Raw genomic sequence first — 57671 nt, 5'->3', positions numbered from 1 at the left:
GTCATGAAAATAATCGCGATTCATCCGAGCAAAACTTCTCAGTTTACGAAGTATCAGGAAACAAACTTAAAGTGAAAATTTATCAACTATACGGAGATATTAGCAAAGGAGAACAACGTGAAGTAAAATTAGTCGACGAATTTGGTATTTTGAAAAATAAGCAAAATAAATAGTTATGAATGAATTGGGAGTGGGACAGAAATCTTATTTTGATAAAAAGATTTCGTAGTCCCACCCCCTTATACATAAAGGAGTTTATTTATGAAAGCAATATTCAAATACATTTTTCTTACAATTAGCATCGTCGTTTTTACCGTCGGTTGTAGTAGCCAAAGCCAATCTCAACAACACGTTAAATCAGCACATACAACTCAAGCCCAAAAAACAGATATTAATTCATCAGATAAGAAAAAAATTAAAAAATCTATCATGAAATCATTAGATAAATATGCTCAAGAACAATCTTTAGCAATCTCTAATCGTTATTTGAGCTTCGGTGATTATGCTACTGGTGATGCATATACACTTACAGATGATGGTGAAATTCAAGTTAGTGATAAAGGCAAACCAGGCAAAAAAGCATTTGATATACACAATGTTGTTGGGGCTGTCTCATATCATTCAAGTAATGGCACAACTGGGTTTGATAAAGCAGCAGAAAATTTATCTAATATTGAAGGCTATCAAAATGTAGCAAATATGAATAAGCCTATTACAAAATATTTGTTTGCTGATAATGGTAAAGTTTATGCACACACATTTAATTCAGAAGATGACATTACTCTTTCAACAGGGTTCGCAGCAAAAGATCATAATGACAAAGATCCAAACTTAAAACCTAACTTCATTTTCAAAGAAGTAAAAAATGAGACCTTAACAGAAGGTTGGAAAAAAATTCTAAATAATAAATGATATTAAAAGGAATTTTTACACTTTATCACTCATATAAAAAGCTTATCTTTTGGTCGTAACCAATAAGATAAGCTTTTTACTGTTTTATTCAATTGTTTTTGTTTCTGATAGCTTCTTATACCAATATGCGCTTTTCTTTGGATATCTTTCTTGTGTATCAAAGTCTACGTAGAATAATCCATATCTTTTTTCATAACCGTTTGACCAAGAGAACACATCCATTAATGACCAGATAAAATACCCTTTAACATTTGCACCATCTGCTATAGCGTCTGATATTACTTCTAAATGTTTCTTAACATAATCAATACGAGCATCATCATAAACTGTATTATCTTCAAATTTATCTTTATACCCTAGACCATTTTCAGTAATATAAATTTTCTTATAGTTTGGGTAATCTGCTTTCACTCTCATAATTTGATCATAAAGTCCTTTAGGGTATATCATCCAATCCCAATCCGTGCGTGGTACATCTACATCAAACTCACGTTGCCCTATACCTTTAAGTTGATATTTAGATCCACCTTTATTGCCTTTCGAATTATGTGTAATTTCAGATTCACCGTCAAATGCTTTCATCCAATCACTCATATAATAATTGATGCCTAAGAAGTCATTTAAGTCTTTTGAATCATTTAATATTTTTAAATCTTCATCGCGAATATCAAGTTCTCCTCCATTGACTTCAAGAATGTGCTGAACACCTTGCATTGTTTTGTCTGAGTACTCGCCCAAGTATGTTGCATCTAAAATAAATTTATTATGGATAATATCTTCAAGTTCCGCTGCTCTCACATCTTCAGGGTTACTTGGATCATATGGATATTTAGTAGGAAGAGCATGAACAATACCAATTTCTCCTTTATACCCTTTTTCTTTAAATATTTTAATTGCTCTTGCGTGCGCTATCATCATATTGTGATGAGATTGAAATACTTTTTCGAAATCATATTTAATACCTGGAGGGAATTTACCTACTAAGTATTGACCATCTCCTATAGGTCCAATTTCATTAAATGTAGTCCAATAATTCACTTCTTCAAATTCATTAAAGCAAAAATCTGCATATTCAACGAAATAATCAATATTTTGACGGTTTAAAAAGTCTCCGTCAGAATGTAACGTTTCAGGTGTATCAAAGTGATGAAGCGTTACAAACGGTTCTACATTTCTTTTTTGACATTCTTTAAATAAATTATGATAATATTCAACACCTTTAGAATTCACTTCACCGTATCCATCTGGAAAAATTCTTGACCATGCTATCGAAATTCTAATTCCATTAACTCCAAATTTTTCACTAAGCTCTAAATCTACTGGATAACGATTATAAAAATCACTTGCTGGCTCTGCCGTATACCAATAATTCTCTTCTAAATAAGTGTCCCAAGCTACTCTTCCTTTTCCATCTGTTTGAGTTGCTCCTTCAGCTTGATATGCTGCAGTTGCGCCACCAAAAATAAAATCCTCAGGTAATTTTTTCATATATATATCTATTCCCTTCTAATTATTGAATTGATTTTTTACAAACTCTAATGCGCCTTTACCATCACGCGTTAATTTAATGTATTCTGCACCTTCTGTTTTTGCTAATTTAAGACCTAATCTATCAACGTCCTGTTTAATATCTTCGTAGTTTGAAGCTACTTGTGGTGCAAGAACGATTAAATCATAGTCTTTCATAATGTCCATATGAGCACCATAACTTCCAGCTGCTGCCGTAACGTGTGCTCCAAATTCTTTAGCTGCTTTGTTTAAAGCGTTAGCAAGTAATCCACTCGTACCGCCACCTGCGCATAATACTAATACGTTTTTGGCTTCATCGTTGCTTAAGTCATTATTACTTTGTTCTTCATCATATTCTTGAGTTTCATTATTATTAGAACTACTTATAATACTATCAGCTTTACTTGTATCAAAATTTTCCTTAACTTTATCTTGTAGATGCTCAGATTGATTGAGTCCAGAAATTTCTTCTTCAACAATTTGTCTATCGTACACTCTAAGGAATGGGTAATAAATAATAATATCTACTATCACTAAAGTAATCGCTAAAATAAAGGACCATACTCCCAATCCTGTTCCCATCACAATTCCGAGAGGCGCTGGCGTTGTCCATGGAAGGTTAACACTAAAACTATGCATACCAACTAAATCAACAAATATTTTAAAAATCCATACGTTTGCAATTGGCGCTAATATGAATGGTATGAAGAACACAGGGTTCAACACTAATGGCGCACCAAAGAGAATAGGCTCATTCACTCCAAAGAATGTAGGTACTACAGATGCTCTTCCAATCGCTTTATTACGCTTAGATTTAGCTAGCCACATAAACATGAATGGCACGACTAAAGTAGCACCTGTTCCACCCATAGTTGCAATAAACATTTGTGTTCCAGAAGTTATGATTTTGTCTGCATGAGCACCGGAACTTAATAATTGATAGTTCGTTTCAATATTAGCATAAGTTATAGCAGCTATTGCCGGTTCCACTATTGAAGGACCATGAATTCCAACGAACCAAAATAATGCAAAAGCTCCAAATATAATAGTAATACCGACATAGCCGTCTGCTGCCGTAAATAATGGTGCGAAGAACTTGATGATAGCGTGAGCAACATTTGATCCTAATGCTGCTCTACTTAGTAAATCAAAACCATATAACACTAAAATAACTAAAGCGAATGGGATAATATCTTTAAATACTTGTGAAATATTTGGTGGAACTTCTTCGGGCATTTTTATCGTGACGTTTTTCTTAACACAAATGTTATATATTATAACTGTAACGAATGCAGATAAAAATGCTGTTAATAAACCTTTAGTACCTAGAAATTCACTCGCAAATCCGCCCTCTTTTATCGAATCAGAAGCTAAAAATAAAAAGCCACAAATCGATGCTAACATAGTAGATATAAAGTTAATTTGCTTTGTATTTTCTAATCTTCGGTTATACGAATCGGTTAAAGATTTAGCAGTAGTACCCGCAACTAACAATGCTACAATACCCATCGTGTATTGATAAGGCTTCATAAGTGCCGCTTCAATACTCTTGCTCCATGTAAAACCAAATACGTTTGGTACATAAGCTATTAATAAGAAAATACTTGAAAATAAAATTACAGGCATTGCTGAAATAAAACCATCACGGATAGCTCTTAAATAAATATTTCGAGAAATTTTTTCAAAAAGTGGCTTAGCTTTTTCAATTTGTGCGATAAGTGCTTCCATAATTATCAGCTCCCTCTTTTATATAGTTCAACGATATGCTTCATCATGTCTTTCAGAAGCAGAGTAGTCATAAGGTGGTCTTGACCATGCATCATCGTTACACTATATGCAATGTCTTCGCCAGATGCTTCTTTAGCTAGCAAATCAGTTTGTGCATTATGAGCACTTACAATACATTGATTAGCTCCTTCTATTAATTGTTCTGCTTCATTGAAATCCCCTTGTTGTGCAGCGTTTAATGCTTCTAGTAATTTTGATCTAGCGTCTCCTGCATAAGCGACTATTTCAAAACCTAACATTGTTGTTTCTTCACGATTCATGGTTAACACTCCTTTAATTCGTTCTTATAATTTCTCCTTAACTGAAACAGCTGTTTGTTTAATCACATTATTCAATGCATTAATATTATTAAAGCCTTCTGTTTGCAACCATTTTCTAGCCGCTTCTTCCCCTTTTTCTATGTAAATAGGTACGACTCCTGCCCAAGTTGCTCGTCCACAAAGTACACCATTGAATTTAGCACCTGATGCTTGTGCAAATTTCAATGTTTCTTGGAATAATTTTGCAGATACACCTGCACTTAAGTAAATGTATGGAAGGTGTGTGGCATCCTCTTGCTCTCTGAAATATTGCATAGCTTCTTCTTTCGTATATACAATTTCACTTTCTCCAAATCCTTCAACGTAATTCATGTTTACAGGAACTTCTACTTTTAATACATCCACATTAAATCTCTCTTCTGAGAATACTTTCATAGTGCCATTAACCTTTCTAGGTTTAACTTTAGCGAATTCAACACTTCCGTTATCAGGAATATTATCGTCATAAGTTAATACTTCTAAGAAAAATGGAATATTTTCAGCTACACACTCAGAACCAATCCTTTCTATATATGCCTTTTTCTTAATATTGATACTTTCAGAATCATCAATGTCATAATATAGAAGGAATTTAACAGCATCTGCACCTTGCTCTTTAATCCTTTTAACTGACCAATCTTCTAAACAATCTGGCAATCGCCCTTTAGTGTTCACATCATAGCCTGTTTTTTCATAAGCTAATAATAATCCTGATTCACTATTACGTACTTTAGAAGCTGGTAAACCATATTCTGGATCTAGCAATATTGAAGAAGCATATTCTGTTAAAGCTTCAGAAACTAATGTCTTTAAATTTTCTATTTGCTCTAAAGTTGGTTCTGTATCTTGATACTTAGCCATCATACGTTTTAAAGCGCCTCGTTGATCGAACGCTAAAGCTGATATGATACCTTTCTCATCGCTTAAACGCCTTAATTGTTCAAATTTATAATCTATTTTATTCATTTGTTCACACCTCAATAATTTTGATTTTGTTATAAAGGTCATCGTAGTTCTTTAATTTGATATAACCCGTAACTGTTTCTTGTGCGTTTAACATACCTAGAGTATTTGCCTTTTTAAGTATTTCTTCATTCGTTGCTTTATTAATTAAAGCAGACGCAAAACCAGCTATCATTGAATCGCCTGAACCAACAGGATTCACAACTTGTATTTTAGGTATGTCCACTTTGTAATATTTATCTTTATGTTTAGCGAATACACCATTTGAACCTAAAGACACAACAACCCATTCGATATTTTTAAATATTGGATTCGATACTGCTTGTTTCAATGAATCAATACCTTCATTTATTTGTTCTCCAAGTAATTCATCGATTTCATCGATATTCGGTTTAATCAACAATGGTTTATATTGACCTCTCAATACTTCTGTAAGCGCTTTATTAGAACAGTCTAAAATTGCTGGAACAGAGTGTTTATCACAGGTCTTTATTAAACTTGAATAAAAATTTGGTTCCACGCCTTTAGGTAAACTTCCGGATATCACAGCAACGTCAGATTTACTCACGAGTTCTTCAAAATGTTCATTAAAGCTTTCTATTTCTTCAGTACTAATAGTAGGTCCACCTTCAAGTATTTCTGTTTGGTTTCCTTCGTGTAATATAGCGATACAATTTCTTGTATTGCCTTGAATTTCAAAAAAGTGATTTGCTATATTATGATCATTCAAAGATTGTTCAAGAAATTCTCCGAGTTTACCACCTTTTAAACCAGAAGCCACAACTTGTTCATTTAACTGGTTTAAAACTCTCGTTACATTTAAACCTTTTCCACCAGCGGTTTTATTCAATTTATTTGTTCTATTAACATGATTGATTGATAAATTATCCAATTGATATGATATGTCTACTGAAGGATTCATCGTAATCGTTAAAATCATAATAATATTCCTTTAATCATGATATTCACCTTTATCCCACTTCTCTAAAAATTCATCAAAGAAATGAGCGTCTGTTTGGCTTTCACTTTGACCTTCTAAATATTTAATTTTAGAAATAAGCTTTTTATTCTCTTCTGTAGGTTTATATTCAGCTTCAATAAAAGCTTCAATAATATCGCACATTAATAATTCACCAATGATTTTGCCTCCAAATCCAATCACGTTCGCATTTAATTCTTCTTTAGCATAAATAGCAGAAGTCATATCTCTTACTAGAGCAGAACGTACACCTGGAACTTTATTAACAGCATTATTTATACCAACGCCAGTCCCACATATACATACACCCAAATCTGCTTCTCCAGTTATTACTGCTTCTCCGACCTTTTTTCCGTAAATAGGATAATGTGTTCTCGCAAAATCATAAGTACCACAATCAATCACTTCATGACCAAGCGTTTTTAAAAATTGTGAAACTGCCATTTTTGTATCTGTAACAATATGATCACAACCAATTGCAATCTTCATCTATATTTCCTCCTCATTTAGCACATTTTATTTAACATATCGACACGAATTTGATGTCTTCCACCATCATATTTAGCGTTAATAAACTCTTGAACAATGTTAATTGCGAGTTGTTCTCCAACAATTTCTGAACCTATCGTAATCATTCTCGAATTATTATGTTCCCTTGTCATATATGCTGATCTTTCTTCGGAAACTTCAGCAGCAATCATGCCTTTAATTTTTGTTGCTACCATGAAACTGCCTGCTCCGTATGCATCTATTGCAATACCTAAATTTTCTTCATTTGTTTGAACTTCTTTAACAACAGCTAAGGTCGCATCTACGAAGTCAACATCATTACCTTCTGTAGCATCTACAACTTTATAATTGTTTTTCAATAAATATTGTTTGATACGTGATTTTAGATTTTTCCCATGCTCATCTGAACCAATTACGACATTCATTCAAATCTTCCTTTCTATTTGTTTATTTCTTGTTGCTTTAAACAATATAAACGCTTACAAAATGATTATGTTTAGATTATAAACGTAAATAAACATATAATCAACATTTATTGTTCGATTTTGTTTGAATAATATAAAAAAAAGACAAAATCTGTTTAGATTTTGTCTTTTATCGTTTAGTTCTTGTTTATATAATGACTTCTGTATAATCTGCTATTATTTTATTTTTGTCTTCGTCTTTACCATCAGTTATGACACCGTTTAATGATTTCAAATCACAAAATGAAACGAAATCTTCTTTTCCTATTTTTGATGAGTCAACGAGCAAATATTTCTCTATAGAATTTCTAAGCGCTAATTTTTGAGTGTATGCTTCTTCATGTGAAGATGTCATAACATCCATTCCTTTTACGCCATTAGCGCTGAAGAACATTTTACTAAATCTCATTGTTTCTAATGCACTATTCGTCATATCTCCTGCAAATGATTCTGTAATTTCTCTCATTTCTCCACCAATTAAATAGACTTTGAAATATTCATTTTTCTTTTTAAACAAAATATTAAATACAGGCAAACAGTTTGTTATAACTGATAAATTTTTATTATGAATTTCTTCCGCTAATAATTCTACAGTTGTACCTGGCCCTAAAAACACTGTGTTTCCTTCTTCAATAAGAGTAGCTGCTTTTTTAGCTATTTGTTTTTTCTCTTCAATATATTGTGTATGTTTCTCTTTATGTGACATTTCTTTATATTGAAAGGCTGAGTTACTTCTTGCCCCACCATGTATTTTGGTTAATATGCCTTGTTCATCTAATTCAGCTAAATCCCGTCTTATTGTCATATCAGAAACATTGAGTTCTTCAACTATTTCAGCAATTCTTATTGATCCTTTTCGATTAACTAAGTCAGTTATTTCATCTAATCTATCATATTTATTCAATTCTTATGACCCCCTTTATATTATTGTTCGTTTTACAATAAAGTTGTTTGAAAAAGAAACATTTACTTATTAATATATCAGACTTTGTTTGATTATGTTTAATTTTTATTAATATTTAACAACAATGAAGTTACTTTTATAAAACTAACTTCATTGTTGTTACTAATTTTCATTTTTCAATACTTATTCATACATTTTTACTTGAATTTATAAATTAAATGCCAACAAACTTCTAAAAGTGTTGCATTATTCAACACAAGTTTAAAATTATTGGTGTCTTCTTATTGTATAGAGTGTTAGTGTAATCTTATCAAACCGAAATGAAGTATGAAGTGGTGCGCTATTCATAATTATGGATAGTTTTTTTAATTTACCATTCAATTTGTACTGACATTTAAAAATATTTTAGGAGGAAATCGTTTTGGCGAAATTTTTATACAAGCTAGGAACATTTATAGCTCAGAAAAAATGGTTAGCGGTATTTGCTTGGATTATACTAATAGCAGTTATCGTATTACCTTTAACGTTAAATGCACCAAAGTTTGATGATGATATTCAAATGAATGGTTTAAAATCACTAGATACTAATGAAAAAATTAATAAAGAATTTCATCAGGATAGTGAAAAAGCATCAATGCGTATTGTCTTTCATTCCCAATCTGAAAATGGGATAAATGATAAAGACACTAAAAAAGATATTGAAAAAACGTTAGACGATATTAAACAAGATGATGACGACATCTTAAATGTCTCTAATCCTTATGAAAGTAAACAAATCAACGACGACAAAGATACTGCAATTGCAGATATTAATTACGTTGTATCGCAAACTTCATTAAAGGATTCTTCTAAAAATAATATCATGCACGAATTAAATAAATTAGAAGATGATCATAATCTACAAATTGAAACGACAGAAGGCACATCATCTGATGTAGATATCGGTGGTATGTCTGAAGTTATCGGTGTCATTGTAGCATTTGTTATTTTACTTATAACATTCGGTTCATTAATCGCTGCTGGTATGCCAATTATCAGTGCTGTAATCGGACTAGGTTCTAGTATTGGTTTAATAGGGCTACTGACTTACGTGTTCGATATACCTAATGTCACACTGACACTGGCAGTAATGATTGGTCTTGCCGTCGGTATTGACTATTCACTATTTATTCTATTTAGATATAAAGAAGTATCCAAAACTGAAAAAGATCCAATTAAAGCAATAGGTATGGCAGTTGGGACAGCTGGTAGTGCCGTTATCTTTGCTGGTATCACAGTAATTATTGCTGTTTGTGGTTTATCTCTAGTAGGTATCGAATTCCTAGCAGTAATGGGTTATGCATCAGCTATCAGTGTTCTATTCGCTGTATTAGCAGCATTAACATTATTACCAGCGTTTATCAGTATATTCCATAAACATATTAAAATTAAAAATAAGAAAAATACAGATAATAAAGGGTACGATACACCATGGTCTAACTTTGTAGTTGGCAAACCTGTTATCGCTGTTATTTTAAGTTTAGTTGTTTTAGGTTTAGCGATTATACCTGTCGCACAAATGCGCCTAGGTATGCCTGATGACGGTATGAAACCTGCAGATTCATCTGCATATAAAGCAAATGAATTAGTCTCTAAAGAGTTTGGAGAAGGTTATAACGGTCAAATTGTTATGTTAATCAATACAAAAGACAATGGTAGTGAAAATACAATTAAACGTAATCTAGATAATGTTCGAGACGACTTAGAAGATCTAGATAGCGTCGACAAAGTATCTTCACCACAGTTAACAAACAACAATAACTATGCATTGTTAGCAATAACACCTGAAGAAGGTCCTAATGCTGTTTCAACAAACGATTTAGTTTATGACTTAAGAGATTATGATGACCAAGCACAAGACAAATATGACTTTAATACTGAAATTTCTGGACAAAGTGTTATTAACATAGATATGTCTAAAAAATTAAATGATGCTATACCAGTATTCGCTGGCGTTATCGTAGCTCTAGCATTCGTTCTATTACTATTCGTATTCCGTTCAATCCTAGTACCATTAAAAGCTGTTCTAGGCTTTGTTCTATCATTAATGGCAACATTAGGATTCACAACATTCGTTATGCAAGAAGGTTTCTTAAGCGGATTATTCGGAATTGATGCTACAGGTCCAATCTTGGCATTCTTACCTGTCATTACAATAGGTCTCTTGTTCGGTTTAGCAATTGACTATGAATTATTCTTAATGTCACGTGTTCACGAAGAGTTCAGCAAAACAGGAGATAACGCACATTCTATTAAAGTTGGTATTAAACAAAGTGGTCCTGTAATTGTTGCAGCAGCACTTATTATGTTCAGTGTATTCATCGCATTCGTTTTCCAAGATGATGTAACCATCAAGTCCATGGGTATTTCTCTAGCATTTGGTGTGTTATTCGATGCATTCATCGTTCGTATGACGCTGATACCAGCACTTACAAAACTATTCGGTAACGCTTCATGGTATATGCCTAAATGGTTAGACCGCCTCTTACCTAGAATAGATGTTGAAGGTCACGCTTTACAAGAAGGTTCAGAAGAAGATACTCATAATAGTACTTATAACTTTGGCGTAGACCCAAATAATCAAAATATTGAACAAAGAACAACTAATTTATTCAAAGATTTATCAAATGATTCTTCAGATCAAATGATACTATTCAATGCATTAATGCTTTACGCAAAAGAATATAATCCTTCCGTTTATGACAAATATATTAATCAGGAAGATTTAAAAGACGATAATCAAGAAGACTTGAATGACGATAATAATGAGTAAAGGAGGTTCTCAGATTGTTTAAAAATAGTAAATTCAAAATAATTGGCCTCGTCACAACACTAATGATTGCAATGATATTAAGTGCTTGTGGAAGTGGAAGTTCAGAAGAAAATTCATCTACTGATCTAGGCGGAAAAGAAATCGAAATTCCGTATAAAGGGGATAATTCAGCAGCACGTTCACTTGTTATCGCTGAAGTATTGAAAGATGTAGGCTATGATGTCGTAACTACGCCGGTACCTGCTAGCGGACCATTGTATTCAGCAACATCAGAAAACTCTAACTCGTTTAACGCAGCTGGTATTTTTCCGTCAACAGACAAAAGTTATTTAAATAAATATGATAACTTAGAAGTTTACGATGATAAAAATATAATTGATGAAGCAAATGTTTCATTGGCAGTGCCTAAATATATGAAAGATGTAGACTCAATTGATGATTTAAAAAATGATAATGATTTAGGAAAATCAGTAGATTGGACAATCACGGGTACAGATAATAGAAACGGTGTTATGAAAGAAACAAATGAAGCATTAAAAGATAATGATTTCAGTGATTGGAAACTTGATAAATCTTCAGATGAAGAAATGTTAAAAACAATTCAAGAAAAATATAAAAAACAACAACCTATCATCTTCACTGGAACTCAACCCCACTGGATATTCGAAGAAATGGATTTCAAAATGTTAGACGATCCGGATAAAATATATGGCAGTGGTAAAGAACACGTAAACTTAGTATTCAATAAAAACTTCAAAAACAATCATCCAGCAGCTTATAAAATAGCGACACGTATTGCTAATGATTGGAATGAAGATGACGAAAAAGAGTTATCTAAAAAAATCTATGTGGATAACGAAGACCCACAAAAAGTAGCTGAAGATTACGTTAATAATCATGAAAGTAAAAAAGATAAATGGACTGAAGGCATAAAAGAAAATTAATGTTATAGGTCTAGGGAGTAGGATTGAAAAAATTTGATACAATCATTTTTTCAATCCAGTCACCTACTGCCAATTTAATGATAGAGCCCGAGACAATTGTTTATGTCTCGGGCTCTTCTTTTTGTATTTTATTTAATTTCTTATTTTATATAATGGATTTTATTTGTTATAAGTCGATGAATACATTAATATAAGCTTATGAATTCCGTAACCAAAAAGGAGAATTTTACAGTGTATTCGTCTGCGCAAAAAAGAACAGTCCAACACATTACTCAAATTTCTTTTGACTTATTGCATGAAACAGATTTTGATCAACTAACTGTTCAAAAGATCTGTAAAGAAGCAGAAGTTAATCGAAGTACATTTTATCGTTACTTTGAAGATAAATTCGATTTACTCTATCATATTACACAATACATAGCAGAACTTTTATATAACGAAGTAAAAGCTTCACGTTATGATTCGTTATTCGAAGCTACAATCCATTATGTATATAACAATAGAGAGCTACTTAATCACGTAATTAATACATCACATCACGTAGATGTTTTTAATGAATTAACCATAATAAGTAGTAGACTTTTACAAGAGTTTGCTCCGGTTAATGATGACCCGATATGTAAAAAAGTACGAAACTCAAGCCATCCAGATTTAGTAAGTGATTTCTATGGTAGTGGGATTATACATGTAATCAAACAATGGCATAACAATAAATATGATTATACTATTGAAGAACTATTAGAAATAGTAGAAGAAGGCCCAGACAGTATTTTTGAGTAGAAAACACTACCTCAAAAATACTGTTTTTTTAGGGCTTGAAATTTTATTAATGATTCTGAATGTTGCACGTGGCACTCGTCTTGCAACATCCTGACCTTATATGTTGCACGTGATGCTCGTCTTGCAATATTCAGTGCCTTTCTACCTCCAGATTTCCCAACGCTTATACTTAAAACTATATTACAATAAATTCACCTAAGTCTTCTTTCTTTTTTTATAACATTCTTATTTCTCTCAAAACCTTATTGACTTGAATGTCTATAAAAATATAAGATAGTTCATATACAATGCAGTTTGTAATTAATTTATTCATAATTAATTTATTCATAATTAATTATATTATTACAACTTTTTTGTAATTTTATAGGTTGTAGTGAATAAAAATCACTTACTATTCCGCTAAAATAATAATGGAGGATACATACAAATATCATGAAAACAAAATTAACAATAAAAGAGAATATTTTTATTGGATCCATGCTATTTGGTTTATTTTTTGGGGCAGGCAATTTAATCTTTCCGCTTCATTTAGGCCAATTAGCTGGTTCTAACGTATTTACCGCGAATTTAGGGTTCTTAATTACTGCAATTGGTTTACCTTTCTTAGGTATTGTTGCTATTGGAATATCTAAAACAAGCGGTATTTTTGAGATATCTTCCAGAGTCAGCGTGATCTATGCTTATATATTCACGATTGCTCTATATCTCGTAATCGGACCATTCTTTGCTTTACCAAGGTTAGCTACGACTTCTTTTGAAATTGCTTTTTCACCTTTTATTTCAAGTTCGTCTAGTACATTATACTTATCTATTTTTAGTATTTTATTCTTTGCAATAGCTTGGTTTTTCGCAAGAAAACCTTCCAAAATTTTAGATTATATTGGAAAGTTTTTAAACCCAATATTTTTAGTTTTACTAGGTATTGTTATTCTTTTAGCTTTTATAAATCCTATGGGTGGTATTTCAGAAGCTCCGATCGATCCTAAATATGACAAGAGTTCATTATTATCTGGTTTCATAGATGGTTATAATACACTAGATGCTTTAGCTTCACTAGCTTTCGGTGTAATTATAGTCTCAACAATTAAAAAATTAGGCATAACAAGTCCGAATGGTATTGCTAAAGAAACAATTAAATCTGGGACAATTAGCATTGTTTTAATGGGTGTTATTTATAGCTTATTAGCTTTTATGGGAACAATGAGTCTTGGCCACTTCAAAATCAGTGAAAATGGCGGTATTGCTTTAGCTCAAATTGCTCAATATTACCTAGGAAATTACGGCATTATCATTTTAGGTTTAATTATTATTGTCGCATGTTTAAAAACAGCTATCGGTCTTATCACTGCTTTTTCAGAAACATTCGTAGACCTATTTCCAAAACAAAATTACTTAGTATTAGCTACAGTAGTAAGTATTATGTCATGTGTGTTTGCAAACGTTGGATTAACTAAAATTATCACTTATTCAACACCTGTACTGATGTTCTTATATCCACTTGCAATCACTTTAATATTACTAACACTATTCAGTCCTTTATTTAATCATTCAAGAACGGTCTATCGTTTCACTACATATTTCACAATGATTGCTTCTTTTGTAGACGGAGTTCAAGCGAGCCCTGAAGTATTCTTAAACACAAAATTTGCTCAAGTTGTTATTTCATTCGGTGAAAAATGGTTACCATTTTTTGATATTGGAATGGGCTGGCTACTTCCGTCTATTTTAGGTTTTGTAATTGGCTTAATCGTATATAAACTAACTAAAAATCAAAATAAAGAAATTCCTGCTTAAAAATAATAAAACGCGCTTTCAATTTGAAAGCGCGTTTTATTATCTTTTTATAAGTGCTGTTAATTCTGCTTGGTATACTTTTATGTTTTTATCATTAAATGTTGATAAAAGAACAGTGAGTAACCCTTGTTCATCATTTAATACTTTCTTGTTAATGACTTCGGCTCGTACACTTAATACATCTGTTGGATATACTGGCTTAATAAATTTAACAGCTTCCATCTTAGTCCCGGCAATCACATCATCACCATACTTACCCTCTTCCACCCATAATTTGAATGATAAAGCGAGCGTATGAATACCTGATGCTATAATACCTTGAAACATACCTTGACTAGCTTTTTCATGATCTAAATGCATGTATTGCGGGTCAAACTCACTAGCAAATTTTTTAACATTTTCTTCAGTTAAAGAATATGGTTTTGTTTCAAATATATCACCAATGGAAAATTCATCTAGTTTCATGATTCATTTCCTTGTTGTTTATAGTTTCTAATATGGCCCTCGATACTATCTAAATATACTTTTGTATATGGATCTTGCGTTAATTCTTGCTCAAGGTCAAATTCTCCATTATCAAAACGATTAAAGAAATGTTCGTATTCTTCTACAGTCAGTTCTTTTCGAGATTTAAGCATATCTAAATGTCTTTCTTTATCTAACATTTTCTCATAGCCCGGTACAAGTGAACCGCTGAATATTTCCCCTACTGCTCCTGATCCGTAACTAAACAAACAGATTTTTTGGTCATCTTGGAATTCGTGATTTTCAAGTAAAGATATTAAACTTAAGTATAATGAACCTGTATAAATATTCCCTACATCACGGTTATAGTTAACAGAATCTTGATACGCATCCATCAATCTATTTTTTGTTGAATCTTCTACGTTTTCGCTTAAAATAGTCTTAAAGGCTTTTTGTCCCATTTTAGTAAATGGCACATGGAAACAGAATGATTCAAAATCATTTAAACCATATTTAGTTCTTTTAGTGTATTCATTCCAAAGTGTATTGAAAGAATCAATATATGCGTCTTTAGATAAAGCTCCATCAACTACTGGATATTTTTCAGATGTTGGACGCCAGAAATCATATACGTTTGTGGTATGTGCAACACTGTCGTCGTTTAACGTCAAAATTCTAGGGTTGTGGCTAATTAGCATTGCTACTGCACCAGCACCTTGTGTAGGTTCTCCACCAGAGTTTAAACCATAACGTGCAATGTCTGAAGCAATGACAAGAACTTTCTTGTCTGGACGATTAGATAAGAAATCTTTAGCTAATTGAATAGCTGCTGTAGCTGAATAACATGCTTCTTTCATTTCTATACAACGTGCAAATGGTTGTATATTAAGCATGCTGTGTATTTCTATAGATGCTGCTTTAGAATGATCAACACCAGATTCTGTAGCAACGACTACCATTTCGATATCTTTTTTGTCTTCTTCAGTTAATATATTTTGAGCTGCGTTGACACCCATAGAGATGATATCTTGGCTCACGGGATTTACAGCCATTTTTGTTTGGCCAATTCCAATCGTAAATTTTTCTGGTTCTATTTGACGTGCTTTTGCTAAATCAGTCATACTGACATAGAAGTTTGGGATATAAAAATCTAATTTATCAATACCTATTATCATAATAAATTCCTTTCGAGGTTTATTTTATAATAAAATCATATCAAATGAGGGTATTTAATTACAAATATTAATTAATAAATTTATAAAAGGAGATACAATTCATGAAAAAAGTTGTTATCGTAAGTGCTCAAAGAACACCTGTAGGAAAATTTAGAGGGAAATTAAGCCGTTATTCAGCGGTGGAACTTGGCACTTTTGCCTTAAAATCTGCTATAGATAAAATTCAAATAGATCCAGCTCAAATACAAAATATTATTTTCGGGAATGTTATTCAATCTGGCAGTGGTCAAAATCCTGCTCGACAAATCGGTATTAATTCAGGTGTCCCATACAAGACGCCAGCAATGACAGTAAATGAAGTATGTGGATCTGGCCTAAAATCTATTATTTTAGGTAAACAACTCATACAGTTAGGAGAAGCTGAGGTTGTAGCTGTTGGTGGTATCGAAAGCATGACAAATGCTCCAGAACTTATTTTAAAAAAGGACACTGCTCCTGTAAAAAGTTTTATGCATGATGGTTTAACAGATGTATTTAATCAAATACCAATGGGTTTAACTGCTGAACGTATTGCTGAAAAGTATGAAGTAAGTCGTGTAGACCAAGATGAATTTGCGTTAAATTCTCATTTGAAAGCTCATGAAGCAATTCAAGCAGGTAAATTTGATAAGGAAATTGTTCCACTCGAAGATATAAACGGCGAAATGATGAATGCTGACGAATTAGTTAGACCTGAAAGTAACATGGAAGATTTAGGTTCTTTAAAAACAATCTTTAAAGAAGACGGTACGATTACAGCTGGAAATGCATCAGCATTAAGCGATGGCGCATCTGCTTTAATCCTCATGGATGAAGACTATGCTAAAGAACACAATTATACAATTTTAGCTACGTTAGGAGAACATTCAGAAATAGGTTGTGACCCTTTATATATGGGATACGCTCCTTTTTATGCAGTTGAAGCATTGCTCAATAAAGTTAACAAAACTATCGAAGATATAGATTTAGTAGAAATGACTGAGGCTTTCTCAGCTCAAAGTATACCAGTTAAGAAAAATTTAAATATTCCAGATGAGAATTTCAACATATATGGTGGCGCAATTGCTTTAGGACATCCGTTAGGCTCCACAGGGTCAAGATTGGTTACAACTTTATCTTATGCACTACATCAAGAGAATAAACAAACTGGTATCGCGACAGCTTGTATCGGTGGTGGCTTAGGTATTGCTTTAATGATAGAAAGAGGAGCAGATCAATAATGGAAAAATTAACAAAAGACTTTAGACATTTATCTCGATTAGAGAAAATTGAACAACTCAAAAAACATGGTTGGCTAAATGAAGAATCTGAACAAATCCTACACAATCATTCTGTAATAGATAAAGAACTATTAGATAATTTAATTGAAAATGTTATTGGACAAGGTACTCTGCCAATAGGTATATTGCCAGAAATAATAGTAAACGATAAAGCATATGTTGTTCCTATGATGGTCGAAGAACCTTCAGTCGTAGCAGCTGCAAGTTATGGTTCAAAACTATTTAACAATACGGGCGGTCTAAAAATCATTAAGACTGGAACAACTAAATTAGGACAAATTGTATTTGATCAAGTAAACAATACAACAGAATTAAGCAAAAAAATATATGCATTAGAAGAACAAATCCATAAAGTAGCTGACAAAGTGTATCCGTCCATCAAGAAAAGAGGCGGAGGATATCAAAAAATAGAAATAGATGAATTCCCTAAAGAACACATGCTTTCCTTAAAAGTCCATGTGGATACATGTGATGCAATGGGCGCTAATATTATCAATACTATACTTGAAGGTATTGCGAGCTATTTAGAAACAGAACTCGATAACAATGAAATATTGATGAGCATCCTTTCCAATTACAACACAACATCTGTTGTACGTATCGAGGGTAAAATAAACATCAAAGATTTAGAGAAAAATGGTATGAGTGGAGAAGAAGTTGCATATCGTATGGAAAGAGCATCTGTATTAGCTCACATAGATCCATATAGAGCTGTCACACACAACAAAGGAGTTATGAATGGTATTAGCTCAGTCGTGTTAGTTACAGGCAATGATACAAGAAGCGTAGAAGCAAGCGCACATGCATATGCTAGTAAAGATGGACAATATCGAGGATTAACAACATGGAAATTTGATAAAGAAAACAAACAACTTATCGGCAGTATTGAACTACCACTAGCAATCGGAACAATAGGTGGTGGTATCGGTCTGTTACCAGCATCAAAAGTTGCATTAGACATACTAAACGTACAAACATCACAAGAACTAGGACACGTAATGGCAGCAGTTGGGTTAGCACAGAACTTCTCAGCATGTAGAGCGCTCGTTTCAGAGGGCATACAACAAGGACATATGAACCTACACTATAAATCACTCGCGATTAAAATAGGTGCCAAAGGAGACGAAATACACGCTGTAACAACAGCCTTAAAACAATCATCTAACCCAAATCTGACTACAGCTGAAGAAATATTAAAAGAAATTAGAAGTAAATAGTAAGAAAAAGAGCTAGGGATATAAATCCTTAGCTCTTTTTTGGATGTGATGATCAAAAAAGTAAGAGTTGTTACTGTTGTTGGATTAAATATTATGTGAATACACGTAGAGGATCTCTTGTTGGATTTTCTATCTCATTAATCCAAGTACATGCCCTCTTATTGGATTTTCTAACTCATTAATCCAAGTAGACACTCTCTTTTTTTGAGGTATAGAGCGCAAGAAAGTTGCAAGAGAAGGTCCACGTGCAACATATTTTACGTAAATATTGTATCAAACTTCTTCAAATTTGATCTTATGTTATAATACGTTAATATTTACTGAATATTCAAATTTACAAAATTATAAATATAGTTTAATGGTTATATATATGACATAGAAGAGAGGCGTAGATTTTGCGTAAAATTTATTTTTTAAGTGGTTTAGGTAGTCATCGATTATATCTAAAAGATTTACAAAAGTATTTCTCAAGTATTCATTTAATTCAAATTGACCTACCTGGTCACGGTTTAAACTATGATTTAAACGTTCAATCTCTTGAAGATCTTGAAAAATGGTTTTTATCAAATATAAATGAAGAAAAAGTAACTGTCGTAGGACATTCGTTAGGAGCTGATTTATTAGTACATCTGTCTAAGTCCATTAAGAAAATTAAAAACATCATATTACTTGATGGTGGTATATTCTCATTGAATCAGTTGAGTTATGACTTTGATAAGGAAATAACAGATGTAATAACCCATTTAAAGAATCAAACATTCGACAATATAGAGTCTCTGCTAAAAGAAGAAAAAAAAGGCTACAGACAATGGACTAAAAATCTTGAAGAAGCCTCAATTGCAAGAATGTATTGCAACTGCAGTACGAAAAAGTACGAAATGGCTTTAAATCAAGACAGTATTAAAAATTTATTATCATTAAGACGAAATATAAAAATTCCAGATTTCTCAAATATTGAAGCAAACATTCTTATTTTACTACCTAGTATTCAAGACAAATTTATAGAACAAATAAAAATACAAAACATACCAAAAACAATTGAAACACATACTATTCCAGACAGTGGTCATGATATTTACCTTGATAATCCTGAAGCTGTTAATATAAAAATTAATGAGTGGCTTAAAGATAAAAGTTGATAAGTTTTAAATAAGCGAATATTATATATAAATTAAACACGGATAAGCATGCATAGATTTTTCTAGGTGTGATTTCATAGCTTTTTTAATAATATCTTTAGTTGTTAGCGCTTTGAGTATTTCATTATGTTCTTCAATTACTTCCAACATTCTACCCTGACTTTTCAATCCTTGTGTTCCTATCAAATGTCTTAAATATGTCTTATCACTAAAAAATAATCAGCACCAAATACCCCTCTTACTAGTGACAACACTAAGAGGGGTTTGGTGATACCTATGGAAGTTGTATTATAAAAACATTATACTAAATCTCCTATAAAATGTAAATATTTCATCGAATTTCTTCAATATGTGGTTCTAATAAATACCATAATTTATTACTTAATTCATCTATAGAACATGGTCTAGATTTTTCTATCCACCAAACAATTACGCCTACAATCGCCGATGCTAGGAATTGTATTGTTATTTCATTATTTTCTTGTTTAATATTCGACTTAAATTTATCTGTTAGTGTCTGTTTCAGTACGTTTAAATCTGATTTTTGTACCAATTTCTTAAGTATTTCGTATTGTTTATCTATAACTTTAAATATTTCACGGATGCTTTCCTGTGCATCATCTCTCTCGGACATGAAATTAGCACATTTTTCAATTCCCTCTGCCATTATAAAATCTATTGCGTGGTCAAGGATGTCATATTTATCGATAAAATTTAAATAAATAGTACCTCTATTAATATTAGATTCTTCTGCTATATCTTTCATAGATATTTTAGCAATATCCTTTTCTTGCATTAATTTTATAAAACTTTCAATAATAAGTTGTTGTGATTTTTCTTTCCTCTTATCCATAATAACTCCTTTTTTCTCAACAATTTTTAATATGTGTGCATTAAACATCATTATCTACTTTTTGTTTATTGAGTTTACTCTTTTACAATGATAACTTCAAGTTAATGAACAAATGTTTATTAACTGAGAGGAGAACAAGAATGAATATACTCATATATGGTGCTGGTGTTCAAGGACAATTTTTGGCACATGCACTAAACAAACGTGACAATAATATTACTATACTTGCAAGAGGTAAGACTTACGAAAGCCTACAAGAAAGAGGTGTCAGATTAAAGCACTTTCTACAAAAGAAAAATTCAATCGACCATTTTAACTATATAAGTGAATTATCTGAGACTGACCAATATGACATTATATTTGTGACAATGAAATACTCGGACTTCTATTCCGTTGTACCTGTATTAGCAAAAAACATTACCCAAAACATTATTTTTGTCGGGAATAACACTAATCCACAGAAACTTCGTAAAACAGTTCTTGAACAATCAAATACAGACAAAAATATTTCTTTTGGCTTTTTAATGACTGGCGGTAATAGAGATAAAACAAAAACAACTGTTCTTAGATTTAATGCCGGAGAGTTAAAAGTAAGTCATCTTGAAGGACAAATACCATTTCACAATATACTTGATGAGATATTTAAAGACTTATCTATAAAATTAACTTACGAAGCAAACTTTGAGGATTGGCTTATGTCACATGCAGCAATGATTATACCTCTGAATACTGGTATAATGTTGAAAAATCAATATAAAGGAAGACAAAAGCAACTTATTAAGAAAATCATAAATTCATACAACGAAATACACTTATTATTAGAACACAGTAACTATAAAATCATCCCAAGAGCACAAGCTACACTATTTAAGAAATTTAAATTTATCGCATACCCTTTACTGAAAATAATTTTAAACATTAAAATTATGAATCAAGTCCAAGGTTCAATGAGTGAAGTAGATTCACTATATGAAGATGTTAAATTACTAAATATGCAAAGTGTAATAACAACTAGACAATTAGATCGGATAGTTAAAGAAGTAAATATACTAACTTAACATTCTCGTTCATAGACATAATTTAAATAAACAAGTGAATTAAATATAAAAATTGTTGAGCGGTAATTTTTTATAATAAATTATATAAAATTGATGAATTTACCACTAAATAAAAATACTTTTGCATATGCAAAAGTATTTTTATTTTTTCGAATTTTTATTTTGGTTATATTTTATAGAAATAGCAGAATTTATCAAACTAAAATGGCATTAATTATTCAAAAGGACACAATATGTCTTTTTGAAATGTTAATTTATTTTTATTAGTTAATTAAATAAATTTTAAATTAAATTTCTTATAACTAAAATTATATGAAAGGAAGAACTAATAATGTCATTATTTGATAATACGTGGAATAATATCGAAGAATTTTGGAATAAGACAAATATTAATAATATATCTGAGCAGTATATTAACTTAAAAAATGAAAATATTAATAACCTAAATAACAAATTTTCTTGGATTCATGATGAAGATAAACCTTTTATCAATACCGATAATTGCAAAGCGGCTGATTGGGGCATACCTAATCAAGTGTTAGGTAATCTTGAAAATGCAAAAATCATCATTGGACTATTTAACCCTAAGAGTCATATGTCGAATAGCCAAGCTAATAAATGTTTATCTGTAAATGAATATATCAAGAATGAGTTAGCTGAAAGTCAAAATGATTATAATTTAGAAGCTCACGAATTCTTTATAAATATTGAAGATTATAAAAACCACATCTTTTCTAAAGATAATGTTATATCTCAAGAACTTAAAAGTTTATATAAACTACATAACGAATCAGTGCCTATTCTAGATCAAAAGCAAACAGAAATAAAAAAAGTAGCTTATTATTATAGTTTATATTTTAGTAAATCTTTTAATAAGCCTTTTAGAGAAGTAAATACTTATTATAAAAATATGTTCGATAAAATAAATAAATTAAAAAGTTATTCAAGCTCTAACTATGACATTGAAAATGAATTTTATTTTCATTTAAGCACTATGAGAATATGTAGTGTAGAACTTGTACCATACCGGAGTAAAAATAAAAATGACTTGAAAGTAAAAACTGATAAATTACCAAGTAGTATATTTATTGCGAAACAGATAATTAATTGTATTTTAAATGAAAAAGACATTAAGAATAAACCAAAAGTAATTCTTCGTTCTATTAAAGATTGGGTAAATGTTATGCAAAAAATATGCGAAAAGCTCGACATCAACTTTAATAAGGAGATTGCTCCATATTTGTATTCATTTAAGTCTCAAAATGCTGCTTTATCTCAAAATAATATATTACCTTATACCACTAAAAATCAAAATGTTTCAGAAGTTATTAACCTTATTTATCAAGAAATTTCATTAACTAATTTTTATCAGGTAATATCTCAACGCTTAGAAAATATAAATTAAGTGATTATTTTTAATATCATTTTTGTTACAATTTATTATTTATGATATCTTTTTATTAAAAAGACACATTTTGTCCATTTTAATTTTTATATTATATATTAGGAGTTGTTTACGTTGGATAAAGCGACACGTGTACTAACACTACTTACTCGTTTATTAAATGATGATGTAGTAAATACTTTTGAGTTTAGTAGAATTGCTGGGGTATCAAGCAAATCGATTCAAAGAGATATCAATGATTTAAATAATTTCTTTTATGAAAGTGATTATTGGAATAATAAACATACAAAAGTTGTATATAGTCGTAACTTAGATGGTTATCAACTTTCTAATGGCTCTTATTCGAAAAATAGTTTAGCTTTATTAAGTTTATTAATTACAATTAAAAGTTTAACACCTATTCTACATAATAATGTATACAATTTATTCTTGGATGAAATTTCTAAAAATCGTTTAGAAGATAAATTTGTGTTAAAAAGCGTATTAAATCATTTTAATATACGTCCCGATATTTTACCTGGTGAACACCTTATGACTTTGCAAAAAAGTATCGCCAAAAAATTAATGGTACGTATTACTTTAGATAAAAAAATTGTAATAAAGCCTTTATCACTAATATATATGCATTATGACTATTGGTTTACATATGAATATCAAAATAATATTTATACTATTAAAGTTCGAGATATTCTTGATATCCGATTATTAGAATCAAAATTTGACGAAGCCAAGAATAATAAACCTTTCAAATTTGAAATAGACAAATCTATTTGGAAACAATTTGAACAACAATATTCTATTCAAAAAATTTTAAAAAATGAAGGCAATAAAATTATTACTGAGGTATCATGCACTGATTTAGATGCCTATTATATCGCTTACCAACTTGCACCTTTAGCACGTATGTTAGCACCAAAGTCTTATATCAATAGCTTTATTGATCGTTTAGAAACAATAAAAGGTCTATATAGTTAAAGGAGATGAAAATGTTGAATAAGGAACAAACATTGCATGATTTAGGATTTTTAATTAATGCACATCAAAAAGTTATAGCTGAACAAGATACTATACGTGCTTGTAGAAATACAATAGCCAATGAAAAAGAAGCAATCAATTATAAACATCGTCGCAAGCAAATGATCATATTAAATTGGGTATGTCTTCCACTATTATTTTTTACTTTTATAGGTTGGAAATTTTTCGTCATTCTTTTAATTTATATTATTTTATTTAAAAAATTTAAATTAAAACCTTTTGCCACAAAAAAATACAAAAATGAAATGAATGAACTAGAAAATACTGTTGTAATACCTAGTTTAAATCAAATCAAAAATTCTGAACAACTTATCCCAAGGATTAATAATCTTATTTTACAATCTTCTGAATATCAGCGTATTCCAAATTCATACTCTCACTTAAATGCACTTGTAAATTTATTTATATATTTAAGAGATGGTAGAGCTGATAACTTAAAAGAAGCAATTAATTTATATGAAACTGAACAACATAGAGCACGTATGGAACAGAATCAGCAAGTTATGATTAGTAATACAGAACAAGCTGCAATTGATGCATATGCCGCTAGACAAAACTCTGAAATAGCAGCTGCTCAAAGTGCTGATGCTGTGAATAATAGTAGAAAGGCCAGTGCATATGCGAGTGACAATAATGATTTATTAAATAATAGAAAACAACCAGAATATAGGAGGTATTAATAATGAACAAGTTATTCATTCTTTGTTTATCAAGCTTATTTTTATTAACTGCATGTGGTAGTAAAGTTGATGGTACTTATTCAAATAACGATATGAGCATTACTGCAGACAGTGATTCAGGTAATGCTTCATTACACCTTAATGCAATGGAATCTGAAGGGTTTTTAGGTATAGGTGAAAGTGATGGAACAATTGATGGTAACATTAATCCTGATGAAAAAGTTATGACCTTTAGCTTAGAAGGAGAACAGATGAAATTAAATTATAAAGTTAAAGGTGATAAATTAGTCATAGAAAATCCAACACAATACGGTAATGAAGACGACACGTTAGAATTAACAAAAGAGGAATAAAACTCAACATTGAATAAATAAGATACAAGAGTAACATGCGCAAACATGTTACCCTGACAAGCACGTTCGAAAGACGGTGCCTTTGTGTGATTTTGTAATAACCATCCGCCAAAGTTGGATGGTTATTTTTTTGTTTCATTTTGATAATTGCGAACACTAGACTAATCAGTGTTAGTATGAATATACTAATATTCATTAGTCTTTTGTCTCAATAAATATTAAGGGTGTATATCAATGCTTACTGATCTAATAATTGCAATCGTGTTAATTACTGTTTCAATAATTCTTTCTATATACATATCAATAACAAAGAACCTCAATATAATCTCAGGTATTGAACCAGAGAAAATCCCTGCAAATAAAATTAATACTGTTATCAAAATTTTTAATACTTGTTTGTTAATTTCTACTATTTTAATAGCTATTAGTTTTTTATTTATTGAAAACAATATAGTGTTAGGAATAATATTTTTGTTTACTGGTGTGGTTGTCTTATATTTGTTTTATATTTACTACATGAAAATCATAAAGAATTAATTTTTTTATTTCTAATGATTACGAATACAATGTTAAGTATACTTATTAATATTCCAGCTAATATAACAAAGTTAGATCCTAATGACGCTATAAAAATACCACCTAAGAAAGTCCCTACTGTAGTTCCTAAGTTTACAGATGATAGAAAGATCCCATTTGATAAGTCAGGTGCATCTGGAGCCGACGATGTAATGACATATTGTGTAACGTTAGCAGATATTCCTGCTAATGTTCCCCATATTATTGAAATAACAATCATTAAAGCAAAGTATTTTCCTAAACTAAACATAAGTATATAAGTTACGATTAGCCCAATTGGCAAGAAAAATATAGCTTTTTTGGGGATACTCGTTAATAGACGACCCGCTATAATGTTACCTACTATATTAGATGCTCCATACAGAAACAGCACTGCAGTTACTGAACTACTTGATGCTTGTGTAACAATATTTAAATAATCCGTTAAATAACTGTATACACCAAATACTGCCGCATTAAATAGAAATGATACTGTAATTGAAATCCATGTTAAAGGGCGTTTCAATACACTTAGTTGACCACCGTAACTTGTTGAAGTTTTCGCTGACATTTTTGGAACAAAGAGCAAAGTCATAATAAGTACGATTATATTAACTACTGCAAAGAATAATAAAGCTACTTGTAAATTAAATTGTGTAGCTAAGAAATTCACAATTGGAACACCTACAACCATCCCCGCTGATACTCCTATAAATACACGTGCCACCGCTTTAGGTGCATCTTTTTTATCTACTGAATCAGCAGCGACTGAAAAAGCTAATGATATATATACTGGATGAAATATAGCCGGAATTATTCGAGCAATCAATAATACTGTAAAGCTTGATGTAAATAATGTTACAAAGTTACTAATAATAAAAATGACAAGTACAAACATCATAACTTTCTTTCTGTTTATTTTTGATAATAACAAAGGCATAACTGGACCTGATATTGCTATACCTATAGCAAAGCTAGAAACAAGCCATCCTGCAGTTGATACACTTACATCAAACGCATCTGCAATAATAGGTATGAGTCCAATAAAACCCATCTCTGTGTTCAAAATACCGAATACACCTATAGTGAGTATAAGAATAACCAATTTATTATGTTTCAATACATCACCACTCCTGAATTTCTTGATATATAAAGTGTAGTGTGTAAAATGAGTTATAACAAATACTTTTAAATCATCATTAGAAATGCCTAAAAGGTATAATGAGGTGTATAAATGGAATTAAGAATACTAAAATACTTTGTCACCATAGCTAAAGAAGAGAACATTACAAGAGCCGCGAATTCATTACATGTTACTCAACCTACCTTATCTCGACAAATTAAAAATTTAGAAGAAGAACTAGGTGTATCTTTATTTAAGAGAAGCAATCACAATATACATTTAACAGAAGAAGGACAACTTTTTAAAAAGAGGGCCGAAGAATTACTAGCTATGTCACAAAAAATGCAAGATGAATTTAAAGTGATAGATAAACAAGTAGAAGGCGATATTTATTTAGGATGTGGCGAGACGAAAGGTATGCAATTTATTGCTCAAATCTTTAAAAATATACAAACTACCTACCCGAATATCAATTTACACATATACAGTGGTAATGCTGATGATATTGCAAATAGATTAGATAAAGGTTTATTAGATTTCGGTATCCTTATACAACCTGCTAATTTAGCAAAATATAAAGCATTAACATTACCTTCATACGATAAATGGGGAGCAGTCGCTAAAAGAAATAGTCAATTAGCAAAAAACAAAACCGTAACTAAAGATGATTTAATAGACTTACCATTATTATGTTCTAGACAAGCAATCGATCCAACTATCATTAATAATGAATTTACAGGATGGTTTGGAGATATGTTCGACCAATTAAATATTGTATCTACTTTTAACTTAGCTTATAACGCTGGACTGATGGTTAAAGAAAACGTAGGATATGCATTAACTTTAGACAGCATCATCAATACATCAGAAGAAAGTGACTTATGCTTCATACCATTCGAACCAGAACTTATAGCAAAACATAACATCGTATGGAGAAAAGACCATAGTTTCTCAAAAGCCGCACAAGTATTTCTTGATAAGGCAAAAGAGCTTGAAACGACTTTTTAAAGTTATTTCAAGCTCTTTTTATCTATACTTTATTTTGTGATTTTTACTTTCCCTACTGAATTGTCTTTACTTTTTGCTGCTACTTCAAATTTTAAACCATGGTTTGGCACTAAGACGCCTGCGTCTTCTTGCCCTTTATTTGAATAGTCTTGGCTATCATCGAATAATGGATTTTTCTTCGTTTTATTATCGTGTAATTCGTATCCTTCTTCATTTTTTAATTTTAATTTTGGTTGGTGATCTAAGCTAAATGCTGCATCTCTAATTTGGAATTGCGTTGCTGCCGGGTCATCTTTGAGACCTTTTTTCTTCCAGTTTAATGTGTTTTGATCTGCATCCACTATACTTATAAATCCTTGTCCTGGATGGTCTTTTACATTATTATCAGAAAAGCTTTTATCTACGTACCAAACTGTTAATCCGGCATTATAAGCCATCGTTCCGCCACCGCGTTTAATGTTCTTTAATCCTTTGTCTGGTCCAGTATAGTTTCTCCATTGTAATAAGTAATAATTTTCATCGTAGCGATTTCCATCACTTTGGGTAAATCCTTGTAGTTCAAAATCAGATTCACTTTCTGCATCATCATTTAATATTTCTTTTCCATCTTTTGATGTTACTTTAATTTGGTCGATAAACCAGCCTGGATATGTTTCATATTTATCTGTAACGTATGAGAAGCGTAGTTTAATCTTTTTACCATCGTATTTCGATAAATCGAATTTAGCATCTTTATACTCGTTAGATTTACCGTCTATACCGTTACCTTGGTTTTGTCCGCTTCCTTCTGGATCATCATTGTTTGTTATATTGCCTTTAATATTCTCCCAATTTTCACCGTTGTCTGTTGATACTTGTACGTAACCATAATCAAATCCTTGTTCAATATCGTACCAAGTTTTGAAGTTTAACTCGCTTGTCTTAGCTGAAGTTAAGTCTAAATCAGTTTCCATCGAATATTGTGTATCATCTTTCGCGCCACTCCAATATGCTTGCTTACCTTGTACAGGTTTTTGGAGCAGAGTTGATTTGTCAGGAAGATTAACTTTTATAGCATCGTTATTCGTACCTTTCGTTGCTGCTTCATCTATTAACTCTGATGTTTCACCTTTAAATTCACTTGCGTTAATTTCACTTCCCGTTTGCCAATTACCACCGTGTTGTTCTTGCAACATTTCTTTCATATATGGATCAAACCCAGTAGGCTCTGTTCCTGGTATTGCACCAGCCCAACTGCCTGAAGACATAATTGACCAGAATGATACCGGCTCACCTTTACCTGTATATTCTGTGTCATATTCGTCTGGTAATCCTAAGTCATGTCCGTATTCATGGGAAAATACGCCGGCTGCCCCATCTTCTGGTTGTATCGTATAATCAATAGCTGCTAATTTACCATCAAATTGGTCTAATCCTGAATTAGTTCCTGGTATTGTATAAGGCTCACCTTTTTCATCAAAATCAAGCGACCACCTATGTGACCAAATTGCATCTGTTCCAAGTTTACCACCACCTGATTCTTCACCTGGACCAGAGTGCACAATCATAATATGATCGACAATTCCATCTTTTTCATCATACACTCCATCGCCATCTATATCATCACGATCCCATTGGTCATAATCACTTAAATCGATACTAGGGTCTTTTGCTGCTTGTTCCAACGCTTCTTGCACTAATTCTTTCGGTTTACTATCGCTACCACCTTCGTCTGGTGCGTTACCCCCATAATAACTAGCTGGGTGTTTGGCTTTATACCAACCGTGTACTTGACCATCTATATCATAGCTGCCACCTGATTGATTTTGATAATATTGCTTCATGCTCATCAAGTTTTTACCATTTGGGCCTTTATATCCTTTCTCTCCAAACACCATATCTTGAAAATGAGAAACAGGGTATTCGTCATAATACATATCTGTTTCATCTTTTGTAATAGAGCTATTTGGATAATCTGGAAATTCCATTGCTATAACTAATACTTTATCTTTACGAACTTTACCAGTATATTTTTCTTCTTGAACTTTATCTACTCGTTTACCATTATTCTTTTTCTTATACATTTCTTTTTCATTTTTGTTCAATTGACCTAAACGTTTACCATTATTACCTTTTTTATAGCGCTTATCAAAAAGTCCTTTATTAGGTATGTATTTTTGATGATATTGTTCTCCTTTACCATCCATATATCGTTTTAATCTTTCTTCTTTTTCTTCAGGCGTATTCGTAGATTCAATAACACCTTCTTGTTCTAAAGTTTCAAGTAAACGATCTTCATTTGGTGCGACTTGGTTAGCAGAAGCGCCTTGTGATAAAAAAGGAAGTGCTATTATTGTACTTAAAGAAACACATGTTAATTTTTTAAACCATGAATTCACTAAAAATCCCCCTTATTTGTGTAATATAAACATATTATATACAATAATCCATAAAATAGTAATGAAAAATTCAAATAATTCAAATAATTATTTTTAGTATATAAAAATAATACACCTCCATATTAGTTCGTTATTATACGAAAAATATGGAGGTGCTTTTATAGATTAAAATTTGATTTTTATTCCACTATAAATTGATGTGCTTTTAAATCTCTAACAGCATTATCTAGAATCTTTTCAGTATGCGCTGAAATCGTATGCAAATGTACATTGTCCGTTAAATGAGCTAACATTTGTCCTTCAAATTTATTCATTGCATGTATAAACTTATCTAAATCGTCTTGTGTTTCTATCATTAAGTTTGCTTTTATATTCCCATACACAGGATGATCAATTGCCACATCATCAATCATAGCCCCGTTATCTATAATTAATTGTAGTTCTTCTTCCATTCCTTCATTGTTATGTTGGCATACAATAACACGTTTATACGCTTTACCTTGAGGCGTATTATTAATCACATATCCTCTGCTTGTAGAATTAATAATATGTTCTTGAGATTTGAGAATAGAGATATCTTTCACAATAATTTGTCGTGAAACACCAAATTGTTGGCTCAACTGTTTACCACTAATTGGCTCATTTGTTGATTCGAGTAACTGCAGAATTGCTTTCCTGCGATTAAAGGGATTATTCATGTCGCTAGTCTCCTCTTAAGATTGTTTTTAAATGTACAAAGCAATTATCTATATCTGCTTTTGTCGTATATTTACTAATTGAAAAACGAATATATTGGTCATACGTCTTTTCTGCTATTGTATCTATTTTAACTTGTAAACCGTCACTTAACAATGCTCCGTGACCACAAGCTGTACCTGTCGATATACATATATTTCTATTAGATAAGTATTGCATAATATATTGCCCTTCAAACTTTGGAGAAAGTAAAGCTAAAATATGAGGTGCTTCCTCATTGTATACTATGGGTGTAAACCTTAATTCGACAGCTTGATTCAATAAATATTGTTTCATTTTCTTCATGTGATTAATATCATCATCAATCGATAATGCTTTGGTCATGGCTACAATACTTGGTGAATCTATCGTGCCATTTTGTGTATTCATCTCATGAAAGTAATAATCATTTAATGGTTTTACATATTCGTGGTTTATTAACAAGCTACCCGAGCCCTTAGTTCCGTGAAATTTATGACTAGAAAAAGCATATGAAGTAAACAATTGAACGTTTATATCTTCTAATTTATGAACAGCTTGAACGCCATCAACATGTATAGGAATATGATTTTCCATTGCAATGTTACTCAAATCATTTATCGGCAAAATATACCCAGTCTCTGAATTCACATGTTGTGTAATAATAAGAACAACTTCATCCGTTACCAGTTTTGTTGTTTTCTCCACATCAATTTCTCCGTTACCGTCTAAAGGCAAGTCTAAAATTTCGAATTTCGACTTATACAGTTCTAATGCAGCATGTATAGAAGGATGCTCGTATGGTGATACAAGTATTGTTCCTCTTTCTTGATATTCTAAATAACTACGTATTGCAACTTCATTTGCATGAGAACCGCTTCTTGTAAAAATAACTTCCTTATCAGTTTCAAAATATTTTTTAATATATTGTTTACATGATTCCAATAATTGATTTGTATGTTGTCCACCTATATGTAAACTCTCTCCATTATAAAACGCTTCTCTTTGAACATCTTGATATACACTTAATACTTCATTATCAGGTATCGTAGTTGATGCATTATCTAAATAAATCATTTCAAAACTCCCCTTGTTATTTATCTTTACATGTGTCAATATAATGTATATAAAATATAACATATATGTAAAGTAAGGTGTAAACTTGAGAAAAGTTATAGTGATCGGTTCAGGAATTGCTGCATTATCAGCCATTAAAGCCTTAGGTCCAAATGTCCAAATTCATTGTATTACAAAAGATAAACTTAATATGCATAATAGCAATTTAGCTCAAGGCGGTATTTGTTTTTCAAAATATGAAAATGATTATGGGAACACACATATACAAGATACATATACTGCTGGAAATGAATTAGGTGATTTAAGCATCATCCAATCAATGATTCAACAAAGCCATAACATTATCCAAGAGATGATAGATGATGGCTTAAATTTTGATAAAAAATCCGAACAAACTTCTTTAGATTTTGCTATGGAAGGTGCCCATTCAAAAGCACGTATTCTACACATAGGAGGCGATCAAACAGGTTCTTATATTACTAAATATCTCATTCAACATTTACCGTCAGAAAATTTAACTATTTACGAAGAAACTGAAGTGATTGACTTATTAAGAGACGTTTCACATGAAATATCCGGTGTCGTTGCGCTTGATAAGCATGACAACAAATTAGAAATCATCGCTCATGACGTGATTTTAGCTACTGGTGGTTACAGTAACTTGTTTCCTATCAATTCTAGCGCGTCTCAAACAATAAACTCAGGTCATATAGTGGCATATCATAGCAACATCCATCTAAGACATATGGAAATGATACAATTTCACCCGACTTTACTAGGCACTAACAACGAAACATATGGCTTAGTTTCAGAAGCAGTAAGAGGGCACGGCGGTATATTAGTCAATGAAATTGGTCACGAGTTTATGAACGACTTACATCCGCTTAGTAGTTTAGCACCACGAGATGTGACGAGTAGAGCTATTTTCCAGCAACAAAAAGAAGGTCACCAATGTTATATCAACATAAAACATATTGAGCACTTCCCTACTAGATTTCCGACGATATATAAAAATGTAGTTAAACATTTTCCGGATGCATATCATAATCAATTGATACCTGTTTCTCCAGGTGCACACTATACAATGGGTGGCGTTAAAGCGCATTTAGACGGTACAACTGAAGAACCACACTTCTATGCTATTGGTGAAGCCAGCAATACAAATTTTCATGGTGCTAATCGATTAGCTAGCAATTCACTTTTAGAAGGTCTTGTTATGGGAAACCTTTGTGGAAGAAAAATAAAAAACTCTTCAACCAGAGAAATACAAAACATTCAACTATGTAGGTTACAAATACCTCTCATTACAGCACAAGATTTTCATGCGTTACGAAATCAAAGTTTTGAAGTATTAGGTATAGAACGTAATGGCCAAAATATACAACGTTACTTAAAAGATATTCAACTTTGTCTTAGAAATTCAATGGTTACAGATGAATGGAATAAAGAAAATTGGCAAAGGTATGTAGAAATAAAAACTTTAGAAATGGTAAGTTTATCAGCTTTAAATAGAAATGAATCTAGAGGTGTTCATTTTAGAACGGATTACCCGCATAGCCAACCTCAATTACAAACTATTGATATAGAAATCACAATGGAGGATAAATTTCATGCTAAACAAGTTGTATGTCCAAGAAAAGCTCAAACAATTTTACCTTGAGGATAATCATTATGGTGATTTATCTTCAAGTGTTTTTGATTTAAATCAAAAAGGTGAATTAACCCTTATCAGTAAAGCTCAAGGTATTTTTTGTGGAGAAACTATTATTCAAGAAAGCTTTAAACTAATTGAAAGCAATGTTCATATGAATATATTAGTTAAAGACGGTGAAATTGTAGAAAAAGGACAAAAAATCGCAATTATAAAAGGTTCTATCACAACTTTACTTACGATGGAACGCATCACTTTAAACTTAATACAACGCATGTCAGGTATTGCCACATCAACTCATCACATCGTACAAAAAGTTCAAGATACAAACGTTAAAATAGTTGATACAAGAAAGACAACACCGGGTCTCGGTATGTTTGAAAAACATGCTGTTCACGTGGGCGGTGGATACAATCATCGTCGAACTTTAAATGATGGATTGATGTTAAAAGATAATCATATTAGTTTTAGCGAATCTATACAAGACCTCGTGTCAAAAGCAAAGCAACTAGTCGGTCCAATGGATAAAATAGAAATCGAAATAGAAGATATAGATTCATTACAAGAAGCAATTAAAGCAGAGGTAGATATCATTATGTTTGATAATTGCAAACCGGAATGGATAGCACAGCATATTCAAGATGTACCTAGTCATATTAAGACGGAAGCTTCTGGAAACATCAATATTGATAATGTTCTAGAATATGCTCAAACAGGTGTTCATTATATTTCGATAGGTTCTTTATTTTACAATCAACAAGCATTAGACATTTCAGCAAAGGTGGTTATTTAATTGTTTAATCCTACAATAGAAAAAGCACAATCTATACCAGATCAATATTTAAATATGACAACCGAACAACTAGAAGAGAAAATACGAACAATCAAAGCTAAATTAGGTGACCAATTATTTATGCCAACACACCATTACCAAAAAGATGAAGTCGCGCAGTTTGCAGATATAATGGGAGACTCTCTAGAACTAGCAAGAATATGTAAAGAAAATACAACAGCTAAATATTTTGTATTTAACGGTGTACATTTTATGGCTGAGACTGCAGACATACTAACGCACGATAATCAAAATATATATTTACCAGATTTATCTGCAGGTTGTTCAATGGCAGATATGGCAAATATCGACCAGGCATTATATGGCCATGAAGTATTAACACAGCGTTTAGGTGATAACATTTTACCTCTTACTTACGTTAACTCTACAGCAGCTATTAAAAAATTTGTAGGAGAAAATGGTGGTTCTTGTGTGACAAGTGGCAATGCTGATAGCGTTATAGAGTGGGCATTGGACCAAGGTAAGCGTATTTTATTTTTACCTGATCAACATTTAGGTCGCAATACAGCATATAAACTAGGAATAAAACTTGATGAAATGGCAGTTTGGGACCCTATTCAAAAGGTATTAGATTATGATGGCAATGAAGATAATATTAGAATTATATTGTGGAAAGGTCATTGTTCCGTTCACGAAAAATTTTATCCAATACACATTGAACAAGCACGTAAAAAAGATCCAGATGTAAATGTCATCGTACACCCTGAATGTCAATTCGACATTGTTCAAATGGCAGACTACGCGGGGTCTACTAAATATATTATCGACAAGATTAAAAACGCTCCAAAAGGCTCTAATTGGGTAATAGGAACTGAAATGAATCTCGTTAACCGTTTAAAAACAACATATACTGATATCACCATAAACTCACTTAACCCACTTATGTGTTCATGCTTAACGATGAATAGAATCGACTTACCACATCTAGCATGGTGCCTAGACAAAATACAACAAGGTCATCTTGAAAACATCATTAAAGTTGATGAAGAAACGGCATATTATGCAAAGCAGTCATTAGAACGTATGCTAAGTATCGTTTAAGATTTAACTCATATATACAGGGTATAGTTACAGTGAGGTGATAGAAATGGATAAAACTGAAATCCAAGATAAAATTGAAAACATTTTAAATCAATCACGAGTAGGTGTATTATCTACAGCTCATAATAACGTACCAAACAGTCGTTACATGATGTTTTATAACGACGATTTGACACTATATACAAAAACAAGCAAAGAAACGACAAAAGTTGAAGAATTCAGAGATAATCCGAAAGCACATGTATTACTAGGATATAATGAAACAACGAACCATAGCTTTTTAGAAATAGATGCTGACGCAGAAATTATAGAAGATCAAGAAACAATAAATTGGTTATGGCAAAACCAAGATAAAACATTCTTTGACTCTAAAAAAGATCCAGATTTATGCGTTATAAAGATTAAACCTAAAACTATAAAACTTATGAATGATGACGATATAGAGACACCACAGGTTATCACTCTATAATAAAGCTTTTATATTAAATAAAACCTGAAAAATCTTTTAAGAATTTTCAGGTTTTTTATTACTAATCACTTCAAGTAACTACGTGTCACAATAATGTTTAACAAGTATAGAAATAATATATGACCCACTATCCAAATAACATGTTCATTTAAGCTATATTGAAATATATCCCTTTCTGACATTTTTATAAGAATTGGATATAAAACAGTAAATATAATAAAGAGAGTTGTTAAAAAAATAATTTTCAATTTATTGAAATTAACGTAAATAACAATAGTGATAATTACTATTATGAAAGTAGTTAAAAAATGATAACTCAATTCTTCTATTAAAGTTATATTTTGATAATTTCTTACAAAATCTACGTTTAATAACAAGTCAGCAATATGGTAATTTGTTATTAAATCAATAATTACGAATAAAAAATACGTAATACATGTAAGTATTAAACTGATAAATAATGGCATTATAATTAAACGTGCTTTACCCATTCATACATCTCCGATACACAAAACAAAATTTTAAATCATTAGACATTGAGCCTCTTACTACCCTGCTTATTATATTGATTTATTCTTTTCGGCCTCACACTGTTATACCATTTTAAACACATTAAAAATATAATAAAGAGTTCTATTACATCTCCGCCATAGTACATGACCATTGCGCCTTTTTCTGCTTGACTCGTCTCTACCCCTGAAGGAGGATAAGGATAAAATGACTTAGATAATATTTGGTGCAAAGTGACTGAAATCATCATAACAATAGCCCTGTAACGAAATGAATAAGGATTTCGTACTGGATCTATATATAGCATGATAGACGTAAATAAGTATCCTGCTAGAAAAATATGAATATGAACTAAATAATAAATTAAAGCAGAATGATGCATGTACATGAATAAATCAGTCCTATACAATAACCATAAACCGCCAGTATTTAAGACAAGTGCTGTTACTGGATGCATTATAAATTTGACGTAACCAGTATTCATAAACGAAGTTAATTTTCTCGCGCTTTTTGTAGGTAATGATTTTAATAACAACGTTATCGGAGCTGCAAGCACCATTAAAAGGGGTGCTAACATTCCTAATAGTATATGCCCATACATGTGGTTAACAAAATGATGATGCATTAAACTCGCCATTGGTTCAATCATTACAATTGAACCACTACCAACACCAATTACCCATAAACATTTTCTATAAAATGGCCAACTTCGTTCTTTCAATGCCATTCCAATATACGAACCAATTAAGGATAACGCTATGATAACAATAGGCAAAGAATTAAGAATTATCATGCTTTATCATCTCTCTTTTTCGAGACATCAAATAACCAACGATAATCATTAAAGATCCTGTAACAATCCAAACTATATCATAAGTAATGACATTATCTACGTAGCGAATTTGGTGCATTCTCAAAATTTTATGATTAATAATGCCGTCATATACCTGGAATGTGCCCATTCCCATTAATACTCGACCAATCCAAAATATCCAATTCGTGCTGAATTTCCGTCTCGCATCTGCCAATAAAAACAAACCAAAAATAATAAAAAATCCACACATTGCGTTTAACACACCATCAGAAAATAAGCCTACTTCTCTCGTCATTTGATCATAAAAATGATGCCACTTTAAAAACTGATGAAAAACCATTTCGTCTATAAAACCCGCTAAACCAAAGCCAAACATAAGTCCGGACCACCTATGTTTTTTATCGTAAAGTTGGCGTTCATTATGCATCAAAATAACCCCTCGAAAATAACTCTTATTCTAACAAATACCCTCATATGTTTAGCGTAATCTCTCTCTATTTTAAGAATACTCATCTAAACCATTCGATTGCTGTACAGGAAACTGTACAATAAAGTGAATGATATATAAATCGGTAAGGTAGTTAATTTTTTATACATAGTTATTCGGATAATATTATTTATACTCATAACTTTTATCATTTAACATTTACACTCAAAGGGTATATATTTACTATAAACAGCTTCTGATTCAACATATTTGTATCTTCATTAAAGTGTGCAAACATATTTTTAGGAGGGGACGGGTATGACAAATGAAACAATCACAATACATACGAAACAAGATATCGTCGATTATGTAAATGAGCGAAAAACAACAAAACGTACGTCACTACTACTTATTATAGTATTAGGGACTATTTTTTTAGACGCTTACGATTTAACGATTTTAGGTACAGCTACTGATCAGCTTACAGAAGAATTTAATTTATCCGCAACATATTTATCTTTTGTTATGACTGCTATGCCTTTTGGTGCTTTAATTGGTGCAGCTATTGGTGGTTTTTATGCTGATAAATTGGGCCGCAAGCTTATTCTATCCATTTCATTAATCTCCTTAATTATAGGCGCTCTCGGTGCAGCGTTATCGCCTACCCCATTCATATTACTCTGTTTCAGATTATTGATGGGATTTGCAATCGGTATGGACAGCCCTGTTGCTTTCACATTCATTGCAGAAATCAGTAATAAAAAGGATAAAGGTCGTAACGTCAATTATTGGCAAGTTGTCTGGTATATTGCAGTGGTATCATCTGCACTGATTGTGATTCTGCTATATGAATTAGGTACTGGCACTTGGTTATGGCGTTATTCAGTAGGTCTTGGTGCTGTATTTGCAACGATTATACTTGTTTTGAGACTCTTTTATTTAAGTGAAAGCCCTACTTGGTCGATGAAAAACAAAACACTTACTCAAGCTACAAGAGAACTTGAAAAGAACTACAATATTAAAGTGAAACTTGAACCGAATAAAGGTGAAGATGAATCTTACCGTAAAACAGAAGTAAAACATCCTTTAAGAACATTATTCAACAAACGTTATCGTAAAAGAACAATATTAGCGACTTCAATAGCTACATTGCAAGGGATGCAGTATTATGCAATTGGATTATATATTCCTTTAATTGCTATATACATTATTGGTGACAATAAAATTGAATCATTATCAGGTACAGCTTTGATTAACGTTGCTGGTATCATTGGTGGTTTAGTAGGTGCATTACTTACAACTAAATACGGCGCACACAAACTAACGATGATTGGTTTTAGTATTGTAGGTTGTTCAATGTTAGTCATCGGATTCTTTTACGGACACACATATACATGGTTAATTGCACTCATGGTAGCATTCTTCCTATTCGGTCATGCAGGTGGTCCAGGCACACAAGGTAAAGCAATTGGAGCCTTATCTTATCCGACTATTTTAAGAGGTAAAGGTACCGGATTTGTTGAATCAGTTAGTCGATTCGGCAGTATGTTTGGGACATTTATATTCCCAATTATTTTAGCTAACTTCGGGCTAAATAATACAATGCTATTTTTAGCCGCTGTGCCTATACTTGGTTTAATTATTACTACCGTTATTAAATGGGAGCCAGTTGGTAAAGATGTAGAACATGAAGACCAATATATTGAAAAAGTATAACAACAAAACGGAGCGGGACAGAAATCTCATTTTAATAAATAGATTTCGTAGTCCCGCCCCGGCAAGGATGACTAGGGTTGGAAAAAGCTTGATATAAGCACATTTTCAACCCAGTCAGCTACTGCCATTATAATAAAAGAGGCTGAGACATGTATTTATGTCCCAGCCTCTTTACTACTTCGTAACTGTATTTTCATACGGTACATTTCCGTATTCTTCAGTTTGTTTATTCTCGTTAGGCTTATCTTTTTCCCATATACTTTCTAGTTCTTCTAAAGTTTTACCTTTAGTTTCAGGTATGAATTTCCAAACAAATATTCCTGACAATATACTCATTGTTGCATAAAAACCATAAGTCATTGTACCGCTGATATCCATCATAAATGGATAAGTTGATGTGATTGTAAAGTTCGCTAACCACTGAACTGCTACTGCTATAGCCATCGCACTACTTCTAATACGGTTCGGGAATATTTCTGATAATAATACCCAAATAATTGGACCCCAACTCATCATAAATGAAGCAGTATAGATGACCATAAATAGTAATGTGATTACACCGAATATTCCATTTGCTGTTAATATACTCATGCCTATCATACCGATAGCCATTCCTGTTGATCCAATGATAAGTAACGGTTTACGTCCAAATTTATCAACATAAATTATAGCAATTAATGTGAATACCACATTTACTAATCCCATAACGACAGTTTGAATCATTGAAGCATCACTACCTGCACCAAGGGTTTCGAAAATTCTCGGTGCATAATAAAGTGCTACGTTTATTCCAATAAATTGTTGGAATATAGATAGCAATATTCCGATGATAATGACTGTTTTACCAAAACTAAATAATGGTGCTTTTGTATCATTTTTCTTACTTTTTGTAGATAATATATCTTTCAATACTTTTTTAGCATGCTCATTTGATGAATAAATTTTATTCAGAACAGTTAATGCGTCTTTATCTTTATTAGCTAATATTAAATACCTAGGTGTTTCTGGTACTAAGAATAGCAATACAAAGAATACGACAGCTGGTATTGCTTCAGTCATAAACATATAACGCCAACCTATTACATCAACCCAATTTTGTGATTGACCAAATGTAATACCATAGTTTACAAAGTATACGACTAACATACCAAATATAATTGCGAACTGGTTCCAAGATACGAGTCGTCCTCTAATTGATGAAGGAGAAATTTCACTAATATACATTGGAGAAATAGCAGAAGCTAAGCCTACTCCTATCCCACCTATAACACGGTATATATTAAACATGACTAACAACCCTAAACTTGATTGTCCTGCATCAAAGAATAGAAATTCTGGATATCCTGATAAAATTGCTGATACTATAAATAAGATTGCAGCAACTTGTAAAGATTTTTTACGACCTAAACTTCTTGAAATATTTGAAGACAATAATCCACCTATAATACACCCGATTAAAGCACTTGATACTGTTATTCCGTGGATAAAACTACCATATCCTGATGTAATATACTTTTGTAATGATTGTTCTGCCCCAGAAATTACTGCTGTATCATAACCAAATAATAGCCCACCAAGCGTTGCGATTAGTGCAATTTTAAAGATAAATCTCTTATTATCATAACTACTCATTACCCCATCTCCCTAATTCGTTATTTAAATTGAGCTAAGTGTTTCGTTAGTGGCTGAGTTGCAGTATAAATTTGTTTATATATATTAAATAATTTTTGATATGATTCATTATTTTTTGAATCTGGCGTGACTTTTTCATGATAGTTAATCCATGATTGGCTAATATCTTGAAATGTATCAAACCAGTTTTCGCCCATTGCAGCTAACATTGCAGCACCATATGCTGGCCCTTGTTCTTCTGTCCTAGTCATAATAGGCGCATTAAAGATATCCGCTTGTATTTGTAACCATTCTTCATTTTTTGCGCCTCCACCAATAGAAACAATTTCTTTTATATCGACATCTTGATTTTTCATAATCTCGATACTTTCATTAATAGAGTAAGTAACACCTTCAAGTACTGAACGTTTAATATCCTTTTGCGATGTATTAGCATCTAGCCCAATAAAGCTACCCCTGACAGATGCATCGTTATACGGTGTACGTTCACCTAATAGATATGGTGTATACAAGAGTCCATTTGCCCCTATTTTAGATTGTGAAATATCTTGTAAGAATGTACTAAAGTCTTCATCTGGGTTAAGCAATTGCTTCAGCCATTCTAAACTATAGCCAGCTGAAAGTGTGACACCCATAATATACTTTTGATTTGGCACACAATGACTAAAGTAATGCATGTTACCGTCATTTTCGTAATGTTCACTGTTCTCAATAGAAAGTGCAACGCCCGATGTACCAATGCTTACAAGTTGTTTTGTTTCATCTGTTATACCAGAACCAAGTGCACCACAGGCATTATCTGCGCCACCTTGATAAATATTTATTTCCCAGTCAATATTTAATTGATTCTTAATATCTTCTTTTAACACACCACTTTTTTGATGAGAAGGAATCACTTCTGGGCAAATGTTCGAATCAATATCTAATTGATTTAATAATGTTTCAGACCATTTTTCAGTTTTGATATTATACATAATCGTTCCAGCAGCATCTGATGGTTCTGTGAAAATATTACCCGTCAATTTATAGACAACATAATCTTTCGGCAACATAAATTTATGAATCTTTTTATAATTATTAGGTTCAGTATTTTTTAGCCAAATTAATTTCGGAAGTGTGAAACCTTCAAGTACAGTATTTTGTGTTTGTTTAAGTAAGAATTCCATACCTAAAGTTTCTTTAATTTCTTCCACTTCTTGTGAAGTACGTGTATCATTCCATAAAATAGCTGGCCTTATACTATCACCAGATTCGTCAACAACGACTAATCCATGCATCTGTCCTGAAAAGCTAATACCTGTGATTGATTGTTTATCAAATTTCTTTAATAAGTGCGTTAAACTATTCACTGTTGCTTCGTACCAAACATCTGGATCCATTTCACTGTAACCAGACTTTGGATGCGTCGTTTTATAACTGATGCTATGAGAGTCGACGACCTCACCATCTTTATTAACAACTATGGACTTTAATCCACTTGTACCAATATCAACGCCAATTACATAAGTCATAATTATCATTCTCCATTATTGATATTTAAAATATATTGATTGATTTGTGATTTTATTACTTCTAAGTGATCTGACTCATTTTCAATTTTTTCTATTTTATGTGCATATTTTTCTAATTCTTTAAATGAAGTTGTTCCTTCTACAATTTCCTTACCGATACCTTCACTAAATGATTTATATTTTTTATTAATGATATTTTCGAAGAAGTTATCTTCAATCATTTTATGAGCGACTCTTAATCCAAGTGCAAATGTATCCATACCTGCAATGTGCGTTAATAGTAAGTCTTCTTGTTTAAATGATGTTCTTCTTGGCTTAGCATCGAAGTTTAGACCACCTGGGCTTAAACCATCATTTTTAAGTATTTCGTACATCGCTAATGTCGTCTCATACACGTCTGTAGGGAATTCATCAGTATCCCAACCTAGTTGAGGATGACCTTGATTGGCATCTACTGATCCTAACATTTGATTATCGCGTGCATATCTTAGTTCATGTTGGAATGAATGACCTGCTAAAGTAGCGTGGTTTGCTTCAATATTAAATTTAAATACATCATCTAAGCCATACTTCTGTAAGAAAGCATGAGCTGTTGCAACGTCTGTATCATATTGATGAGTAGTCGGTTCTTTAGGTTTAGGTTCAATTAAGAATTGTCCATCAAATCCTATTTCTTCAGCATAACTTTTAGCCATCTTGAAGAAGTTTGCTAAATTATCTAGTTCTAACTTCATATCGGTATTTAATAAACTTTCATAACCTTCACGACCACCCCAGAATACAAAGTTTTCTGCGCCTAACTTTTTAGCAATTTCTAAAGATTTTTTCACTTTCGCTGCAGCGTATGCATATACTTCAGCGTTAGAAGATGTAGCTGCTCCGTGTACAAAACGTTCATGTGTGAAATTATTAGTAGTATTCCATAATAATTTCTTGCCCGTCTCGTCCATTTTTTCTTTAATAAGATCGACTATTACGTCTAAGTTTTCATTTGATTCTTTTAAATTAGAACCTTCAGGAGCAATATCAATATCGTGGAAACAGAAATATTCAAGATTTAATTTTTCCATGAATTCAAAAATAGCATCCACTCTTGCTTTAGCTTTGTCCATCTCATTTAAGTTATCCCATTCACGTTCAGCCGTGCCTACACCAAATGGGTCTGAAAGATCTGCAGTAAATGTATGCCAATAAGCGACACTAAACCTTAAATGTTCAGCCATCGTTTTATCGCCTATTTTTTCTTTCGGATTATAATATTTAAAACTATAAATGTTTTGTGATTTTGAACCTTCGTATTTTACTTTATCTATGTCGAAATATGTCATTGTAATCCTCCTAATGATAGTTGGTTAGTTTATTAAACAAACTAACTTTTAAAATAATATATCATATACTATCATTTATGTAAACGCTTTCTACATTAAAAAAAGAACTTGTTAGAAATCTTATAAAAGATTTCTAACAAGTTCTTTTTAAATCTGAATATCTAATTGAATGTCTTCAATTTGTAGCACTTTTTGAATGATTGCTAAAGTTCCGCCTAACAAAGTAGCATACTTCACATTAGAATTTAGCTTGATTTGAATTTCATTTCGAGAATACTGTTTAAACTGTTCTTTAATTTCTTCTAAAATTTCTGGCATTTCATTGATTAACGGACAGTTAACATAAAAAGCATTTGGATTAAATTGCGTGTTTAAGTTATGTATTAATATAGCAATCTTATTAATAAATTGCTCCATCTCTTGCACAACTACAGAGTTTCGCTCTTTATAATATTGAATTAGTTTACTAAGTGTTAACGTCTCACCTAATTGATGGCTTAAATTTTGTAGTAAAGCTTCTTGAGAAAAAATATCTTCAATCTTATGATAAGTTTCCACATTATTGCTTACTTTTGATACAAGTGTTTTTCCAATCTCACCCGCTTCACCATTGGCACCGCGATACAATTTATTATTAATAATTAAGCCCGCACCAATACCTTTATGAATGCTAAGCGCTATAAGGTTATTAATCGATAAACTATGCTTAAAATTACGTTCATACAATGCAGAAAGATTTGCCTCATTTTCGATCATCACAGGAACTTGAGCAAATTCTTTTAGCATTTCTGTTATAGAAACCCCGTCCGTCTTGTGGAATGGTAAATAAATGACATTTTGATCATTATCAACGACACCATGTATAGATACAGACATACCTAATAAACCATGAATAGTGTCATGTTTTTCACGAACATCAACGTGCTCTTTCAAAATATCTAATATACTACTTACATTATCATTCGGTAATTTATAAGATTCGTGTTGAATCACATTACCATCAAAGTAGTTATACATCACTTCAACAGAACTATACGTCAAATCTAACGAAATAAAGTAGCCATACAGATGATTAACCTTAAGTAAGATCGGTTTCCTTCCGCCACTTTTCGTACTGTCACCTTCACCAACTTCGCGCACTAAAGATTTACTCTTCAATTTATTTAAAATACTAGAAATGGTCGCTTTATTAATTCCTAGATTCTTTGATATTTCTGTGCGTGAAATATTTTGATGATTAAAAATTTCTTTTAGCACTAATTTTTCATTACTATTTATATTTAAAAATAAGTTATTTTCCATAATTTAAGACCCCATATGCACTTTGAATGTTCTATTTTAAATATCCATTTTATTATATTTATTATTTTAACACATATTAAAATAGCCAAAAGTTTTATCCTTATTTAATATATACCCTCTATTATTCATATTTGTTCAATTTCTTGTATGATATCATTGATATTATATACATCAATCTAAAATCACTTTTTATATAACTGAAAAGGAGCATATAAATTTATGAATATTTTAATTTTAGGAGCAACTGGTCGTATTGGTCATGAGATTTTAAATCATGCGATTAATGACGATCACCATATAAATGTATTAGTTCGTAATAAAGAAAAATTAAAAACTAAATATAACCAACTCAATATAATAGAAGGCAATGTGTTAAACAAAGATGATATTGCCCAGGCAATAAAAGGTGTAGATGTTGTATTCAGTGCATTAGGTACTGATGGTACAACTACATTAACAGAAGCTATGCCTCTTATTATTGAAGCAATGGAACAAGAAGGCGTTAAGCGTATCATTACTATAGGTACAGCTGGCATATTACAAAGTAGAACTGACATCGATCTTCTACGTTATGAATCAAACGAATCCAAAAGAAAAACGACTCGTGCAGCGAAAGAACATCATAAAGTATATGAACTACTCGACCAATCAACCCTTGAATGGACAATTGTTTGTCCTACGTATTTACCTGATGGAGAAAGAACTGGCAAATATCGAACAGAGAAAAATTATTTACCTGAAGATAGCGTTAAAATCTCCGTACCAGATACTGCAGAATTCGCTTATCAACAGTTGAATAACGATGAATATGTTAAATCGCGAGTCGGTATTGCGTATTAAATAGAAAAGCCCGGGACATAAATAATTGTCCTGGGCTTTATTTTTGAGAATAGCTGAAAAGTTTTTTGAAATAAAAAATAAGTGATTTGTTGTTCATTATTTTCAGCTCCAATTTTTATCAACATTTCTTTTTTATAAAGTTCTTGGAAGGCTTGTTATCACTATTTATTGTAAACCATGATTGTAGTTATTGAACAATAAAATCAACAAAAAATCATTTTACTATATACCTATAGGGGGTATATGTTATACTTTGATTATCAACTAGTTGTTCTTTTAAATTTTATAAATTAGGAGGTTCATTATCATGAATAAAGATAACAAGCATGATCATGAGCATCATAGTCATCAAGGACATGAAAATCATGAAGACCATGATAATCATAGTGACCACGCTCACCATCATGGTAATTTTAAAAGTAAATTCTTTATTTCATTAATTTTCGCAATACCCATCATCATTTTATCACCAATGATGGGCGTAAAATTACCGTTCCAAGTTTCATTTACAGGTTCAGATTGGATCGTATTAATTCTAGCTACAATTTTATTCTTTTATGGCGGAAAGCCATTTATTACAGGTGCTAAATCTGAGATTTTAAGTAAAAAACCTGGAATGATGACGTTAGTTACACTAGGTATTTCAGTTGCATATATTTATAGTTTATATGCATTTTATATGAATAACTTTAGCTCTTCGTCGTCCCATACTATGGACTTTTTCTGGGAGTTAGCTACTTTAATTGTCATTATGTTATTAGGTCACTGGATTGAAATGAATGCAGTTGGTAATGCTAGCAATGCTTTAAAGAAAATGGCGGAACTTTTACCTAATACCGCTATAAAAGTAATCGATGAAGACCAACGTCAAGAAGTGAAAATATCAGATATTGATATTGATGATATCGTTGAAGTTAAAGCTGGTGAAAGTATACCTACTGACGGTATCATCGCACAAGGTGAAACTTCCATTGACGAATCATTAGTAACAGGGGAATCAAAACTCGTTCCTAAAGCTTATAACGATGAAGTTATTGGTGGTTCCATCAATGGCTCAGGAACTATTCAAGTTAAAGTTACTGCTACCGGCGAAAACGGCTACCTTTCTCAAGTAATGGGATTAGTGAACCAAGCACAAAATGATAAATCCAAAGCTGAATTATTATCTGATAAAGTAGCAGGTTATTTATTCTACTTTGCAGTAAGTATCGGCTTAATTTCGTTTATTGTATGGATGCTTATTCAAAGTAATGTTGATTTTGCACTTGAACGTCTTGTAACAGTACTTGTCATAGCTTGTCCTCACGCATTGGGATTAGCGATTCCTTTAGTTACAGCACGTTCTACATCTATAGGTGCACACAATGGTTTAATTATAAAAAATAGAGAGTCTGTAGAAACAGCTCAACATTTAGATTATATAATGATGGATAAAACTGGCACGTTAACTGAAGGTAATTTCTCAGTTAACCATTATGAAAGCTTTAATGAACAGTTAACAGATGAAGAGGTATTGAGTCTATTTGCTTCATTAGAGAGCAATTCCAATCACCCTCTTGCTACTGGTATAGTCAATTACGTTAAAAGTAAGGACATATCCTATGCTAGCCCTAAAGAAGTTAACAACTTACCAGGTGTAGGTCTAGAAGGTACTGTTAATAATAGAAAATTAAAAATAACAAATGTAACTTATTTAAATCAAAATAAATTTGATTACAACAAAGAACAATTTACTGACCTTGCTAAAGAAGGCAATTCCGTTAGTTATTTAATTGATGACAACCAAGTTATTGGCGTTATCGCGCAAGGTGACAAAATTAAAGAAAGTTCAAAACAAATGGTTTCTGATTTATTATCTAGAAACATCACACCTGTCATGCTTACAGGTGATAATAATGAAGTTGCTCAAGCAGTTGCCAAAGAGTTAGGTATCGATGATGTACATTCACAATTAATGCCGGAAGATAAAGAAAAAATCATTAAAGATTATCAATCAAAAGGTAGTAAAGTTATGATGGTTGGTGATGGTATTAACGATGCGCCAAGTCTTATTAGAGCCGATATTGGCATGGCTATAGGTGCAGGTACGGATGTAGCCGTTGAGTCTGGCGATGTCATACTTGTTAAAAGTAACCCATCAGATATTATTAGTTTCTTAGACCTTTCTAAAAACACAATGAAGAAAATGGTTCAAAACCTTTGGTGGGGTGCTGGATACAACGTCGTTGCTGTACCTCTAGCAGCTGGAATATTAGCTGCAATAGGATTAATTTTATCCCCTGCTGTTGGCGCAATACTCATGTCATTCAGTACGATTATCGTAGCAATTAATGCTTTTACACTAAAATTAAAATAAAAGATAGGAGCTTTCAAATTATGATTAAGAAATTCAGTTTTATTATATTAGCATCAGGACTCATATTATCCGCTTGTTCATCAGATAAAGAGGCAGAAGATAAAAAATCTAACAATCATAAAGAAGAAGAACATATGGAGCATAAAAGCGATAGTAAAACACCAGAAAACATGAAGAGTACAAACGATGGCAAGTTTAAAAAAGGTGATAAAGTTACAATCACAGAGGGGCATATGGCTGGGATGAAAAACGCCAAAGGTACAGTGAAAGAAGCCTATAAAACTTATGCTTATGAAGTAAGTTACACACCTACAAACGGAGGCGACAAAGTTAACAATCATAAATGGGTTGTTAACGAAGAAGTAGCCGACGCACCTGAGCATGGTTTCAAAAAAGGTGACACTGTTAAATTAGAAGCTGACCATATGTCTGGCATGAAAAATGCAGAAGCTAAAATTGATGATGTAGAAGAAACAACTGTTTATATCGTAGATTATCAATCAACAGATAATGATAAAATGGTTAAAAATCATAAATGGATGACGGGCGATGAACTAACAACACGTTAAAAATATCGGAATAAAAGAGCTAAGGACATAAATCCTTAGCTCTTTTTTGTATGGGATTGATCGAGTCGATATTGTTGTTGGATTTTCCATGACGTTAATCCAGGTAAACATCATCTTATTGGATTTTCTAACACAATAATCCAAATAAACATACCTTTATTGGATTTTCTATCTTAATTAATCCAAGTAAACATTTCTTTATTAGACCCACCTTTACGTAAAATCACGAATTAACTTTTTCTTCTGTTTCATAGCTAATCTTTGTATGTTTTTGTTTAATTTATTATCAACCGAGTATATATAAATACTATGAGTAGAAGTTAAACTGAATATGCTTTAAAATTTTCAGTAGTACTACTAATTACGCTTACTTAATTTATTAGCCAATTAAAATTTATATTTTTACAATAAGTATTATTAACCTTTTGCAAATCACTCTTTTATATCGGAAGAAGGGATATTATGCTATTTCAATTAGACTTATTTTTAAGAATTTTTTTGGCCGTATTATGTGGTGCGATAATTGGTTATGAACGGTCACAAAGACTGAAAGCTGCTAGCATTAGAACGCATATACTTGTATCCGCCGCTTCAGCGTTGTTTATTATCATTTCAAAATACGGGTTTAATGATATTTTAAACTATTCAAACGTTGAGCTAGATCCATCAAGGGTAGCTGCTCAAGTTGTAAGTGGTATCAGTTTTATTGGTGCTGGTACAATATTGATTAAAAATCAAAATATTAACGGGCTAACAACTGCTGCTGGACTATGGATAACTTCAGGCGTAGGTATGGCTTTAGGTTCGGGACTTTATTTCATCGGGATTCTATCAGCAATTTTAATTGTCATTATCCAGTACTTTTTGAGAGAAAATTTTATATACGAAAAAATTGTTAAAAAAGAAAGAATACAAGAAAATATTGAAGCTTATTATTCAAACTATTTAAAACAGGATATATACAATTTACTTAAAGAAAATAATATTGAAAATATTTCATTTTACGTATATAAAATAGACCAGGATATAATTTATTTAAGCGTAACAGGTAAAGTTGTTTCTAAAACTTATAATAACAATGAACTTATGGAAAATTTATTCAGCTTAGAAGATGTTAGAGCAGTTAATTAATTGAATTAGGTATATATCTTAAAAAAGGGTCTGAGACATTGATTATGTCTCAGACCCTTTAAATTTTTATTTGTTTTTATCTTTGCGACGTGACCTAAATAGAACAATTGAACCAAGTGCTGCGAATAATGCCCCAAACAATGTTGTTGTTTTTCTTGAATCATTTGTTTCTTCACCTGTATCAGGTAATGCTTCATTGCCTTTATTATCTTTGGTTTTGTTGCTTTGTTGTGCACCGTTGTTTATGCGTTCCGCTTCACTGACGATACGGTTAATATCTTGTTGATTTGGTGCTTGTGCGATTTGATTCTGTAGTTGTTGTTTAGTTATTTCATCAAGGTTTGGCAAGGCATTTATCTTCGCATTACCTTCTGATTGTTGATTTACTAATAATTGATTAGCATCTTGTTGTTGTGCTTGTTTTATAATATCAGTAATCTGATTAGATGTAATTGCTTGGTCAACTTGATTGTTAAAATCATTTTTCACAGTGTCATCTATGTTTGGTAAGTCATTGATTATATCTTGAGCATTATCTTGATTTTTATTTAGATTAACTGTGTTTTGTACTTGTGCTTTGTTTACGATTTTATCAATGTCTAATTGAGTTTGTGCATCATCTATTTGTTTATTGAAATCTGATTTTTCTTCATATGATAAGTTAACTAAGTCATCTACGTTTTGTTTAGCATTATCTTTAGCATTGTTGAGTGCATTCTGAGCGTCTTGAGTTTGTGCATCTTTGATGATATTTACCAAATCTTCTGGTGTTTGTGCTTTTTCAATTTGTTGTTGGAAGTTACCTTTTTGTTTATCAGTTAAGTTATTCAATTGATCAATTTCTGATCGAGCTTTATCTTTGGCAGCTACTAAATCTTGTTTAGCTTTATTTTGTATATCTTTTGCTTTTGCATCTGACACAACTTTATCAATTTCCTCTTTTGACTTTGCACTTGAAATTTGTTTATTAAATTCCGACTTTTCTTTATCAGATAAATTATCTAAACTATTCACATCATTTGTACCTTGTTGTTTTTGTCTATCAAGTATGTTTTTCTCTGCTTTATCTTTAGCAGCCTGAACAATCTTATCAAGCTCTTCTTTATCAGTAGCATCATCTATTTGTTTATTAAATACTTCTTTTTCTCGATGAGATAAGCCCTCTAGCATATTGATACCAGTTTTAGCATTACCCTTTTGCTTATTAAGCATGTTTGTAGCATCTTGTGCTTTTGCATCTTGTACAACTTTATCAATAGTTTCTTTATCTTTAGCATTTTCTATTTGTTGGGCAAATTCAGCAAGTTCATCTTCTGTTAGATTTTTCAGGCTATTGATGTCTTCTTGACCTTTAGCTTTTTGTAAAGTGAGTAAGTTACTTGCATCTTGTGCTTTTGCATCACTAATTACTTTGTCAATTTCTGCTTTAGAAGTTGTATTATTTAATTGTTCTTTATATTGTGTCTTCTCTTCATCTGTTAAATTATTTAAGCTATCAAGTTCTTGTTGGCCTTGATCTTTTTGATTACTTAGTAAATTATTAGCATCTTGTGCTTTCGCATCTGCCACTGCTTTATCGATATCAGCTTTCGTAGTTGCATCTTGTACTTGCTTATTGAAATCAGATTTTTCTTTGTCAGATAAGTTATTTAGACCATTAACATTATCTTGTGCATTTTCTTTTTGCTTATTCAAAAGATTATCAGCTGCTTTATCGGTTGCATCTTCAACAATCTTATCGATATCAGCTTTCGTAGTTGCATCTTGAATTTGTTTGTTAAATTCTGCTTTTTCTTCTTCTGATAAATCATTTAAGGCATTAACTTCAGTCTGTGCATTTTCTATTTGTTTGTTTAATAAATTGCTTGCGTCAGTTTCATTAGCATCTTTAACAATATTTCCTACTTCTTCTGGTGTTTCAGCTGACTCTAGTTGTTGTCGTAAATCTGCTTTCTCTTCTTCTGTTAAATTAGTAAGTTGATCAATTTGGTTTTTCGCATCTTCTTTTGCAGCTGCTAAATCTTTGTCTGCTTTGTTTTGAACATCTTGTGCTTTCGCATCTGTTACTGCTTTATCGATTTCTTCTTTAGATGTAGCCACATTCACTTTATTATTAAATGCTGTTTTTTCTTCTTCTGATAAATTCTCTAAATTATTAATATCATTTGTGCCTGATTGTTTTTGACTATCAAGTAGTTTTTCATCGGATTTTTCTTGAGCATTTTGCACAATTTGATCGATAGTAACTTTATCTTTAGCATTCTCTATTTGTTCATTAAATGTTTCTTTCTCTTGTTCTGATAAATGCTCTAGACCATTTATATCGGCTGCAGCGTTATCTTTTTGTTTGTTTAGTAAATTGCTTGCATCTAGGTCTTGAGCACCTTCAATAACTTCTGCTATATCCATAGAATTATCTAAGGAATCAATATTTTCTTTATATTGTGCTTTGTCTTCATAACTAAGATTTCCCAGGTTATCTATAACTTCTTTAGCTTGTTCTTTAGCAGCTGCTAAGTCTTTATCTGCTTTATTTTGGATATCTTGTGCTTTCGCATCTGCCACTGCTTTATCGATTTCTTCTTTTGTTGTTGCATCTTGTACTTGCTTATTGAAATCAGATTTTTCTTTGTCAGATAAATCGTTTAAACCATTAATGTTGGTTTGTGCACTATCTTTTTGATTATTGAGTAAATTATCAGCCGATTTATTTGTAGCATCTTCAACGATTTTATCGATATCAGCTTTCGTAGTTGTATCTTGAATTTGTTTGTTAAATTCTGCTTTTTCTTTTTCTGATAAATCATTTAAGGCATTAACTTCAGTCTGTGCATTTTCTTTTTGTTTGTTTAATAAATTGCTTGCGTCAGTTTCATTAGCATCTTTAACAATATTTCCTACTTCTTCTGGTGTTTCAGCTGATTCTAGTTGTTGTTGTAAATCTTCTTTCTCTTCGTCTGTTAAGTTAGCTAGTTGATCAAGTTGAGTTTGTGCATCTTTTTTAGCTTGAGATAGATCTTGATCTGCTTTGTTTTGAATATCTTGCGATTTCGCATCTGCTACTGCTTTATCGATTTCCTCTTTTGTTGTAGCCTCAGAAACTTGTTTACTGAATTTACCTTTTTCTTCGTCAGATAAATTCTCTAAAGCATCAATATTTGTTTGACCGTTATCTTTTTGAGAGTTTAATAGATTGCTTGCATCTTTATCTTTAGCGTCTTGGATTACTTTATCAATAGCTGTTTTATCTGTTGCATCTGTAATTTGTTGTTCAAACTTAATACGGTCTTCTTCTGTTAAGTTACCCAAACTGTCTATATCTTGTTGTCCTTCATTTTTTTGTTCATTAAGTAAGTTTGTTGCGTCTTGTTTACGCGCTGTTTGTACTATTTTATCAATGGCATCTTTGTCTGTAGAATCATAAATTTGCTGAGCAAATTCATTTTTCTCATTTTCCGATAAATTGGATAAATTACTTATATCTGAATTACCTTGTTGTTTTTGATCACTTAATAAATTATTTGCATCTCTCTCTTTTGCATCTTGTACTGCTAGGTCAATCGCATCTTTTGTTGTAGCTTCAGCGATTTGTTGAGTGTAAATACTTTTCTCTTCTTCGGATAAATTAGCTAATGCATCAATATCTTTATTACCTTGAGTTTTATTCTCGTTTAAATTAGCTAGGTCTTTATTCTTAGCGTCTTGTAAAGCTTTATCAATTGCTTCTTTATCTGTTGCATTTGCAATTTGTTGTTCAAACTCAGCTCGATCATCATCTGTTAGGTTAATTAAATCGTTTAGCTTTTGATTACCTTGCTCTTTTTGAGACATAAGTAAGTTTGATACATCTTGCTCTCTAGCGTCTTGAATTACTTTATTAATTGCTTCTTTAGTTGTCGCATCTGTAATTTGCTGATTAAAGTTTGACTTCTCTTCATCAGATAAATTGCTTAAGTCATTTACTGTCTTATTACCTTCACTTTTTTGATTTTCAAGTAAGTTTGATGCGTCTTGTTCTCTAGCGTCTTGAATTACTTTATCAATTGCTTCTTTAGTTGTTGCATCTGTAATTTGTTGATTAAAGTTAGATTTCTCTTCATCAGACAGGTTGCTTAAGTCGTTTATATCATTAGCACCTTGTACTTTTTGATTTTCAAGAAGATTCGATGCATCTTTTGCATTAGCTTCTTGAACGATTTTATCGATATCCGCTTTACCAGTCGCATCTACAATTTGTTGTTCAAAGTCTTCACGTTCATCATCCGTTAAATTACTTAAACCACTAAGATCTTTTTTACCTTGCTCTTTTTGACTATTAAGTAAGTTATCAGCATCTTGATTACGTGCATCTTGTACTGCTTTATCGATATCAGATTTCGTCGTTGCATCTTTAATTTGTTGGTTGAATGCTTCTTGTTCATCTTGAGTTAAGTTATCTAATTCATTAATATCGTCGTTACCTTGTTGTTTTTGCTTTTCTAATAAATTATTTTCATCTTTTTCTTGAGCATCTTTAAGAATATTAAGTACATCTTCTGGAGTTGTTGCACCATCTAATTGTTCTTTAATATTTATTTTATCGTCTTCAGTTAAATTAGTAAGGTCATCAACTGTAGATTTTGCTTGATCTTTAGCATCTGATAAATCTTTTTCTGCTTTATTTTGAATATCTTTTGCTATTGCATCATTAATCGCTTCATTTATAGCTGTTTCATCTGTAGCGTTTGAAACTTGCTCTTTGAACTGCTCTTTTTCTTCGTCTGATAAATTAATTAATGCATCGATATCAGTTGTACCTTGTTGCTTTTGCTTATCTAATAAGTTTTGAGCATCTTGGTTTCGTGCATCATCTACAATTTTCTTCACATCTTCTGAAGATGAAGCTTCTTCAAGCTGTTGAGCAATTTTTGTTTTATTATCATCTGTTAAGTTAGTTAGTTGATCAATATCAGTTTGAGCTTTCTCTTTAGCGTCTGATAAGTCTTTATATGCTTTATTGTCTACGTCTTGTGCTTTTGCATCTTTAATTGTTTGATCAATTGTAGCTTTATCTGATGCATCAGTAATTTGTTGTTTGAACTGTTCTTTCTCTTCATCCGTTAAATTGCCTAAATTATTAATCTCTTCGCTACCTTGCTGCTTTTGCTTATCTAAGAAATTAGCGTCATCTTTGTTTTGGGCATCTTTAATGATTTGAGCCACTTCTTCTGGTGAAGTTGCATCTTTAAGTTGTTGGTTAATATTTGTTTTTTCATCTTCAGATAAATTATCAAGTTGTTCGATATCAGTTTGAGCTTTCTCTTTAGCGTCTGATAAGTCTTTAGCAGATTTATTGTCAGCATCTTGTGCTTTCGCTTCATTTATTGCTTCTTTGATGCTAGCTTCATTTGTTGCGTCAGTAATACGTTGTTCAAATTCTGAACGTTGTTCATCAGTTAAATTGCTCAAGTCATTTAATTGTTGCTTACCTTGCTCTTTTTGATTGTTAAGTAAATTGTCAGCATTCTGTTGTAAAGCGTCTTTAATAATATCTGCTACTGTTTCTGGATTATCTGCATCTTCAAGTCTTTGTGTAATGTCCGACTTGTCTTCATCAGTTAAATGTTCCATATTATCAATTTGAGATTGCGCATCATTTTTAGCATTTTCTAAATTTTGAGTTGCTTTATTTTCGATGTCTTGTGCTTTAGCGTTATTTATAGCTTCATTTATAGCAGTTTCATCTGTAGCATCAGAAATCTGCTGTTTAAACTGTTCTTTCTCTTCATCTGATAAATTAGTTAAACCATCAACATCAACTGTACCCTGTTCTTTTTGTTTATTTAATAAGTTTGATGCGTCCTTACTTTGTGCGTCTTTCAAAATTTGAGACACTTCATCTCGACTTGTTGCATTTTCAAGTTGTTGAGCAATATTAGCTTTCTCTTGTTCATTTAAATTAGTTAAGTTATCAACGTCAGTTTGAGCATTTGATTTAGCATCTGCTAAATCTTTCATTGCTTTATTCTCTGCATCCTTCAATTTAGCATCGTTTACAGCTTGATGTATGCCTTCTTGGTTAGAGGCATCACTGATTTGTTGTTCAAACTGATTACGCTCTTCATCTGTCAGGTTACTTAAATCATTAAGCTCTTGTCTACCTTGATCTTTTTGACTGTTTAATAAATTTGAGGCGTCTTTATCTCGAGCTTCTTGTATTACTTTGTCGATTGCTGCTTTATCTGTTGCGTCTGTAATTTGTTGCTCGAATTGATTGCGTTCTTCATCAGATAAATTAGCTAAATTATTTAAATCTTGATGACCTTGATCTTTTTGACTGTTTAATAAATTTGAGGCGTCTTTATCTCGAGCTTCTTGTATTACTTTGTCAATTGCTGCTTTATCTGTTGCATCTGTAATTTGTTGCTCGAACTGATTGCGTTCTTCATCAGATAAATTAGCTAAATCATTAATGTTTTGTTTACCTTGCTCTTTTTGGTTTGATAATAATTGCTCTTTATCTTGTTGCTTAGCATCGCTTACAATATTCGCTATATCTTCTGGTGATGTTGCTTCATTAATATTAGTAATAATAGTATTACGTGCATCATCAGTCAGATTCGCTAAACTATCTAACGTAGATTGTGCATTTTCTTTTGCTTGTTGTAAGTCTGCTACAGCTTTGTTTTGTGCATCTTGAGCTTCTGCATCTTTAACAACTTGATCAATGGCTGCTTTATTTTCAGCATTTGTAATTTGGTTACTGAAATTCGCTTTTTCTTCGTCTGTTAAATTGCTCATTCCATTAATTGTAGAATTACCTTTATTTCTTTGTGCATTAAGTAAATTACTATCATCTTTAGCTTTTGCATTAGCAACAACTTTATCGATAGCTGCTTTATCTACAGCATTTGTAATTTGATTATTGAACTCCGCTTTCTCTTCGTCTGTTAAATTAGGCAATTCATTGATATTAGACTGCCCTCTGTCTTTTTGACTGTTTAATAAATTAGTCGCATCTTTATTACGTGCATCTTGTACTGCTTTATCTATTGCCGATTTATCTTTAGCGTTCGTAATTTGATTTGTAAAATTACTAATATCTTCAGCTGTTAAATTACTTAAATTATTGATATTAGATTTACCTTGCTCTTTTTGATTATTCAATAAGTTAGTTGCATCTTTAATTTGAGCATCTTGTACCGCTTTATCTATTGCCGATTTATCTTTAGCGTTCGCAATTTGATTTGTAAAATTACTAATATCTTCAGCTGTTAAATTACTTAAATTATTGATATTAGATTTACCTTGCTCTTTTTGATTATTCAAT

47 protein-coding genes (1 of these 47 running past the window's edge) are annotated in these 57671 nt (G+C 31.7%); 24 read left to right on the top strand and 23 right to left on the bottom strand.

The features are described from left to right. Together LQ682_RS02255 and LQ682_RS02250 are read left to right on the top strand one after the other, a co-directional pair. Positions 1 to 173, top strand: partial view of a purple acid phosphatase family protein gene (locus tag LQ682_RS02255; protein ID WP_228064687.1) — the 3' end only. The gene continues 1579 nt to the left of window position 1, outside the view; the window shows 173 of its 1752 coding nt (coding positions 1580-1752); its start codon lies beyond the left edge, outside the window; its stop codon occupies positions 171 to 173. 88 nt (positions 174 to 261) lie between these two features. Beyond that, entirely contained in the window at positions 262 to 912 is a 651-nt protein-coding gene (locus LQ682_RS02250) for a hypothetical protein (protein WP_103268979.1), read from the top strand. Between the two features lie 84 nt (positions 913 to 996). On the opposite strand, the gene lacG is transcribed toward LQ682_RS02250, so the two are convergent. From lacG to LQ682_RS02210, 8 genes are all read right to left on the bottom strand, one after another. Further along, positions 997 to 2400, bottom strand: coding sequence for a 6-phospho-beta-galactosidase (gene lacG / locus LQ682_RS02245; protein WP_064204381.1), 1404 nt, complete (start codon positions 2398 to 2400; stop codon positions 997 to 999). 18 nt (positions 2401 to 2418) lie between these two features. Continuing rightward, entirely contained in the window at positions 2419 to 4152 is a 1734-nt protein-coding gene (locus LQ682_RS02240; RefSeq protein ID WP_103268980.1) for a lactose-specific PTS transporter subunit EIIC, read from the bottom strand. Positions 4153 to 4154: 2 nt separating this feature from the next. Next, positions 4155 to 4469 carry a PTS lactose/cellobiose transporter subunit IIA gene (locus LQ682_RS02235; protein ID WP_016998946.1) on the bottom strand — a complete coding sequence of 105 codons (315 nt, stop codon included), beginning with the start codon at positions 4467 to 4469 and terminating at the stop codon, positions 4155 to 4157. A 24-nt stretch (positions 4470 to 4493) separates the two neighbouring features. After that, positions 4494 to 5474: a tagatose-bisphosphate aldolase gene (gene lacD, locus LQ682_RS02230; protein WP_103268981.1), complete on the bottom strand. Its 981-nt coding sequence runs from the start codon at positions 5472 to 5474 to the stop codon at positions 4494 to 4496. Between the two features lie 4 nt (positions 5475 to 5478). Further along, positions 5479 to 6411 (bottom strand): tagatose-6-phosphate kinase, encoded by a 933-nt coding sequence (locus LQ682_RS02225; RefSeq protein WP_239723821.1) that lies wholly within the window; start codon positions 6409 to 6411, stop codon positions 5479 to 5481. Positions 6412 to 6423: 12 nt separating this feature from the next. Then, the gene (gene lacB, locus LQ682_RS02220) at positions 6424 to 6939 is read right to left on the bottom strand and encodes a galactose-6-phosphate isomerase subunit LacB (protein WP_016998943.1); all 516 of its coding nucleotides are present in this window, start codon (positions 6937 to 6939) and stop codon (positions 6424 to 6426) included. A 17-nt stretch (positions 6940 to 6956) separates the two neighbouring features. Further along, on the bottom strand, positions 6957 to 7385 hold the full coding sequence (lacA, locus tag LQ682_RS02215; protein WP_016998942.1) for a galactose-6-phosphate isomerase subunit LacA: 429 nt from the start codon (positions 7383 to 7385) through the stop codon (positions 6957 to 6959). Positions 7386 to 7572: 187 nt separating this feature from the next. Beyond that, on the bottom strand, positions 7573 to 8328 hold the full coding sequence (locus tag LQ682_RS02210; protein WP_103268983.1) for a DeoR/GlpR family DNA-binding transcription regulator: 756 nt from the start codon (positions 8326 to 8328) through the stop codon (positions 7573 to 7575). Between the two features lie 421 nt (positions 8329 to 8749). On the opposite strand from LQ682_RS02210, the gene LQ682_RS02205 reads away from it, so the two are divergent. The 4 genes from LQ682_RS02205 to brnQ all read left to right on the top strand — a co-directional run bounded on the left by LQ682_RS02205 (position 8750) and on the right by brnQ (position 14658). Next, positions 8750 to 11140 (top strand): MMPL family transporter, encoded by a 2391-nt coding sequence (locus LQ682_RS02205; RefSeq protein ID WP_103268984.1) that lies wholly within the window; start codon positions 8750 to 8752, stop codon positions 11138 to 11140. A gap of 14 nt (positions 11141 to 11154) precedes the next feature. Further along, on the top strand, positions 11155 to 12084 hold the full coding sequence (locus LQ682_RS02200; RefSeq protein WP_370686875.1) for a glycine betaine ABC transporter substrate-binding protein: 930 nt from the start codon (positions 11155 to 11157) through the stop codon (positions 12082 to 12084). A gap of 231 nt (positions 12085 to 12315) precedes the next feature. Next, positions 12316 to 12864, top strand: coding sequence for a TetR/AcrR family transcriptional regulator (locus LQ682_RS02195; protein ID WP_064204373.1), 549 nt, complete (start codon positions 12316 to 12318; stop codon positions 12862 to 12864). A gap of 429 nt (positions 12865 to 13293) precedes the next feature. After that, positions 13294 to 14658, top strand: a complete 1365-nt coding sequence (gene brnQ / locus LQ682_RS02190) for a branched-chain amino acid transport system II carrier protein (RefSeq protein ID WP_026023604.1) — start codon at positions 13294 to 13296, stop codon at positions 14656 to 14658. Between the two features lie 39 nt (positions 14659 to 14697). On the opposite strand, the gene LQ682_RS02185 is transcribed toward brnQ, so the two are convergent. After that, complete coding sequence (locus LQ682_RS02185) at positions 14698 to 15123, bottom strand: MaoC family dehydratase (RefSeq protein WP_064211396.1); 426 nt, start codon at positions 15121 to 15123, stop codon at positions 14698 to 14700. After that, on the bottom strand, positions 15120 to 16298 hold the full coding sequence (locus LQ682_RS02180) for a hydroxymethylglutaryl-CoA synthase (RefSeq protein ID WP_239723820.1): 1179 nt from the start codon (positions 16296 to 16298) through the stop codon (positions 15120 to 15122). The genes LQ682_RS02185 and LQ682_RS02180 overlap by 4 nt, the downstream gene beginning before the upstream one ends. A 101-nt stretch (positions 16299 to 16399) precedes the next feature. Between LQ682_RS02180 and LQ682_RS02175 the strand changes: the two genes are divergently transcribed. From LQ682_RS02175 to LQ682_RS02165, 3 genes are all read left to right on the top strand, one after another. After that, entirely contained in the window at positions 16400 to 17557 is a 1158-nt protein-coding gene (locus LQ682_RS02175; RefSeq protein WP_239723819.1) for a thiolase family protein, read from the top strand. Further along, the gene (locus LQ682_RS02170) at positions 17557 to 18834 is read left to right on the top strand and encodes a hydroxymethylglutaryl-CoA reductase, degradative (RefSeq protein WP_103268986.1); all 1278 of its coding nucleotides are present in this window, start codon (positions 17557 to 17559) and stop codon (positions 18832 to 18834) included. Before LQ682_RS02175 ends, LQ682_RS02170 begins: the two co-directional genes overlap by 1 nt. A 395-nt stretch (positions 18835 to 19229) precedes the next feature. After that, positions 19230 to 19973, top strand: a complete 744-nt coding sequence (locus LQ682_RS02165; protein ID WP_239703735.1) for an alpha/beta fold hydrolase — start codon at positions 19230 to 19232, stop codon at positions 19971 to 19973. Between the two features lie 21 nt (positions 19974 to 19994). Here LQ682_RS02165 and LQ682_RS02160 read toward each other — a convergent pair whose 3' ends face one another. After that, a complete protein-coding gene (locus tag LQ682_RS02160; protein ID WP_239706023.1) occupies positions 19995 to 20141 on the bottom strand; it encodes a hypothetical protein in 147 nt (48 codons plus the stop codon). Positions 20142 to 20304: 163 nt separating this feature from the next. Then, complete coding sequence (locus LQ682_RS02155; protein WP_239703734.1) at positions 20305 to 20826, bottom strand: TetR/AcrR family transcriptional regulator; 522 nt, start codon at positions 20824 to 20826, stop codon at positions 20305 to 20307. Between the two features lie 140 nt (positions 20827 to 20966). On the opposite strand from LQ682_RS02155, the gene LQ682_RS02150 reads away from it, so the two are divergent. The 5 genes from LQ682_RS02150 (at position 20967) to LQ682_RS02130 (ending at position 25357) form a co-directional block, all read left to right on the top strand. Continuing rightward, on the top strand, positions 20967 to 21884 hold the full coding sequence (locus tag LQ682_RS02150; protein ID WP_239703733.1) for a ketopantoate reductase family protein: 918 nt from the start codon (positions 20967 to 20969) through the stop codon (positions 21882 to 21884). Positions 21885 to 22215: 331 nt separating this feature from the next. Next, complete coding sequence (locus tag LQ682_RS02145) at positions 22216 to 23289, top strand: hypothetical protein (RefSeq protein WP_239723818.1); 1074 nt, start codon at positions 22216 to 22218, stop codon at positions 23287 to 23289. Positions 23290 to 23403: 114 nt separating this feature from the next. Continuing rightward, positions 23404 to 24264: a WYL domain-containing protein gene (locus LQ682_RS02140; protein WP_017000014.1), complete on the top strand. Its 861-nt coding sequence runs from the start codon at positions 23404 to 23406 to the stop codon at positions 24262 to 24264. Positions 24265 to 24275: 11 nt separating this feature from the next. Next, positions 24276 to 25004 (top strand): hypothetical protein, encoded by a 729-nt coding sequence (locus tag LQ682_RS02135; protein WP_017000015.1) that lies wholly within the window; start codon positions 24276 to 24278, stop codon positions 25002 to 25004. Positions 25005 to 25006: 2 nt separating this feature from the next. Continuing rightward, positions 25007 to 25357, top strand: coding sequence for a hypothetical protein (locus tag LQ682_RS02130; RefSeq protein WP_239703731.1), 351 nt, complete (start codon positions 25007 to 25009; stop codon positions 25355 to 25357). A 523-nt stretch (positions 25358 to 25880) separates the two neighbouring features. Here the strand turns inward: LQ682_RS02130 and LQ682_RS02125 are convergent. Beyond that, positions 25881 to 27032, bottom strand: a complete 1152-nt coding sequence (locus LQ682_RS02125; protein ID WP_239703729.1) for an MFS transporter — start codon at positions 27030 to 27032, stop codon at positions 25881 to 25883. A gap of 114 nt (positions 27033 to 27146) precedes the next feature. On the opposite strand from LQ682_RS02125, the gene LQ682_RS02120 reads away from it, so the two are divergent. Beyond that, positions 27147 to 28043 (top strand): LysR family transcriptional regulator, encoded by an 897-nt coding sequence (locus tag LQ682_RS02120; protein WP_070045009.1) that lies wholly within the window; start codon positions 27147 to 27149, stop codon positions 28041 to 28043. Between the two features lie 29 nt (positions 28044 to 28072). Here the strand turns inward: LQ682_RS02120 and LQ682_RS02115 are convergent, their stop codons facing one another. The 3 genes from LQ682_RS02115 to LQ682_RS02105 form a co-directional block, all read right to left on the bottom strand. Further along, positions 28073 to 30421 carry an immune inhibitor A domain-containing protein gene (locus tag LQ682_RS02115; RefSeq protein WP_239723817.1) on the bottom strand — a complete coding sequence of 783 codons (2349 nt, stop codon included), beginning with the start codon at positions 30419 to 30421 and terminating at the stop codon, positions 28073 to 28075. A gap of 179 nt (positions 30422 to 30600) precedes the next feature. Further along, positions 30601 to 31119 carry a transcription repressor NadR gene (locus LQ682_RS02110; protein ID WP_239723816.1) on the bottom strand — a complete coding sequence of 173 codons (519 nt, stop codon included), beginning with the start codon at positions 31117 to 31119 and terminating at the stop codon, positions 30601 to 30603. Between the two features lie 4 nt (positions 31120 to 31123). Next, positions 31124 to 32212, bottom strand: coding sequence for a cysteine desulfurase family protein (locus LQ682_RS02105; protein WP_239723815.1), 1089 nt, complete (start codon positions 32210 to 32212; stop codon positions 31124 to 31126). 85 nt (positions 32213 to 32297) lie between these two features. Between LQ682_RS02105 and LQ682_RS02100 the strand changes: the two genes are divergently transcribed. Genes LQ682_RS02100 through LQ682_RS02085 form a run of 4 tightly spaced genes read left to right on the top strand, consistent with a single transcriptional unit; the run spans position 32298 to position 36226 of the window. Further along, positions 32298 to 33872, top strand: a complete 1575-nt coding sequence (locus tag LQ682_RS02100) for an L-aspartate oxidase (RefSeq protein WP_239723814.1) — start codon at positions 32298 to 32300, stop codon at positions 33870 to 33872. After that, a complete protein-coding gene (gene nadC, locus LQ682_RS02095; protein WP_239723813.1) occupies positions 33823 to 34656 on the top strand; it encodes a carboxylating nicotinate-nucleotide diphosphorylase in 834 nt (277 codons plus the stop codon). The genes LQ682_RS02100 and nadC overlap by 50 nt, the downstream gene beginning before the upstream one ends. Continuing rightward, positions 34657 to 35757 (top strand): quinolinate synthase NadA, encoded by a 1101-nt coding sequence (gene nadA / locus LQ682_RS02090; protein WP_239723812.1) that lies wholly within the window; start codon positions 34657 to 34659, stop codon positions 35755 to 35757. Positions 35758 to 35803: 46 nt separating this feature from the next. After that, positions 35804 to 36226 (top strand): pyridoxamine 5'-phosphate oxidase family protein, encoded by a 423-nt coding sequence (locus tag LQ682_RS02085; RefSeq protein WP_239723811.1) that lies wholly within the window; start codon positions 35804 to 35806, stop codon positions 36224 to 36226. Positions 36227 to 36755: 529 nt separating this feature from the next. On the opposite strand, the gene LQ682_RS02080 is transcribed toward LQ682_RS02085, so the two are convergent. Beyond that, positions 36756 to 37529, bottom strand: coding sequence for a cytochrome c oxidase assembly protein (locus LQ682_RS02080; protein WP_239723810.1), 774 nt, complete (start codon positions 37527 to 37529; stop codon positions 36756 to 36758). After that, entirely contained in the window at positions 37516 to 37977 is a 462-nt protein-coding gene (locus LQ682_RS02075; protein ID WP_239723809.1) for a DUF2243 domain-containing protein, read from the bottom strand. Before LQ682_RS02075 ends, LQ682_RS02080 begins: the two co-directional genes overlap by 14 nt. A gap of 318 nt (positions 37978 to 38295) precedes the next feature. On the opposite strand from LQ682_RS02075, the gene LQ682_RS02070 reads away from it, so the two are divergent. Next, positions 38296 to 39693, top strand: coding sequence for an MFS transporter (locus tag LQ682_RS02070; protein ID WP_239723808.1), 1398 nt, complete (start codon positions 38296 to 38298; stop codon positions 39691 to 39693). A 174-nt stretch (positions 39694 to 39867) separates the two neighbouring features. Here the strand turns inward: LQ682_RS02070 and xylE are convergent, their stop codons facing one another. From xylE to LQ682_RS02050, 4 genes are all read right to left on the bottom strand, one after another. Beyond that, positions 39868 to 41325 carry a D-xylose transporter XylE gene (gene xylE / locus LQ682_RS02065; RefSeq protein WP_064204730.1) on the bottom strand — a complete coding sequence of 486 codons (1458 nt, stop codon included), beginning with the start codon at positions 41323 to 41325 and terminating at the stop codon, positions 39868 to 39870. A 20-nt stretch (positions 41326 to 41345) separates the two neighbouring features. Beyond that, positions 41346 to 42836: a xylulokinase gene (gene xylB / locus LQ682_RS02060; RefSeq protein ID WP_239723807.1), complete on the bottom strand. Its 1491-nt coding sequence runs from the start codon at positions 42834 to 42836 to the stop codon at positions 41346 to 41348. A 5-nt stretch (positions 42837 to 42841) separates the two neighbouring features. Continuing rightward, a complete protein-coding gene (xylA, locus tag LQ682_RS02055) occupies positions 42842 to 44164 on the bottom strand; it encodes a xylose isomerase (protein WP_239723806.1) in 1323 nt (440 codons plus the stop codon). Positions 44165 to 44311: 147 nt separating this feature from the next. After that, the gene (locus LQ682_RS02050; protein WP_275589619.1) at positions 44312 to 45466 is read right to left on the bottom strand and encodes an ROK family transcriptional regulator; all 1155 of its coding nucleotides are present in this window, start codon (positions 45464 to 45466) and stop codon (positions 44312 to 44314) included. 219 nt (positions 45467 to 45685) lie between these two features. On the opposite strand from LQ682_RS02050, the gene LQ682_RS02045 reads away from it, so the two are divergent. From LQ682_RS02045 to LQ682_RS02030, 4 genes are all read left to right on the top strand, one after another. After that, positions 45686 to 46306: an NAD(P)-dependent oxidoreductase gene (locus LQ682_RS02045; RefSeq protein WP_239723804.1), complete on the top strand. Its 621-nt coding sequence runs from the start codon at positions 45686 to 45688 to the stop codon at positions 46304 to 46306. Positions 46307 to 46613: 307 nt separating this feature from the next. Continuing rightward, the gene (locus tag LQ682_RS02040) at positions 46614 to 48662 is read left to right on the top strand and encodes a heavy metal translocating P-type ATPase (RefSeq protein ID WP_239723803.1); all 2049 of its coding nucleotides are present in this window, start codon (positions 46614 to 46616) and stop codon (positions 48660 to 48662) included. 20 nt (positions 48663 to 48682) lie between these two features. Next, complete coding sequence (locus LQ682_RS02035) at positions 48683 to 49231, top strand: YdhK family protein (protein WP_239723802.1); 549 nt, start codon at positions 48683 to 48685, stop codon at positions 49229 to 49231. 462 nt (positions 49232 to 49693) lie between these two features. Further along, complete coding sequence (locus LQ682_RS02030; RefSeq protein ID WP_239723801.1) at positions 49694 to 50362, top strand: MgtC/SapB family protein; 669 nt, start codon at positions 49694 to 49696, stop codon at positions 50360 to 50362. Between the two features lie 66 nt (positions 50363 to 50428). On the opposite strand, the gene LQ682_RS02025 is transcribed toward LQ682_RS02030, so the two are convergent. Further along, the coding region (locus LQ682_RS02025) for an LPXTG cell wall anchor domain-containing protein (protein ID WP_239723800.1) at positions 50429 to 57671 on the bottom strand (7243 nt) is incomplete at its 5' end.

It is taken from the genome of Mammaliicoccus sp. A-M4 (genome assembly GCF_022386955.1).
Classification (GTDB): Bacteria; Bacillota; Bacilli; order Staphylococcales; family Staphylococcaceae; genus Mammaliicoccus; species Mammaliicoccus lentus.
Note: the sequence above shows the minus strand (reverse complement) of the source record. Positions and strands in the feature narration are given on the sequence as shown.

What these genes read in the sequence shown, in the direction of transcription:
- LQ682_RS02030 (WP_239723801.1), top strand. Translation starts at nt 49,694, where the DNA reads ATGCTATTTCAATTAGACTTATTTTTAAGAATTTTTTTGGCCGTATTA.
- LQ682_RS02130 (WP_239703731.1), top strand. Translation starts at nt 25,007, where the DNA reads ATGAACAAGTTATTCATTCTTTGTTTATCAAGCTTATTTTTATTAACT.
- LQ682_RS02070 (WP_239723808.1), top strand. Translation starts at nt 38,296, where the DNA reads ATGACAAATGAAACAATCACAATACATACGAAACAAGATATCGTCGAT.
- LQ682_RS02085 (WP_239723811.1), top strand. Translation starts at nt 35,804, where the DNA reads ATGGATAAAACTGAAATCCAAGATAAAATTGAAAACATTTTAAATCAA.
- nadC (WP_239723813.1), top strand. Translation starts at nt 33,823, where the DNA reads ATGCTAAACAAGTTGTATGTCCAAGAAAAGCTCAAACAATTTTACCTT.
- LQ682_RS02080 (WP_239723810.1), bottom strand. Translation starts at nt 37,529, where the DNA reads ATGATAATTCTTAATTCTTTGCCTATTGTTATCATAGCGTTATCCTTA.
- LQ682_RS02040 (WP_239723803.1), top strand. Translation starts at nt 46,614, where the DNA reads ATGAATAAAGATAACAAGCATGATCATGAGCATCATAGTCATCAAGGA.
- LQ682_RS02050 (WP_275589619.1), bottom strand. Translation starts at nt 45,466, where the DNA reads ATGGAAAATAACTTATTTTTAAATATAAATAGTAATGAAAAATTAGTG.
- LQ682_RS02120 (WP_070045009.1), top strand. Translation starts at nt 27,147, where the DNA reads ATGGAATTAAGAATACTAAAATACTTTGTCACCATAGCTAAAGAAGAG.
- xylB (WP_239723807.1), bottom strand. Translation starts at nt 42,836, where the DNA reads ATGACTTATGTAATTGGCGTTGATATTGGTACAAGTGGATTAAAGTCC.
- LQ682_RS02035 (WP_239723802.1), top strand. Translation starts at nt 48,683, where the DNA reads ATGATTAAGAAATTCAGTTTTATTATATTAGCATCAGGACTCATATTA.
- LQ682_RS02150 (WP_239703733.1), top strand. Translation starts at nt 20,967, where the DNA reads ATGAATATACTCATATATGGTGCTGGTGTTCAAGGACAATTTTTGGCA.
- LQ682_RS02235 (WP_016998946.1), bottom strand. Translation starts at nt 4,469, where the DNA reads ATGAATCGTGAAGAAACAACAATGTTAGGTTTTGAAATAGTCGCTTAT.
- LQ682_RS02155 (WP_239703734.1), bottom strand. Translation starts at nt 20,826, where the DNA reads ATGGATAAGAGGAAAGAAAAATCACAACAACTTATTATTGAAAGTTTT.
- lacB (WP_016998943.1), bottom strand. Translation starts at nt 6,939, where the DNA reads ATGAAGATTGCAATTGGTTGTGATCATATTGTTACAGATACAAAAATG.
- LQ682_RS02225 (WP_239723821.1), bottom strand. Translation starts at nt 6,411, where the DNA reads ATGATTTTAACGATTACGATGAATCCTTCAGTAGACATATCATATCAA.
- LQ682_RS02175 (WP_239723819.1), top strand. Translation starts at nt 16,400, where the DNA reads ATGAAAAAAGTTGTTATCGTAAGTGCTCAAAGAACACCTGTAGGAAAA.
- LQ682_RS02075 (WP_239723809.1), bottom strand. Translation starts at nt 37,977, where the DNA reads ATGCATAATGAACGCCAACTTTACGATAAAAAACATAGGTGGTCCGGA.
- LQ682_RS02145 (WP_239723818.1), top strand. Translation starts at nt 22,216, where the DNA reads ATGTCATTATTTGATAATACGTGGAATAATATCGAAGAATTTTGGAAT.
- LQ682_RS02105 (WP_239723815.1), bottom strand. Translation starts at nt 32,212, where the DNA reads ATGATTTATTTAGATAATGCATCAACTACGATACCTGATAATGAAGTA.
- LQ682_RS02180 (WP_239723820.1), bottom strand. Translation starts at nt 16,298, where the DNA reads ATGATAATAGGTATTGATAAATTAGATTTTTATATCCCAAACTTCTAT.
- xylE (WP_064204730.1), bottom strand. Translation starts at nt 41,325, where the DNA reads ATGAGTAGTTATGATAATAAGAGATTTATCTTTAAAATTGCACTAATC.
- LQ682_RS02110 (WP_239723816.1), bottom strand. Translation starts at nt 31,119, where the DNA reads ATGAATAATCCCTTTAATCGCAGGAAAGCAATTCTGCAGTTACTCGAA.
- LQ682_RS02185 (WP_064211396.1), bottom strand. Translation starts at nt 15,123, where the DNA reads ATGAAACTAGATGAATTTTCCATTGGTGATATATTTGAAACAAAACCA.
- lacA (WP_016998942.1), bottom strand. Translation starts at nt 7,385, where the DNA reads ATGAATGTCGTAATTGGTTCAGATGAGCATGGGAAAAATCTAAAATCA.
- LQ682_RS02135 (WP_017000015.1), top strand. Translation starts at nt 24,276, where the DNA reads ATGTTGAATAAGGAACAAACATTGCATGATTTAGGATTTTTAATTAAT.
- xylA (WP_239723806.1), bottom strand. Translation starts at nt 44,164, where the DNA reads ATGACATATTTCGACATAGATAAAGTAAAATACGAAGGTTCAAAATCA.
- LQ682_RS02170 (WP_103268986.1), top strand. Translation starts at nt 17,557, where the DNA reads ATGGAAAAATTAACAAAAGACTTTAGACATTTATCTCGATTAGAGAAA.
- lacG (WP_064204381.1), bottom strand. Translation starts at nt 2,400, where the DNA reads ATGAAAAAATTACCTGAGGATTTTATTTTTGGTGGCGCAACTGCAGCA.
- LQ682_RS02250 (WP_103268979.1), top strand. Translation starts at nt 262, where the DNA reads ATGAAAGCAATATTCAAATACATTTTTCTTACAATTAGCATCGTCGTT.
- LQ682_RS02045 (WP_239723804.1), top strand. Translation starts at nt 45,686, where the DNA reads ATGAATATTTTAATTTTAGGAGCAACTGGTCGTATTGGTCATGAGATT.
- lacD (WP_103268981.1), bottom strand. Translation starts at nt 5,474, where the DNA reads ATGAATAAAATAGATTATAAATTTGAACAATTAAGGCGTTTAAGCGAT.